At 62.4% G+C, this 56,033-nt stretch carries 58 protein-coding genes (2 of these 58 running past the window's edge); 33 read left to right on the forward strand and 25 right to left on the reverse strand.

Going from position 1 to position 56,033, the window contains the following annotated elements:
- The 3 genes in view from FHU29_RS02255 to FHU29_RS02265 are tightly spaced (at most 57 nt apart) and all read right to left on the reverse strand, a layout consistent with a single transcriptional unit that may run on beyond the window.
- Positions 1–1,045, reverse strand: the 5' portion of a protein-coding gene (locus FHU29_RS02255; protein WP_064439686.1) for an acyl-CoA dehydrogenase family protein. 578 nt of this gene lie to the left of the window's left edge; 1,045 of the gene's 1,623 nt are visible here — the first part of the coding sequence; its start codon is at positions 1,043–1,045; its stop codon lies beyond the left edge, outside the window.
- A gap of 27 nt (positions 1,046–1,072) precedes the next feature.
- Positions 1,073–1,684 carry a TetR/AcrR family transcriptional regulator gene (locus FHU29_RS02260; protein WP_064439687.1) on the reverse strand — a complete coding sequence of 204 codons (612 nt, stop codon included), beginning with the start codon at positions 1,682–1,684 and terminating at the stop codon, positions 1,073–1,075.
- Positions 1,685–1,741: 57 nt separating this feature from the next.
- A complete protein-coding gene (locus FHU29_RS02265) occupies positions 1,742–2,068 on the reverse strand; it encodes a hypothetical protein (RefSeq protein WP_064439688.1) in 327 nt (108 codons plus the stop codon).
- A 57-nt stretch (positions 2,069–2,125) separates the two neighbouring features.
- Here FHU29_RS02265 and FHU29_RS02270 point away from each other — a divergent pair, with 57 nt between their 5' ends.
- Positions 2,126–3,298 (forward strand): cystathionine gamma-synthase, encoded by a 1,173-nt coding sequence (locus tag FHU29_RS02270; protein WP_064439689.1) that lies wholly within the window; start codon positions 2,126–2,128, stop codon positions 3,296–3,298.
- A 47-nt stretch (positions 3,299–3,345) separates the two neighbouring features.
- Complete coding sequence (locus FHU29_RS02275; protein WP_064439690.1) at positions 3,346–3,912, forward strand: NADPH-dependent FMN reductase; 567 nt, start codon at positions 3,346–3,348, stop codon at positions 3,910–3,912.
- Positions 3,913–3,968: 56 nt separating this feature from the next.
- Here the strand turns inward: FHU29_RS02275 and greA are convergent, their stop codons facing one another.
- On the reverse strand, positions 3,969–4,463 hold the full coding sequence (gene greA / locus FHU29_RS02280) for a transcription elongation factor GreA (RefSeq protein ID WP_013808212.1): 495 nt from the start codon (positions 4,461–4,463) through the stop codon (positions 3,969–3,971).
- Positions 4,464–4,692: 229 nt separating this feature from the next.
- Positions 4,693–5,121, reverse strand: a complete 429-nt coding sequence (locus FHU29_RS02285) for a DUF4307 domain-containing protein (protein ID WP_064439691.1) — start codon at positions 5,119–5,121, stop codon at positions 4,693–4,695.
- Between the two features lie 266 nt (positions 5,122–5,387).
- On the opposite strand from FHU29_RS02285, the gene mca reads away from it, so the two are divergent.
- The 3 genes from mca to FHU29_RS02300 are packed head-to-tail and all read left to right on the forward strand — an operon-like array spanning position 5,388 to position 8,628.
- Entirely contained in the window at positions 5,388–6,290 is a 903-nt protein-coding gene (gene mca / locus FHU29_RS02290) for a mycothiol conjugate amidase Mca (RefSeq protein WP_232322919.1), read from the forward strand.
- 35 nt (positions 6,291–6,325) lie between these two features.
- On the forward strand, positions 6,326–6,568 hold the full coding sequence (locus FHU29_RS02295; protein WP_064439830.1) for a hypothetical protein: 243 nt from the start codon (positions 6,326–6,328) through the stop codon (positions 6,566–6,568).
- Positions 6,565–8,628, forward strand: a complete 2,064-nt coding sequence (locus FHU29_RS02300; protein ID WP_064439692.1) for a thioredoxin domain-containing protein — start codon at positions 6,565–6,567, stop codon at positions 8,626–8,628. The genes FHU29_RS02295 and FHU29_RS02300 overlap by 4 nt, the downstream gene beginning before the upstream one ends.
- On the opposite strand, the gene FHU29_RS02305 is transcribed toward FHU29_RS02300, so the two are convergent.
- The 3 genes from FHU29_RS02305 to FHU29_RS02315 all read right to left on the reverse strand — a co-directional run bounded on the left by FHU29_RS02305 (position 8,597) and on the right by FHU29_RS02315 (position 12,487).
- The gene (locus tag FHU29_RS02305) at positions 8,597–9,709 is read right to left on the reverse strand and encodes a 3-deoxy-7-phosphoheptulonate synthase (protein ID WP_083962225.1); all 1,113 of its coding nucleotides are present in this window, start codon (positions 9,707–9,709) and stop codon (positions 8,597–8,599) included. The genes FHU29_RS02300 and FHU29_RS02305 overlap by 32 nt on opposite strands.
- A gap of 277 nt (positions 9,710–9,986) precedes the next feature.
- The gene (locus FHU29_RS02310; protein WP_064439693.1) at positions 9,987–11,552 is read right to left on the reverse strand and encodes an ABC transporter permease; all 1,566 of its coding nucleotides are present in this window, start codon (positions 11,550–11,552) and stop codon (positions 9,987–9,989) included.
- Positions 11,549–12,487, reverse strand: coding sequence for an ABC transporter ATP-binding protein (locus FHU29_RS02315; RefSeq protein WP_083962226.1), 939 nt, complete (start codon positions 12,485–12,487; stop codon positions 11,549–11,551). The genes FHU29_RS02310 and FHU29_RS02315 overlap by 4 nt, the downstream gene beginning before the upstream one ends.
- A 104-nt stretch (positions 12,488–12,591) precedes the next feature.
- Between FHU29_RS02315 and FHU29_RS02320 the strand changes: the two genes are divergently transcribed.
- Entirely contained in the window at positions 12,592–13,206 is a 615-nt protein-coding gene (locus tag FHU29_RS02320) for a TetR/AcrR family transcriptional regulator (RefSeq protein WP_064439694.1), read from the forward strand.
- Here FHU29_RS02320 and trhA read toward each other — a convergent pair.
- Entirely contained in the window at positions 13,199–13,867 is a 669-nt protein-coding gene (trhA, locus tag FHU29_RS02325; RefSeq protein WP_423785858.1) for a PAQR family membrane homeostasis protein TrhA, read from the reverse strand. The two genes, FHU29_RS02320 and trhA, sit on opposite strands and share 8 nt — an antisense overlap.
- A gap of 191 nt (positions 13,868–14,058) precedes the next feature.
- Here trhA and FHU29_RS02330 point away from each other — a divergent pair, with 191 nt between their 5' ends.
- A complete protein-coding gene (locus FHU29_RS02330) occupies positions 14,059–14,829 on the forward strand; it encodes an isoprenyl transferase (RefSeq protein ID WP_064439695.1) in 771 nt (256 codons plus the stop codon).
- A gap of 4 nt (positions 14,830–14,833) precedes the next feature.
- Here FHU29_RS02330 and coaA read toward each other — a convergent pair whose 3' ends face one another.
- Positions 14,834–15,757: a type I pantothenate kinase gene (coaA, locus tag FHU29_RS02335; protein WP_064439696.1), complete on the reverse strand. Its 924-nt coding sequence runs from the start codon at positions 15,755–15,757 to the stop codon at positions 14,834–14,836.
- Positions 15,758–15,906: 149 nt separating this feature from the next.
- Between coaA and FHU29_RS02340 the strand changes: the two genes are divergently transcribed.
- From FHU29_RS02340 to FHU29_RS02350, 3 genes are all read left to right on the forward strand, one after another.
- Entirely contained in the window at positions 15,907–17,112 is a 1,206-nt protein-coding gene (locus FHU29_RS02340) for a DUF885 domain-containing protein (RefSeq protein WP_423785859.1), read from the forward strand.
- A gap of 140 nt (positions 17,113–17,252) precedes the next feature.
- Positions 17,253–18,554 (forward strand): serine hydroxymethyltransferase, encoded by a 1,302-nt coding sequence (gene glyA, locus FHU29_RS02345; RefSeq protein WP_064439698.1) that lies wholly within the window; start codon positions 17,253–17,255, stop codon positions 18,552–18,554.
- A 272-nt stretch (positions 18,555–18,826) separates the two neighbouring features.
- A complete protein-coding gene (locus tag FHU29_RS02350; RefSeq protein WP_183377450.1) occupies positions 18,827–20,131 on the forward strand; it encodes an RNA 5'-3' helicase PhoH2 in 1,305 nt (434 codons plus the stop codon).
- 56 nt (positions 20,132–20,187) lie between these two features.
- Here the strand turns inward: FHU29_RS02350 and FHU29_RS02355 are convergent, their stop codons facing one another.
- The 3 genes from FHU29_RS02355 to glpX form a co-directional block, all read right to left on the reverse strand.
- Complete coding sequence (locus FHU29_RS02355; RefSeq protein WP_064439699.1) at positions 20,188–20,439, reverse strand: hypothetical protein; 252 nt, start codon at positions 20,437–20,439, stop codon at positions 20,188–20,190.
- 154 nt (positions 20,440–20,593) lie between these two features.
- Complete coding sequence (locus FHU29_RS02360) at positions 20,594–21,985, reverse strand: class II fumarate hydratase (protein WP_074390803.1); 1,392 nt, start codon at positions 21,983–21,985, stop codon at positions 20,594–20,596.
- 121 nt (positions 21,986–22,106) lie between these two features.
- On the reverse strand, positions 22,107–23,165 hold the full coding sequence (gene glpX / locus FHU29_RS02365) for a class II fructose-bisphosphatase (RefSeq protein WP_064439700.1): 1,059 nt from the start codon (positions 23,163–23,165) through the stop codon (positions 22,107–22,109).
- A 188-nt stretch (positions 23,166–23,353) separates the two neighbouring features.
- On the opposite strand from glpX, the gene FHU29_RS02370 reads away from it, so the two are divergent.
- On the forward strand, positions 23,354–23,920 hold the full coding sequence (locus tag FHU29_RS02370; protein ID WP_183377451.1) for a DUF4245 domain-containing protein: 567 nt from the start codon (positions 23,354–23,356) through the stop codon (positions 23,918–23,920).
- Here FHU29_RS02370 and FHU29_RS02375 read toward each other — a convergent pair.
- From FHU29_RS02375 to FHU29_RS02385, 3 genes are read right to left on the reverse strand one after another with little or no spacing between them, the layout of a single operon-like run.
- Positions 23,917–24,195, reverse strand: coding sequence for an exodeoxyribonuclease VII small subunit (locus tag FHU29_RS02375; protein WP_064439701.1), 279 nt, complete (start codon positions 24,193–24,195; stop codon positions 23,917–23,919). The genes FHU29_RS02370 and FHU29_RS02375 overlap by 4 nt on opposite strands.
- A complete protein-coding gene (gene xseA / locus FHU29_RS02380; RefSeq protein WP_064439702.1) occupies positions 24,192–25,496 on the reverse strand; it encodes an exodeoxyribonuclease VII large subunit in 1,305 nt (434 codons plus the stop codon). Before xseA ends, FHU29_RS02375 begins: the two co-directional genes overlap by 4 nt.
- A gap of 3 nt (positions 25,497–25,499) precedes the next feature.
- A complete protein-coding gene (locus FHU29_RS02385; RefSeq protein ID WP_064439837.1) occupies positions 25,500–26,108 on the reverse strand; it encodes a lipid droplet-associated protein in 609 nt (202 codons plus the stop codon).
- 90 nt (positions 26,109–26,198) lie between these two features.
- On the opposite strand from FHU29_RS02385, the gene FHU29_RS02390 reads away from it, so the two are divergent.
- Positions 26,199–27,203 carry a 4-hydroxy-3-methylbut-2-enyl diphosphate reductase gene (locus tag FHU29_RS02390; protein WP_064439703.1) on the forward strand — a complete coding sequence of 335 codons (1,005 nt, stop codon included), beginning with the start codon at positions 26,199–26,201 and terminating at the stop codon, positions 27,201–27,203.
- Positions 27,204–27,231: 28 nt separating this feature from the next.
- On the opposite strand, the gene FHU29_RS02395 is transcribed toward FHU29_RS02390, so the two are convergent.
- On the reverse strand, positions 27,232–27,822 hold the full coding sequence (locus tag FHU29_RS02395) for a DUF6542 domain-containing protein (RefSeq protein ID WP_157094999.1): 591 nt from the start codon (positions 27,820–27,822) through the stop codon (positions 27,232–27,234).
- A gap of 23 nt (positions 27,823–27,845) precedes the next feature.
- Positions 27,846–29,033, reverse strand: coding sequence for a DNA recombination protein RmuC (locus tag FHU29_RS02400; protein ID WP_064439705.1), 1,188 nt, complete (start codon positions 29,031–29,033; stop codon positions 27,846–27,848).
- 152 nt (positions 29,034–29,185) lie between these two features.
- Here FHU29_RS02400 and FHU29_RS02405 point away from each other — a divergent pair, with 152 nt between their 5' ends.
- Positions 29,186–30,337, forward strand: a complete 1,152-nt coding sequence (locus FHU29_RS02405) for an exonuclease SbcCD subunit D (RefSeq protein WP_064439706.1) — start codon at positions 29,186–29,188, stop codon at positions 30,335–30,337.
- A gap of 39 nt (positions 30,338–30,376) precedes the next feature.
- Entirely contained in the window at positions 30,377–33,397 is a 3,021-nt protein-coding gene (locus FHU29_RS02410) for an AAA family ATPase (RefSeq protein WP_064439707.1), read from the forward strand.
- Here FHU29_RS02410 and FHU29_RS02415 read toward each other — a convergent pair.
- Positions 33,394–34,629, reverse strand: coding sequence for an AI-2E family transporter (locus tag FHU29_RS02415; RefSeq protein ID WP_064439838.1), 1,236 nt, complete (start codon positions 34,627–34,629; stop codon positions 33,394–33,396). The two genes, FHU29_RS02410 and FHU29_RS02415, sit on opposite strands and share 4 nt — an antisense overlap.
- Positions 34,630–34,889: 260 nt before the next feature.
- On the opposite strand from FHU29_RS02415, the gene FHU29_RS02420 reads away from it, so the two are divergent.
- From FHU29_RS02420 to FHU29_RS02460, 9 genes are all read left to right on the forward strand, one after another.
- Positions 34,890–35,333 carry a cupredoxin domain-containing protein gene (locus FHU29_RS02420; RefSeq protein ID WP_183377453.1) on the forward strand — a complete coding sequence of 148 codons (444 nt, stop codon included), beginning with the start codon at positions 34,890–34,892 and terminating at the stop codon, positions 35,331–35,333.
- Between the two features lie 90 nt (positions 35,334–35,423).
- The gene (ychF, locus tag FHU29_RS02425) at positions 35,424–36,503 is read left to right on the forward strand and encodes a redox-regulated ATPase YchF (protein ID WP_064439709.1); all 1,080 of its coding nucleotides are present in this window, start codon (positions 35,424–35,426) and stop codon (positions 36,501–36,503) included.
- A gap of 33 nt (positions 36,504–36,536) precedes the next feature.
- Positions 36,537–36,818, forward strand: a complete 282-nt coding sequence (locus tag FHU29_RS02430) for a type II toxin-antitoxin system RelE/ParE family toxin (protein WP_064439710.1) — start codon at positions 36,537–36,539, stop codon at positions 36,816–36,818.
- Positions 36,793–37,113, forward strand: a complete 321-nt coding sequence (locus tag FHU29_RS02435) for a HigA family addiction module antitoxin (protein WP_064439711.1) — start codon at positions 36,793–36,795, stop codon at positions 37,111–37,113. Before FHU29_RS02430 ends, FHU29_RS02435 begins: the two co-directional genes overlap by 26 nt.
- The gene (locus tag FHU29_RS02440; RefSeq protein WP_064439712.1) at positions 37,110–37,403 is read left to right on the forward strand and encodes a putative quinol monooxygenase; all 294 of its coding nucleotides are present in this window, start codon (positions 37,110–37,112) and stop codon (positions 37,401–37,403) included. The genes FHU29_RS02435 and FHU29_RS02440 overlap by 4 nt, the downstream gene beginning before the upstream one ends.
- Positions 37,404–37,606: 203 nt before the next feature.
- Positions 37,607–38,509 (forward strand): dihydrodipicolinate synthase family protein, encoded by a 903-nt coding sequence (locus FHU29_RS02445; RefSeq protein ID WP_064439713.1) that lies wholly within the window; start codon positions 37,607–37,609, stop codon positions 38,507–38,509.
- A 275-nt stretch (positions 38,510–38,784) separates the two neighbouring features.
- Positions 38,785–39,213, forward strand: coding sequence for a pyridoxamine 5'-phosphate oxidase family protein (locus FHU29_RS02450; RefSeq protein ID WP_064439714.1), 429 nt, complete (start codon positions 38,785–38,787; stop codon positions 39,211–39,213).
- Positions 39,214–39,232: 19 nt separating this feature from the next.
- A complete protein-coding gene (locus FHU29_RS02455; protein ID WP_064439715.1) occupies positions 39,233–40,255 on the forward strand; it encodes a DNA polymerase IV in 1,023 nt (340 codons plus the stop codon).
- Positions 40,256–40,373: 118 nt separating this feature from the next.
- Entirely contained in the window at positions 40,374–40,583 is a 210-nt protein-coding gene (locus FHU29_RS02460; RefSeq protein WP_064439716.1) for a PspC domain-containing protein, read from the forward strand.
- Positions 40,584–40,734: 151 nt separating this feature from the next.
- Here the strand turns inward: FHU29_RS02460 and FHU29_RS02465 are convergent, their stop codons facing one another.
- Positions 40,735–41,490, reverse strand: a complete 756-nt coding sequence (locus FHU29_RS02465; RefSeq protein WP_064439717.1) for an SIR2 family NAD-dependent protein deacylase — start codon at positions 41,488–41,490, stop codon at positions 40,735–40,737.
- A gap of 166 nt (positions 41,491–41,656) precedes the next feature.
- Between FHU29_RS02465 and FHU29_RS02470 the strand changes: the two genes are divergently transcribed.
- Both FHU29_RS02470 and FHU29_RS02475 read left to right on the forward strand, forming a co-directional pair.
- A complete protein-coding gene (locus FHU29_RS02470) occupies positions 41,657–42,943 on the forward strand; it encodes a mannosyltransferase (RefSeq protein ID WP_221194667.1) in 1,287 nt (428 codons plus the stop codon).
- The gene (locus FHU29_RS02475) at positions 42,940–44,058 is read left to right on the forward strand and encodes an aminotransferase class V-fold PLP-dependent enzyme (protein ID WP_083962229.1); all 1,119 of its coding nucleotides are present in this window, start codon (positions 42,940–42,942) and stop codon (positions 44,056–44,058) included. Before FHU29_RS02470 ends, FHU29_RS02475 begins: the two co-directional genes overlap by 4 nt.
- A gap of 38 nt (positions 44,059–44,096) precedes the next feature.
- Here FHU29_RS02475 and FHU29_RS02480 read toward each other — a convergent pair whose 3' ends face one another.
- Both FHU29_RS02480 and FHU29_RS02485 read right to left on the reverse strand, forming a co-directional pair.
- Positions 44,097–44,204 carry a methionine/alanine import family NSS transporter small subunit gene (locus tag FHU29_RS02480; protein WP_074390805.1) on the reverse strand — a complete coding sequence of 36 codons (108 nt, stop codon included), beginning with the start codon at positions 44,202–44,204 and terminating at the stop codon, positions 44,097–44,099.
- The gene (locus FHU29_RS02485; RefSeq protein ID WP_064439718.1) at positions 44,201–45,733 is read right to left on the reverse strand and encodes a sodium-dependent transporter; all 1,533 of its coding nucleotides are present in this window, start codon (positions 45,731–45,733) and stop codon (positions 44,201–44,203) included. Before FHU29_RS02485 ends, FHU29_RS02480 begins: the two co-directional genes overlap by 4 nt.
- A gap of 202 nt (positions 45,734–45,935) precedes the next feature.
- Here FHU29_RS02485 and FHU29_RS02490 point away from each other — a divergent pair, with 202 nt between their 5' ends.
- On the forward strand, positions 45,936–46,091 hold the full coding sequence (locus FHU29_RS02490; protein WP_183377454.1) for a hypothetical protein: 156 nt from the start codon (positions 45,936–45,938) through the stop codon (positions 46,089–46,091).
- A gap of 134 nt (positions 46,092–46,225) precedes the next feature.
- On the opposite strand, the gene FHU29_RS02495 is transcribed toward FHU29_RS02490, so the two are convergent.
- Together FHU29_RS02495 and FHU29_RS02500 are read right to left on the reverse strand one after the other, a co-directional pair.
- Positions 46,226–46,981 (reverse strand): Rv1157c family protein, encoded by a 756-nt coding sequence (locus tag FHU29_RS02495; protein WP_064439719.1) that lies wholly within the window; start codon positions 46,979–46,981, stop codon positions 46,226–46,228.
- A 227-nt stretch (positions 46,982–47,208) separates the two neighbouring features.
- Positions 47,209–47,502 carry a 4a-hydroxytetrahydrobiopterin dehydratase gene (locus FHU29_RS02500; protein WP_064439720.1) on the reverse strand — a complete coding sequence of 98 codons (294 nt, stop codon included), beginning with the start codon at positions 47,500–47,502 and terminating at the stop codon, positions 47,209–47,211.
- 166 nt (positions 47,503–47,668) lie between these two features.
- On the opposite strand from FHU29_RS02500, the gene FHU29_RS02505 reads away from it, so the two are divergent.
- From FHU29_RS02505 to FHU29_RS02530, 6 genes are all read left to right on the forward strand, one after another.
- On the forward strand, positions 47,669–48,256 hold the full coding sequence (locus tag FHU29_RS02505) for an IS607 family transposase (protein ID WP_064439721.1): 588 nt from the start codon (positions 47,669–47,671) through the stop codon (positions 48,254–48,256).
- Complete coding sequence (tnpB, locus tag FHU29_RS02510) at positions 48,256–49,692, forward strand: IS607 family element RNA-guided endonuclease TnpB (protein ID WP_064439722.1); 1,437 nt, start codon at positions 48,256–48,258, stop codon at positions 49,690–49,692. The genes FHU29_RS02505 and tnpB overlap by 1 nt, the downstream gene beginning before the upstream one ends.
- A gap of 62 nt (positions 49,693–49,754) precedes the next feature.
- Positions 49,755–50,822: a thiamine ABC transporter substrate-binding protein gene (locus FHU29_RS02515; RefSeq protein ID WP_064439723.1), complete on the forward strand. Its 1,068-nt coding sequence runs from the start codon at positions 49,755–49,757 to the stop codon at positions 50,820–50,822.
- On the forward strand, positions 50,819–52,468 hold the full coding sequence (locus FHU29_RS02520; RefSeq protein ID WP_083962231.1) for an ABC transporter permease: 1,650 nt from the start codon (positions 50,819–50,821) through the stop codon (positions 52,466–52,468). The genes FHU29_RS02515 and FHU29_RS02520 overlap by 4 nt, the downstream gene beginning before the upstream one ends.
- Positions 52,469–53,431, forward strand: coding sequence for an ABC transporter ATP-binding protein (locus FHU29_RS02525; RefSeq protein ID WP_064439724.1), 963 nt, complete (start codon positions 52,469–52,471; stop codon positions 53,429–53,431).
- Between the two features lie 83 nt (positions 53,432–53,514).
- A complete protein-coding gene (locus FHU29_RS02530; RefSeq protein WP_064439842.1) occupies positions 53,515–53,964 on the forward strand; it encodes an NUDIX domain-containing protein in 450 nt (149 codons plus the stop codon).
- 10 nt (positions 53,965–53,974) lie between these two features.
- On the opposite strand, the gene FHU29_RS02535 is transcribed toward FHU29_RS02530, so the two are convergent.
- Positions 53,975–54,151, reverse strand: coding sequence for a hypothetical protein (locus FHU29_RS02535; protein WP_013808165.1), 177 nt, complete (start codon positions 54,149–54,151; stop codon positions 53,975–53,977).
- Positions 54,152–54,318: 167 nt separating this feature from the next.
- Between FHU29_RS02535 and typA the strand changes: the two genes are divergently transcribed.
- Positions 54,319–56,033 carry the 5' portion of a translational GTPase TypA gene (gene typA, locus FHU29_RS02540; protein WP_232322921.1) on the forward strand. It continues 295 nt past the right edge of the window, so only the first 1,715 of its 2,010 coding nucleotides appear in the window; it begins with the start codon at positions 54,319–54,321; the stop codon falls past the right edge of the window.

A 56,033-nucleotide genomic window follows, 5' to 3' on the forward strand; every position in this document is an offset into this window, starting at 1 on the left:
CGAGCGTTGCACCTTCCGCTTCGACCGCAAGGTCAGCCAGTACGTTCTGCATCAACGGTTGATCGGCGAGGTAATTGCCGAAAGCTTTGCGGTGCGCCGCATGGTGGACGGCCTGTTGCACGCCCACTCTCATCAGGGTGCCGGTCGCCAGGGTGCAGTCCAGCCTGGTCATGTTGACCATTTCGATGATGGTGGGGACGCCGCGGCCTTCCTCGCCGACGAGGAACCCGACAGTGTTGTCGTATTCGACTTCACTGGACGCGTTTGACCGATTGCCCAGCTTGTCCTTGAGACGCTGGAGGGAGAAGGCGTTACGGGTGCCGTCCGGCAGGACACGCGGCACGAGAAAACATGTGACTCCGGCGTCCGTTTGTGCGAGCGTCAGGAACAGGTCAGACATCGGGGCTGAAGTAAACCATTTATGCCCGGTGATCCGGTATGTGCCGTCGGATTGCCGAACCGCGCTCGTCGTATTGGCGCGCACATCGGATCCGCCCTGTTTCTCCGTCATCGACATGCCGGCGATCAGTGCGCGTTTGGACAGCGGTGCACGCAGGCCGGGGTCGTATTCCTTCGCTGTCAGTCCTGGCTCGTATTGCCTGGCGAGATCTGGGGTGGTGCGCAGCGCGGGGATCACCGCGTACGTCATGGAAATAGGGCAGAGGTGACCGGGATCGGCCTGCCCCCAGATGGACATTTTCGCTGCGCGGATGAGGTGGGCGTTCGGCCGGTCCTCGGACCATGGTGAGCCGTGGAGGCCGAAGCCCGTCGCGTACCGCATGAGCTGGTGATAGCTAGGGTCGTAGACGACTTCGTCGATACGGTTGCCGTAGCGATCGTGAGTTTTTAGAACGGGGTGGTGGGCTTCAGCGAGGTCACCGAGTTCGATCGCCGCGTCACTGCCTGCGAGTGCGCCGACTTCCTGCAGTTCCGCGAGGGCACCTCGTGCACCTGCCTGCGCGAGCACATCTGTGATGACGGGATAGTCGGCGGGGTTGTAACCGGTGAGCGGCGGAACCTGGTTGAAGACTGAGTGTGTGGACATGGCAGCGCCTTTGCTGAGGAGTGAGTCTTAGGGGTGTGGCGCGCCGAGCGCGCGGCGGACGAAGGCGAGCACGTCGGGAATCACTTCGGGCGCAGGCGAGCTGTGTCCGAGGGGATAAACAAGTGCTTCGCCGATGGCACCGACGATGGCAGCGCCGGTGAGATGGGGGTTCTGCGGGGGGAGCTGGCCGACGGCGATGCCTGCACGCACAACTGTCGCGAACAAGTCGGTATAGGAGGAGCGGAAGCTGAGGCGTTCGGCTTCGACGAGGGGATCCACTGGCTCTGCCAGCAGCGCATAGGCCATGCGCGGTGCGCGCAGTGCCCGGGTGCAGAATGTTTCCGCAGCCGCAAGGAGCGCGGCCTCGAAATCGCGGGACGCGGTATGTTGTGCAGCTCCCCGGGAAGCCGCTGCGACTTCCTTCGCGCACGTCATCCGGAAGACCTCGGCGAAGAGTTCGCCTTTGCTGGGGAAGAAACGGTAGAGCGTCCCGGTCGCCACGCCGGCTCGTTCCGCGACCGCTGTCATAGTGCACCCGGCGTACCCGGCGTCGTGAATCAAACTTGTTGCAGCCGCGATGATGTCCTGCCGGGTCTGGGCCTGGCGCGCCTTCACTGCATCTGTTTGCCGATATGCCATAACAAGGAGTGAACCTCAGTTCACACCTTGCGTCAAGGGGTGAACTTGAATTCATTACTACCGCGCGAGCGTCCCCGCCATCGCCACGAAAACAAGCATGAGGACCAGGCAGAACCAGAACGCCCCGAACCAGCGGCGCCAGTCGGCTCCTGCCGACCACGTCCGCAACGTGCCAATGACGGCGCCGAACGCGCCCAGAAGCATGATGGCAGGTGGTCCGATCGACACGATGCGGCGTGACGTGTCGCCGCACGGATCGGCGATATCGCACCCGTCGGGGACCGTCGTCGCGCCGTAGATGAGCACACCTAGCGCGGCGGCGACCACAAGGCCGACATATACGGCGATTCTGCGGAACTGCACTGCTGCCCCAACCGTTGACATGTGACCTTCCCCTGTGACCTTAACGCCGTGAAGAGAAAGCGCATTACGCTGTAGAACATGACTGTGCAGCGAGGCGGCGCCGAACAGGGGCAAAAAGCAGGTTTCTCCACCACTGCGATCCATGCGGGATTCGACCCGGACCCGCAGACCGGCGTGGTGAACGTGCCGATCTACGCGAGTTCCACCTTCGCGCAGGACGGCGTTGGCGGAATGCGCGGCGGGTACGAGTACGCGCGGACCGGAAACCCCACACGGAAGGCGCTGGAAGACAACCTCGCCGCGATCGAGGCGGGAACCTTCGGCCGGGCCTTCTCGTCAGGAATGGCGGCGACAGACGCGCTGCTGCGCGCGACGCTGCGTCCAGGCGACCACCTCGTCATCCCGAACGATGCGTACGGGGGCACGTTCCGCCTGATCGACAAGGTCTTCACGTTGTGGGGCATCAGCTACACGCCAGCGCCGATTACTGACCTTGATGCGATCCGCACAGCAATCCGCCCGGAAACGAAGCTTGTGTGGATCGAGACGCCCACCAACCCGCTGCTGAACGTCGGCGATATCGCCGCGATCGCGGAAATCGCACACGAAGCAAATGCGAAATTCGTCGTGGACAACACGTTCGCCTCGCCGTATCTTCAGCAGCCGCTGCCTCTCGGCGCAGACGTTGTGCTCCACTCGACAACGAAGTACCTCGGCGGACATTCCGATGTGGTGGGCGGCGCACTGGTTACCGATGACGAGGAACTCGACGCTGCGGTGGCTTTCCTGCAGAACGGAGCGGGCGGCGTTCCCGGGCCATTCGATGTCTTCCTGACGATGCGCGGTATAAAGACGCTGGCTGTGAGGATGGACCGGCACAGCGACAATGCGGAGAAGGTCGTGGATTACCTCTCCGGGCACGCCGCTATCGCAAGCACCCTCTATCCGGGCCTGCCGGAGCATCCCGGTCACGATGTCGCTGCGAAGCAGATGCGCAGGTACGGCGGGATGGTCTCGATCAGACTCAAGGGCGGGCGCGCCGCTGCGCTCGACATGTGCGCGCGAACCAAAGTCTTCACGCTCGCTGAATCACTCGGTGGCGTCGAATCGCTCATTGAGCACCCTGGGGCCATGACACACGCATCAACCGCCGGTTCGCTCCTTGAGGTTCCCGACGACCTGGTGCGGTTGTCCGTGGGGATCGAAGACGCAGAAGACTTGATCGCCGACCTGGAACAGGCCCTGGGCTAGCGAAGACTTAGTGAATTGGACGGTCCTGTCGGCTAGGGTCGCGGAGTATGAGTGGCGACGTTCTCTTCATAGTTGGCAGTGTCCGGCCGGTTCGAGTTGGTGATCAGCTTGGTGAACACATCGTCAAGCTGTTCGAGGACGCGGGTGATGCGCGGATCACCATGGTCGATCTGCGCGAACTCGCGCTCCCGTTCCTTGATGAGCCCAAGATGCCGGCGCTTGGCAAATACGAGCATGAGCACACCAAACGATGGTCCGACCAGGTTGCCGGTTCGTCGGCAGTGGTGATCCTGACACCCGAATACAACTGGGGTTACCCGGCCTCGGTGAAGAACGCGGTCGACTATCTGTACAAGGAGTGGAAGGACAAGCCCGCGCTGCTCATCAGCTATGGCGGCGGGGGAGGGAAACGCTGCTACGAGCAGTTGCTCCAGGTGCTCGGCCGGGTGGGGATGCAGCTTGCGGAAACCCGCGTCAACATCGTGTTGCGTGACGCGTATGGCGACGATGACCGGCTCAAGGACGCGGCGGCGATCGTCGATCGGGAGTCAGATGTGCTTATCAAAGCGTGGCAAGAATTGCAGGCGCTCATCGCCAACAAGGATGAGCTGTGAAATGCGGGCAGCCCCGGCGTTTGGTGCCGGGGCTGCCCGATTAACAATCTCGGCTGTCAGCCTTGGTAAGGCTCCGCGCTGAGCAACGTGACGGTCATAGTGCCGCCGTTGGGAAGCTTGTACTCGCGGGTGTCACCCACCTTCGCGTCGAGCAGTGCTGAGCCGAGCGGCGAACTCGGAGAGTATGTTTCGAGCTGCTCACTCGATGTGCTTTCCTCGCGTGTCGCGAGAAGGAACGTCTCGGTATCCGATTCGTCACCGTCGTAGTAGACCTTGACGACGGAACCCGGAAGTGCGACGCCTGACTCCTTCGGCGCCTCGCCGACCTTCGCGTTGTTCAGAAGCTCCTGCAGTTGGCGGATGCGCGCCTCCTGTTGTCCCTGCTCTTCACGAGCGGCGTGATAGCCGCCGTTCTCTCGCAGGTCTCCTTCTTCGCGGCGCGCGTTGATCTCCGCGGCGATCTTAGGTCGATTGGCGATGAGCGTCTGGAGTTCGCGATCGAGCCTGTCGTATGACTCCTGGGTCAGCCAGGTCACCTTAGTGTCGGTCATGGTCGGTCACTCCTTTATACTGCGGCTGGCGCTTCGAGCGCACAGCCTAAGCCGGGCGGGTCAGCCATCTGCTGCCCGCCATGCCTGGTGGGCGTTTTCGCCCACATATGCGCATACACGGCCCCATGTGGAGCCGTGTATGAGCCAGGATACACGTCGTCGCGGTAGCGAGCGCGGTAATACGAAGCGAACTGCGCGTTAACGAAGGCTCGCGAATCTCATCGCTGCTCTAACGCGTCAGATAGGCGGGAACGTCCGCGCTGCATCCATAGACGTCGCCCATCCCAGGCGGCTGGGAGGTGACGATATGAGTGGTTACTTCCACAGCATCGCTGTCAGACGGAGGGACGTATATTTCCCGGCGGCCGGTTTCCGAACCGTCTCGTGAACGAGCCCTCACTACACACACGACCTCTTGCCCTGGCTCGTCACGGGTCACCTTGAAACGAATCTTCAGAGTCGACTCGTCGAGGATCTCGTAGCCGAGACGCTCGGCCGTGATCGGCGCGCTGACGAGTGGCCGATAGCCCAGGTAGACGACGACGCCGAGGACGGTGGCGAAAACGGTGGCGAGTGCGACTACTGCCCAGCGGGGCATGCGGCGCCCGGACCGGGCGGACGGGTAGCGGCCAAGGGGCGCTGGTCGCGAAGTACTCATGACATCCGTTCAGGGAGGTGTCGACGGCCACGGCGTGACGCTCCCGCGGCCGCCGCTTACTCTGTTAGTCACGATAGCTGCGTCGTGCCGACTGAGACGAAACGGCCACTGCCTGTGAGCCAGAAGAGTGAGGATCACCGCACTCTGGCCTAGGGACGGGTTTAGCGTTGTCGTTCCGCTGCCGTAACGTGGTAGAACGGCAGGGCGAGTTTGTACCAGAATGGTGCGTGCCCGAGTGGTGCAACGGGGAGAGTTAAGGAGAGAACGTGGGCGGACTTCGGCTCATGGCGGTTCATGCTCACCCCGACGACGAATCGAGCAAGGGCGCAGCCACGATGGCGCGTTACGCCAAAGAGGGCCACGATGTGATGGTCGTCAGCCTTACGGGTGGCGAGCGGGGCGACATCCTCAATCCAGCCATGGACACCCCCGGCGTACATCAGCGCATCTCGGAAGTCCGCAAGGAAGAAATGGCCCGCGCCGCCGAGATTCTCGGTGTGCAGCACAGGTGGCTCGGATTCGTGGACTCCGGTCTGCCGGAGGGTGATCCGCTTCCTCCGCTCCCGGAAGGCTGTTTCGCGCTCGTTCCCGTCGACGTCGCGAGCGAAGCCCTAGTCAAGGTGATTCGTGAGTTCCGGCCGCACGTCATGATCACGTATGACGAGAACGGTGGCTACCCGCATCCCGACCACATCATGTGCCACAAGGTGTCGATGGCTGCGTTCGAGGCTGCGGGCGATCCGGAGCAGTTCCCCGACGCAGGTGAGCCCTGGGAACCACTCAAGATCTATTACGTCCACGGTTTCCTCCGTGATCGCATTCAGATTTTTCAGGATGATTTCGAATCGCGCGGCGAACCCAGCCCGTTCCGTGAGTGGCTAAAGAGCTGGAAGCCACGGCAGGGTGACATTATGGGCCGCGTGACGACGCAAATCACATGCGGAGAGTACTTTCCAGTCCGTGATGAGGCGCTGCGCGCGCATGCTACCCAGGTCGATCCGAATGGGCCCTTCTTCCTGGTGCCATTGGAGATGCAACAGCGCCTCTGGCCGACAGAAGAGTTTGAACTAGCGGCGACGCGGGTAAAAACAGCAATTCCGGAAACTGATCTGTTTACCGGTATTTCATCCGGCGATGAGACGACCTCTAAGGAGAACGAGCGATCGTGACCACGCAGTTTTCCGGTCTCCTCACTCTGAGCGCGATGCCAGCACTGGTCATCGCGCAGGATGCGGTTGTGCCGACTGGTCCGGAGTTCGGGAAAGCGTCACCGATCGGGCTTGTAGTTATTCTCGTGCTGATGGCATCGATGGTGTTTCTGCTGCGGTCCATGAACAAACATCTTCGAAGGCTCCCAGAAACCTTCGAGCCGGAACATCCTGAGCCCGATCAGGAAGCCGATGAGGGCACCGACCGTGGCGGAATTCAGTCCGGGCAGGGTTCGTGACGGCGCCCCGGCGCGACGATTCCGAACTCCACCAGAACAGGCTGGGGCAGTCAGCTAGCCCCTACCTGCGGCAGCACGCGGACAACCCGGTTCATTGGCAAGAATGGGGCGAAGAAGCGCTCAATTGGGCGCGCGAACGAGACGTCCCGATCCTGCTTTCCATCGGTTACGCCGCATGCCACTGGTGCCACGTCATGGCTCACGAGTCATTCGAGGACGAAGCGACAGCACAGGTCATGAACCGCGAGTTCGTGTGCATCAAAGTTGATCGTGAAGAGCGGCCTGACCTGGACTCGGTGTACATGAACGCAACAATGGCGATGACGGGGCACGGCGGCTGGCCGATGACGTGTTTCCTTACCCCCGACGGCCGGCCTTTCTATTGCGGCACGTACTACCCGCGGCAGCCCCGCGGCGGGATGCCTTCCTTCACCCAGGTGCTGCACGCGATCGCGGAGACGTGGCACACGAGACGCGCCGAGGTGGATCAGGCTGCCGGTTCGGTGCAGGATGCATTGCAACGGAATTCCGATGCATTCCCGGTGGCGGATGTCGAAATCACCGCGGGCATTCTGGACAAAGTTGCCGATGCCATCGTCAGCGATGAAGACACCGAGCACGGGGGTTTCGGCGGCGCTCCCAAGTTTCCGCCGTCGGCGACACTCGAGGGGCTCTTGCGTCACTACGAGCGAACGGGACGTCACCTTCCGACGATTGAGCGCGCCGCGGAGGCGATGGCGCGCGGAGGTATCTACGACCAGCTCGCAGGCGGTTTCGCCCGCTACTCCGTCGACGCCGGGTGGGTTGTGCCGCACTTCGAGAAGATGCTTTACGACAACGCGCTGCTGTTGCGGTTCTACTCGCATTATGCGCGGCGAACGGGGTCGGAACTCGCCAAGCGTGTTGCGACGGAAACTGCGGCGTTCCTTCTGCGGGATCTACGGACAGCGGAAGGCGGGTTCGCGTCAGCCTTCGACGCGGACACCGACGGCGTTGAAGGTCTCACGTATGTGTGGACTTCGCAGGAATTGATGGATGCGCTCGGGCTCGAAGACGGTTTGTGGGCTGCAGGGGTGTTCGGGGTGGGCACCACTGGAACGTTCGAGGGGTCGCAGTCTGTGCTCCAACTGCTGCAGGATCCTGACGACATGGCGCGCTTTGACCGCGTCAGGGCTGCGCTACTCGAAGCGCGACGGACGCGTTCCCAGCCTGATCGTGACGACAAAGTCGTGACGGCATGGAACGGTTTCGCGATCACCGCGCTGGCGGAGGGCGGTGCGGCACTCGGTTTCCCCGAGTGGATCATCGCCGCGAAGCGGGCGGCTGAGCTTCTGCTCGACCTGCACGTCGTTGATGGGCGGCTCCGCAGGGCGTCTCTGGGCGGTGCAGTTGGTCAAGCGGTGGGTGCGCTCGATGACTATGCGGGTCTCGCGGCAGGTTTGCTTGCACTCTTTCAGGCGACGGGCGAGGAACGCTGGCTGCAGGCCGCGACCGGGCTGGTCGACACCGCTGTTACGCACTTCGCCGATCCGCAGGCGCCCGGGAGCTGGTTCGACACCGCGGATGATGCCGAAGTGCTGATTGCGCGGCCACGTGATCCCCTTGACGGCGCCACCCCGTCAGGCGCATCGCTTCTAGCTGACGCGCTGGTGACGCTGGCAGCTCTCAGTGAGCCGGATCGGGCGGCCGCGTACGCGGAACTTTCCGCCTCGTCGCTGCAGCGCGCTGCGATCGCACTGGCCCGTGCACCGCGCTCGGCGGGGAACTGGTTTGCTCTCGCCGAGGCCTCTCGGCACGGCCCCATCCAGGTTGCTATCTCACTGCCTTCGGGTTCCGGCAGCGACCTGCTTGACGCGGCACGCCACCATGCGCCCGGCGGTGCGGTAATCGTCGCGGGGGAGGCGGACTCATCGCCGCTGCTCGCCGACCGGACCCCAGTCGACAACAAACCCGCGGCGTACGTGTGCCGCGGGTTCGTGTGCGACCGGCCAGTCGTTGACGTTTCGGCGCTGGTTGCAGCGCTTTCGACTACTGCTGACGGCGCTTCTGGACAGCGTTAGCGAGTCGCTCGAGCACGCCTTCTGTCGTCCCGAAGTCCATGCATGCATCGGTGACGGACTGGCCGTAGACCAGCGGTCCCGGACCCGGCTCCTGGCGGCCGCCGACGATGAAGCTTTCCAGCATGACGCCGGAGATTTCATCCGCGCCCCCCGCGATCATGTCAGCGATTTCCCCGGCAACGCCGGCCTGCCGGACATGATCTTTACCTGAGTTCGCGTGGCTGGCGTCCACCATCAAACGTGTCGGCAATTGTGCCTTGCCGAGCAGCTTCGTCGCCGTTTCCAGGTTTGTCGCCTCGTAGTTGGGGCCGCCCCTGCCACCACGGAGAATGATGTGCGTGTCAGGATTACCTGTCGTCGAGACGAGAGCTGCCCGCCCATCGAAATCCGATCCGAAGAAAACCTGCGCTGCGTTGGCCGCGCGGCAGCCGTCGATGGCCACCTGGATGTCACCGTCGGTCGCGTTCTTGAAGCCAATCGGCATGGACAGCCCTGAGGCGAGCTGCCGGTGAACCTGGCTTTCGGTGGTCCGGGCTCCGATCGCACCCCAGCTCACGGCGTCGGCGATGAACTGCGGGCTCGTCGGTTCCAGGAACTCGCAACCAACTGGAAGGCCCGCGTCGAGAACGCCTAGCAGCACCTCACGGGCAAGGCGCAGGCCGCGCGGCACGTCATACGTTTCATCCATGTCGGGGTCGTTGATGAGACCCTTCCAGCCAACCGTGGTGCGCGGCTTCTCAAAGTACACCCGCATCACGACGCACAGTTCTTGCTCGAACTGTGCAGCGAGAGGCGCGAGCTTTGACGCATAGTCCAGCGCTGCGGCGGGGTCGTGCACCGAGCAGGGGCCTGTGACGACGAGCAGGCGATCGTCAGCGCCGGAAACGATGGCACGGATGTCCATTCGGCTGCTCTCGACGAGTTCCGCGCGAGTGTCACCAAGTGGAAGTTCATCTAGGAGCTGGCGCGGCGACGGAAGCGCTGCCATGGAGCGGACGTGCAGATTGCTCGTCGGATGCAGAGTGGGCGTGGCGGATGATGAGGCATGCTTGCTTGCGTGCTCATCGATATGGATTGTCACGAGTGGCCTTTCTGGTGATCACGGCGGCCACGCGTGGAAGTTCATCCCGGTGCCCGCCGACTAGCGGACTTGAGCGAGCGGTTCTTGACCGCTTGCTTCTGGGCCCCGGATTGATTGGTGATGGTCAGCGCAGACGACCACCAGCTCCACCCGGAGCCGGTGTAAAGCGCCAATACCATCTGGTTGAACTCACGCTAGTGAGGATAACGCAGGGTTTCGTATTCGTCACGCGGGAACTGTTCTCTCCCGGTATTGCGGTCCTCACACGGACTGGCCGTCACGTGCGCAGATCACGGCGCTCGAACACACCCAGTGCGACGGCGGCAAGGAGGCATCCCAGCCCGCCGATAGTGATGGGCCACGCGAGGGAAGGGTATTCAGGCACGTGCTCGAACACGGAAAGATTCGCCACCCACCCGGGAAGGGAGAAGGCAGGCCCGAGCAACGCGATGGTTGCGGTCGCCGCGTACACCGCCCACGCAACTGATGCGCTGTCAGGCCTGACCGCGGCCAGTGCCAACGCTGCGGCGGCGAGGGCGACGATAGCGGGGAAGTGAGCGAGTGCGCTTCCCACCACTCCGCCGACAATCGTCCAGTCGCCTGTTCCCACCGCGTAACCGACGCCAAGCATCAGCGCACCGAATGCCAGCAACAGCAGCGCCGCGCTGAGCGCGCTGAATAAGTAGCCTGCGAAAATAGTGGTTCGCCGCACGGGCGCAGTGGCGAGCACAGCGATGCGTCCGGAGTCTTCGTCGGCGCGCACGCGCATCGTCAGCGATACTGCACACCCCCCGCTCAGAATCGCGAGCACGAGGATCGAGAACACAAGGAACGCATCGGTCAGGGAGGTCCCGCCGAAAGCCGCGATCACTTCAGCTGTCCCGTCCGAGCTTGCAGCGAAATCCTCGGCGGTTGTCGCCATCGAACCGAATGCGACCATCATGATCGCGATGCCCGCGAACCAAGCGAGAATTGTTGCCCGCGCCAGCCGCAACTGCAGACCCAAAGGCGAGGAAGCCAAGGCGGAGGCTGTTACCCGTCCGGGCCTTGGGGCGATCACGCCGGCACCAAGATCGCGCCGCTGGTTGAGCATCCACGCGCCACCCGCTATCCCGATCGCTGCTGCGAGAAGGAGTAACAGGGGCCAAAGGTTGTTCGCGCCGAACGGTTCTGAGGCCTGCGCCCACCCCAGCGGCGAGAGCCACGAAAGCGCGTTACCTCCTGCGTCTCCGGCGGCCCGGAACGCGAACGAGGTGCCCAGCACCGCGAACGCCAAGCCGTAAGCAGCACGGCTTTGCGAGGTGATTTGCGCGGCGCTGACGGCGACGGCGCCGAAGAACACCCCCACGCAGAAGAGGGCAGCACCATAAACCAGGGCGCCCATGATAGCCGTACCGGTAGCGATGAGAGCCGCGCCAGAGGCGATCGCGATGACCGCCAGGAGTGAACCGAGCACGAGCGCGGCAGCGAGCAGAGTGGCACCGCTTGATACACGGCCCGAGCGGAGCAACTCCAGCGTTCCGGTTTCTTCCTGGCCGCGAGTAATGCGGACACCGATGAGAATGCTGCATACGGCGACCGCAAGCGTCAGGAGCCATCCGGCTTCGAATACGACGATGCCTCCGAGCGTCGTGAGGGCCGCTGGCGGTCCGTTGAACGCAATCTGGGCTGTCACGAGTTCCGCCATCGCCGCGTACGACTCGCGATCGGCAAGTGTTGGATAGAGCGCTTTGACCGATAGTGCCCCGAAGGCAAGGAGCGCAGGAATAGCGACTGTCCACACCGCCAGCCGGAGGCGGTTGGTGCGGATCAGGAGCGAGGTGACTGAACCCGTACCGGTCATCGCAGCGAGCCTTCAGGGTCGGCGACAGCGTCGCTGGAGTAGTAGGCAAGGAACAGGTCTTCAAGCGTGGGCGGTGCGCACGTCAGCTCGCGCACGTCTGCCGCGCCAAGTTCGGCGATCACGGAGGAAAGTGCCGCGGGTTCCGCGTCGCACTGAACGATGAAGCCGGCGCCGTCCCGGTCTACGCGCAGCCCCGTGACTCCGCTGAATCTGTCGAGCGCACCGGGGTGCCGCACCGTGTGCGCCGAGATGTGTGTGCGTGTGAGATGCCGCAGTTCGCGCAGCGAACCTGTCTGGACGGTGCGGCCGTCGCGAATGATGGTCGTCGCGTCACAGAGCTGCTCGACCTCACTCAGGATATGGCTGGACAGCAGCACCGTCGCCCCATGACGCGCTGCCTCACGCACGCAGTCCGCGAATACCGCGTACATCAGCGGGTCGAGGCCGGTGGTCGGTTCGTCGAGAATGAGCAGGTCGGCGGCGGCGGCAAACGCACCGATCAACGCGACTTTCTGGCGGTTTCCTTTGGAATAGCTCGACACTTTCTTCGTCGGGTCGAGGGCGAAGCGTTCGATGAGATCGGCGCGCAGCTGGGCGTCGAAGCCGCCACGGATGCGGGCGATGATGTCGAGCGTCTCCCCGCCGGTCAGGCCGGGCCACAGTGCGACGTCGCCGGGGACGTAGGCGGTGCGGCGGTGGATCTCCATCGCGTCCTTGACAGGGTCACCGCCAAGTACGGTGACCTCGCCGCTGTCACGCCGTATGAGGCCGAGGAGCACGCGGATCGTGGTGGATTTTCCGGCCCCGTTGGGACCGAGGAACCCGTGCACCGTTCCGGCTGGCACATCGAGGTCGAGCCCGCGCAGCGCGTGCGCGTGGCCGAAAGATTTGTGGAGCGCGCTCACACTCAGTGCGCTGGGAGATAAGCCGTTCATAGCACTCCTGATAGTAGCTGCCAAATGACAGTAACTGTCTAAATCAACGTACGGCACGTAGCCAGAAACTGCAAGTGACTGTCAGAATTCGCTAGTATGGCGTCATGTCGCAGGCAGATGGTCGCGGAGTGGGGCTCAGAGAGCGCAAGAAGCTCGCGGCGATGCACACGATTCAGCAGGTGGCGCTGGACCTCTTTGATCGTGACGGCTACGGCAACGTCACCGTTGAGCGGATCGCCGACGAAGCTGGCGTGTCGCCAAGCTCTGTCTACCGTTATTTCGGCACGAAGGAACGGCTCGTCCTGTGGGATGAGTACGATCCGCAGCTTTTCGGTCTGATGACCGAAGGTGGCGGCGGAATTGGTGCCGTTCTCGCGCGGCTGCGGGAGGGCATCAGCGCAATCATGCGGGCATGGCCCGACGACGAGTCCGACAACGTCGCCCGGCGTATGCGGTACATCCTGGGAGAGGCAGATATTCACGCAGTGATGCTGCGCGAGCAGCACCAATTCGAGGTGGCGCTGCGCCAGCTCATCGCCCCGCACCTTGATGAAGATCCGGGCTCGCTCCATGTCCGGGTGGCTGCGGCGACTCTGCTGTCGTGCCTCACTGCGGCGCTCTATCACTGGGCTGAGTCCGGATACAGCGATCGCCTCGCCGATGTGCTCGACGAGGCGATGGAACTTGCTAACCGCGCAATCGTGGCGCAGGTCAGCTGAAAGCGACCAGCCAGACCGCGATGTAGTGGCAGATGGCTGCGATGACGGTTGCGGCATGGAAGAACTCGTGGTGCCCAAAAGTGGTGGGCCACGGGTTCGGCCATTTCGTGGCGTAAAGGATAGCTCCGGCACTGTAGAGCACGCCGCCCACGGCGAGCAGGATCAGCGGCGCCATTCCAGCGTTCGCCACAAGATCTGGAATGACGAACGCGACGACCCAGCCGAGAAGAATGTAGAGGGGTACGCCGAGCCAGGATGGGGAAGTGGGCCACAGCATTTTCAGTGCCACACCCGCGAAAGCGCCCGCCCATACGATAGCGAGCACGGTCCTGCCCGTTTCAGGGCTGAGTGCGAGCATGCCGAACGGTGTATAGCTACCGGCAATGAAGAGGAAGATCATCGAATGGTCGGCCCGCTTCATCCACATGCGCGCGCGAGCAGACTTCCAGTGGACCCGATGGTAGAGGGCGCTTACGCCAAATACCCCGCACACGGTGGCGCTGTAGATCGCGGTGGCGACTAGTGCCCGCGGTGTGGTGAGCGCGCCGACCACGGCGACCAGGGTAGTGCCCGTGACGACGGAGATGGCAAATGCGTAAAGGTGAATCCAGCCGCGCATCCGGGGTTTGACCGGAAACAGTGCCTCTGTGATCGCGGTCAAGGGTCACCTCTCTTTCTCTCCTGCGGCGGTCGCCGACTGCTACCTACGGTAGCGTAGGTTACGTGCCAGTAACCTGCAATGTGGTCCGGTACACATTGTGCTCTTCTGCTTGCCTTCGTGTGACTCGCAGCCAGGAGGTGCTAGTTAAGCGTAGGCTCCCATGGCGTGGAGATGGTGATGGTGATGGCTCGGTGAAAATCCCGCCCAACCCTGTGTACCGGCTGTACGAGCAACGGCTGCTGCACCGGCTCGAGGGCATGCAGCGCCCCAAACACATCGCAGTGCTGTGCGATGGAAACCGGCGCTGGGCCCGCGCTGCTGGCTTTACCGACGTCAGCCACGGGTACCGCATGGGGGCGCGCAAGATCGCCGAGATGCTTCAGTGGTGCGATGAGGCGGGTGTGGAGCACGCAACGATCTACCTGCTCTCGACTGAGAACCTCGGCCGAGACCCAGACGAACTAGCCGCCCTGCTCGAGATAATCACTGACGTAGTGGAGGAAATCTCCGGTCCCGACAAAAACTGGAGCGTCCAGATAGTTGGCGCAATGGAGCTTCTCCCGGAAGCCGCGGCGACACGGCTCACCGAGGCCGCTGAACGCACTCAGGGGAGGTCCGGCACCCACGTGAACGTCGCGGTCGGCTATGGGGGCCGCCAGGAAATCTCCGACGCCGTGCGTGCGCTGATACGGCGTCGACTTGCCGAGGGCCGCACCGGCGACGAACTCATCGAATCGATCAGCGTCGAAGGTATCGCTGAGCACCTCTACACATCCGGGCAACCAGATCCCGACCTCGTCATACGAACATCAGGGGAGCAGCGCCTTTCCGGCTTCCTGCTCTGGCAGAGTGCCTATTCGGAAATCTGGTTCACCGAGGCGTACTGGCCCGAGTTTCGCCGCGTCGACTTCCTCCGGGCGCTGCGCGACTACGGCGCTCGCCACCGACGTTTCGGCGTGTAACTGGTTAGAGCTTCCGCAACCGGATCCGGTTGACGCGGTGGCTGCTGTCCTTGCGCAGCACCAGCGTCGCGCGCGGACGGGTCGGAAGGATGTTCTCTACCAGGTTGGGCCTGTTGATCGTGTCCCAGATTTCTTTCGCCTGCGTTCGAGCCTGGTCATCGTTGAGGCTCGCGTAGTGGTGGAAGTGTGACCGCGGATCAGCGAACGCGGTCTTACGAAGCGTCAAGAACCGCTGGACGTACCAGTGTTCGATGTCCTCGATCCGAGCGTCCACGTAGACTGAGAAGTCGAAAAGGTCCGACACCATCAACGTCGGTCCCGTCTGTAACACGTTGAGACCCTCGATGATCAGAATGTCAGGCTGACGCACCACATGCCGCGCGCCCGCGACGATGTCATACAAGTGGTGGGAATACACCGGTGCGGATACCTCTGGATTTCCCGACTTCACCTCTGTAACGAAGCGCAAGAGCGCACGCCGGTCATAGCTTTCGGGAAATCCCTTGCGGTGCATGATGCCAAGCCGGTTGAGTTCGCGGGACGGGTACAGAAATCCGTCCGTGGTGACGAGATCCACCCGCGGATGGCGTTCCCACCGTGCGAGCAGCGCCTGCAGCACACGAGCGGTGGTTGACTTGCCTACCGCCACGCTCCCCGCGACACCGATGACGAACGGGACCTGCTGATCGGGGTGTGCCTCGCCGAGAAATGTCGCGGTCGCGGCGAATAGTCGCTGCCGGGCAGCCACCTGAAGGTGAATGAGCCGCGAAAGCGGCAGGTACACCTCCTCGACTTCGGCAAGGTCGATTTGCTCGCCGAGGCCGCGCAGGCCACGCAGTTCATTCTCCGTCAGCACCATAGGCTGCGACTTACGCAGCGCGCGCCACTGATCGCGCTCAAGCGCGACATACGGACTGGGCTCGCTCATCGCGCCGCAGAAGAAGCGGAGGCCACGCAACCGTCGAAGCCGGAACCACTGATCGGACTTATGATCAAACCCCCTGTGCCGCTGAAGAACGTTCCGCAAAGGATCCTAACCTCAGGGCACTAGTCCTGTTGCGACTAAGGTCGGTTGGCATGGATTCTCCTACACCAGCCATGCTTCCGGTGGTGCGTGACTATCTGCTGCTGGGTTTGAGATTCGATCGCCTCGAAGAGGGGTTCGTTGACGCCTACACTGGCGACCCAGAGTTGCGCCGTGTCGTCGCGAGCGAACCGCCGCCGCAACCGGCCGAGCTCGCAGCCCAGGCACGTCGGCTGCGTGGCGAACTCGAAGGGAGCGGCCTGTGCCCCGAGCGAACCGCCTTCCTGGATGTGCACTTGCGAGCGCTGGAATGCTCGGCACGCAAATTCGCGGGTGACGACGTCGGCTTTCTCGACGAGGTCGCGGACTACTTTGACGTCCGCATCGGGCTCGGAGATGAGGACACCTATCGTGCGGCACACCGCGCTCTCCACGAGGTGCTTCCGGGATCTGGAGATCTGGCCGAGCGTATGCGAGCGCACCGCGCAACAGAAGAGATCCCGCCTGAGCGGCTCAATGAGTGCGTCGATGCGTTCTCTAGTGCGCTGCGCGACCGTGTCCGTACTCGGTTCGGCCTGCCCGCAATGGAACAGATCGACTTCGAGATCGTGACCGACAAGCCGTGGTCCGGGTTCAATTACTACCTCGGTGACTTCAGGTCGCGCGTAGCGATCAACGCTGACCTCAAGCAGCACATGTCGGGGCTGCCGCACCTGATCGCGCACGAAGCGTACCCAGGCCACCACACAGAGCACTGTCACAAGGAAACCGGCATCGTTGCTGAGGGCGAGCACGAGCAGACGATCTTCCTGGTGAACACGCCACAGTGCCTCATGGCGGAGGGGCTCGCCGATCTCGCACTGAAGGCCGCAGTCGGCCCCGGCTGGGGACTGTGGGCCCAGGAGATTTTCGCGGACCTCGGGCTTCGATTCGACGGTGAACTCGCCGAACGCATTTCGGCTGCAGCGGCGGGCCTGCTGGGAGTTCGTCAGGATGCCGCAATCATGTTGCACGACCAGCACCGCAGCCACGACGACGTCGCGCGCTTCCTGCAGCGATGGTCGCTCATCACGCCACAGCGAGCACGACAGACGCTGCGCTTTCTGACGTCTCCACTTTGGCGGGCATACATCAGCACTTACGTCGAGGGGTACCGGTTGCTCAGCACGTGGCTCGATCAGGGTCCGGACGGCGTGACGCAGGAGCAACGATTCCGTCGCCTGCTCGATGAACCCCTTATTCCCTCCCAGCTACGCTGATGACCCCTGGTGAGAGGTGCCGTTAGCGCAGCGGCTCCGGCCATTTCCACCTGCAGGTTTCACCCAAGTACACTGGTGCAGTCTTTCAGGGCCTGACGGGGTGAGGGACAGACTAAAACCGACTATCGGGAGATTGGCTGATGACTGCTGCATCCGTTGCCGCTTCGAGTTTCACCGCACCGCTCGCGGAGCTCGACCCTGATGTTGCGGCGGCCATGGCAGGAGAGCTTGCCCGGCAGCGCGAAACTCTCGAGATGATCGCGTCTGAGAACTTCGTGCCTCGCGCTGTTCTGCAAGCTCAGGGATCAGTACTGACCAATAAGTACGCCGAGGGTTACCCGGGCCGCCGCTATTACGGCGGATGCGAGCATGTCGACGTCGTTGAGAATCTGGCCCGGGACCGCGCCAAGTCGCTGTTCGGTGCGGACTTCGCGAATGTGCAGCCACACGCAGGTGCGCAGGCCAACGCGGCAGTGCTGCACGCGATGATGAAGCCTGAAGAGCGTCTGCTCGGACTCGACCTCGCACACGGTGGCCACTTGACCCACGGTATGCGGCTGAATTTCTCCGGGAAGCTCTACGAAGTCGGCTTCTACGGTGTTGACCCGCAGACCTTCCGCATCGACATGGATGCTGTGCGCGCTAAGGCACTCGAGTTTCGCCCGAAGGTCATCGTCGCGGGCTGGTCGGCATACCCCCGTCAGCAGGACTTCGCGGCGTTCCGCGCCATTGCGGACGAAGTGGGTGCCCATCTCTGGGTGGATATGGCGCATTTCGCTGGTCTAGTCGCGGCGGGACTGCACCCCTCACCCGTGCCGCACGCAGATGTTGTCTCAACGACAGTGCACAAAACGCTCGGCGGTCCTCGCTCCGGCCTGATCATCGGCAAGCAGGAATGGGCAAAGCCGATCAACTCTGCCGTCTTCCCCGGCCAGCAGGGTGGCCCGCTCATGCACGCCATCGCGGCCAAGGCCGTTGCTCTCAAGATTGCCGGGACTGATGAGTTCCGCGAGCGCCAGCAGCGCACGCTGTCCGGCGCGAAGATCATCGCTGACCGGCTTACCAGCACCGATGTCGCGGACAAGGGCGTCACGGTCCTCACCGGCGGTACCGACGTGCACCTGGTGCTCGTCGATCTGCGTAACTCCGAACTTGATGGCAAGCAGGCTGAAGACTTGCTCCATGAGGCTGGCATCACCGTCAACCGCAATGCTGTGCCGTTCGACCCGCGTCCGCCGATGGTCACATCCGGGCTGCGCATCGGCACCGCCGCTCTCGCGACGCGCGGATTCGGTGACAGCGAGTTCGAGAAGGTCGCCGACATCATCGCCGCCGCGCTCACCGGTGCGCGCGAGATCTCCACGTTGCGGGACGAAGTCTCGGCGCTCGCACGCGACTTCCCGCTGTACGAGGGGCTTGAGGATTGGCGGTTGCTGGGCTGAGCCGCTCGTCCTGGGCCAATCTGGTCTCCACCCACACGGCAGCAACGGTTCACGCGAAGTTCACACGCGCCTACCGCAACATGCACAATGTGGCCTGTAGCGTCGCAAATGCAGGCAGGTTCCTTGCTTGCCCGGGAGGTTCTATCGTGACTGTGGTTTTCAGCGCGAGAGGGCCGGCACCCGGCCCTCGCGGGATGTAACAACACCCGCGAAGGACGGACCGGCCGCTCGAGAGACGCTCGCTGGGGTGCCTGGTGGGCCGAGGAGCACACGTGACCGTGAGCGATTCCGCGCGTTCTGCCCGCACATATGTCCTGGACACATCAGTCCTGCTGTCCGATCCTCGCGCGCTCCTTCGTTTCGATGAGCACAAGGTGGTACTGCCCCTCGTGGTCATCGGCGAACTCGAAGCGAAACGCCACCACCCCGAACTGGGATGGTTCGCGCGCGAGTCCCTCCGCTTCCTGGAGGATTTGCGAACCCAGTACGGGCGCCTCGACAGCCCGGTGCCCGTCGGCGACAGCGGCGGCACCCTCAGAGTGGAACTCAACCACACTGATCCGGCTGTTCTTCCCGCAGGTTTCCGGACAGACTCGAACGACTCGCGAATCCTCGCGTGCGCGCTCAATCTGGCTGCAGAGGGCGAGGACGTGGTCCTCGTCAGCAAAGACATTCCGCTGCGGGTGAAAGCCGGGGCGGTCGGGCTGAGTGCCGACGAGTACCACGCGCACGATGTCGTGATTTCCGGCTGGACCGGCATGACAGAGTTCGACGTCGAGCGCAGCCTTATCGACGACCTCTTTACCGACGGGGTGGCCGATGTCGAAGCGGCACGCGAACTGCCCTGCCACACGGGTGTCCGGTTGCTCTCGCCCACGTCGAGTGCCCTCGGTCGCGTCACCGCCGATAAGCAAGTGCAACTTGTTCGCGGTGACCGGGAGGCGTTCGGGCTGCACGGGCGTTCCGCGGAGCAGCGCGTCGCACTTGACCTGCTGCTCGACGAAACCATCGGAATCGTATCGCTCGGTGGCCGCGCGGGCACCGGCAAGTCGGCTCTCGCATTGTGTGCCGGACTCGAGTCGGTACTTGAACGCGGCAACCACCGCAAAGTGGTCGTTTTCAGGCCGCTGTACGCGGTGGGCGGGCAGGAACTCGGCTACCTGCCAGGGTCTGAAAACGAGAAAATGGGCCCATGGGCGCAGGCTGTGTTCGACACGCTTGAGGGCCTCGCAAGCCAGAACGTCATTGACGAAGTCCTGTCACGCGGCATGCTCGAGGTGCTTCCTCTCACTCACATCCGCGGTCGGAGCTTCCACGACTCCTTCGTGATCGTCGACGAGGCACAGTCACTGGAACGGAACGTGCTGCTGACTGTGCTTTCCCGCCTCGGTACGGGTTCACGCGTTGTTCTCACCCATGACGTCGCGCAGCGCGACAACCTGCGTGTAGGCCGCTTCGACGGCGTCGCTGCGGTCATCGAGAAGCTCAAAGGCCACCCACTTTTCGCTCACATCACGCTGACACGCAGTGAAAGATCACCGGTTGCCGCGCTGGTAACTGAGATGCTGGAGCAGTAGGGGGTTAAGCGGCCGTGCCCCAGGATGGCTAACTCTCCTGGGGCACGGCTCTCACGTCACTCGTCGTCGATGGTTTCGTCAACATCCGGGACGTCTGCTTCAGGCAGGTCTTCCGGAGGCTCGCCGAACGACAATGTGTCGAGCTGATCAAGGCTTCCCGATTCCGAGAACGTCGTGAGCAGCGAATCAAGCAGGCTGGTCGAAAGCTCACCGAAGATCTGGCCGAAGAGTTCGCTTCCTCCGGGGATCATTTCGAGCAGATCACCTCCGCCGCCGATAGCACCAAGTAGGTCGTCGAGAAAGTTCACCCGTTACTCCGTTCCGTAGTCACGTGTGCTGCAGTCCTGGGTTCTGCAAGCCTAGCCATTCGTAACACGAAGCAGGGAGTGAGTTCCCTTTCTCAACCAAGCTGCAACGGAGGTGATATCTTCTTCTGCCCCAAGAAGGTTGGAGGGCTACTGGCTACTTCACTTTCGCCATCGCGAGCACATCGAGGCGCTTGTCGAGTTCTTCCTCGGAAAGCTTCTCTGGAACATAGCCGCGATCAAGCACGGTCTGGCGGATCGTCTTCTTCTCCTTGAGCGCTTCTTTCGCCACGGCCGCAGCCTCTTCATAGCCGATCGCGCTGTTGAGCGGCGTCACGATCGATGGTGACGATTCCGCGAGTTCCCGCAGACGGTCGGCGTTCGCGACAAGACCGATGATGCACTTGTCTGCGAACAAGCGGGAAACGTTGGCAAGCAACGTGAACGATTCGAGGACGTTGCGCGCCATCATTGGAATGTAGACGTTGAGTTCGAATGCGCCGTTGCCGCCACCCCAGGTGACTGCGGCATCGTTGCCGATAACCTGCGCAGCGACCTGCGTGACAGCCTCTGGCAGAACAGGATTCACCTTGCCGGGCATAATGGATGAGCCAGGCTGAAGGTCTGGCAGCTGGAGTTCACCGAGACCCGTGAGTGGTCCCGAGCCCATCCACCGAATGTCGTTGGCAATCTTGGTCAGTGAGACCGCGATCGTCTTCAAAGCGCCGGACGCTTCGACGAGACCGTCGCGCGCCGCCTGAGCCTCGAAGTGGTCGAGTGACTCTCGAAGGTCCTCGAGTCCCGTAGTCTTTTTGAGCTCCTCGACTACCTTGCCGCCGAACCCTTCTGGCGCGTTCAGGCCGCTGCCCACCGCGGTTCCACCAATGGGGAGTTCGCCGAGACGAGGCAGCGTTGCCTTGACCCGCTCGATGCCTGCCTCGATCTGACGCGCGTATCCGCCAAATTCCTGTCCGAGAGTCACGGGCACGGCATCCATCAAATGGGTGCGGCCCGATTTGACGACGTTCTTCCACTCCGCAGCCCTGTCGGCGAGTGCCGTGTGCAGGTATTCGAGTGCCGGGATCAACGCGGTGACCGCCGACTCTGTGGCCGCGAGATGCGTCGCGGTGGGGAACGTGTCATTCGACGACTGCGACATGTTGACGTGGTCATTCGGGTGGACAGTCACGCCGTTCTTCGCGGCAATGGACGCGATGACCTCGTTGCTGTTCATGTTCGAACTCGTCCCGGAGCCTGTCTGGAAGACATCGATCGGGAACTGGTCGTCATGCTTGCCCTCGGCGATCTCATGAGCCGCCGCAACGATGGCATCCGCCTGCGCGGCGGGGAGCAGACCAAGGTCCTTGTTGACCTGGGCGCACGCCGCTTTCAGCAGGCCCATCGCGCGGATCTGCGTCCGCTCGAGTGGACGCCCGCTGATCGGAAAGTTCTCGACGGCGCGCTGCGTTTGCGCGCGCCAGAGAGCATCGACGGGTACCCGCACTTCACCCATGGTGTCGTGTTCGATGCGGTACTGCTGTTCAGCCACGGTTCCTCCGAGAGTTCTTGTCGCTCGTCTCAATGTGCTTCCGCCGAAACCCTAATAGCTTGCACGAGCGCGAAGGTGCGCGACCGAATGCCAGCAACTGCGACAGCGGAATTTAGGTTGGTCAGGGAAGCGGCGGGAACGCTGTTCCGTCGCCCTGAAAATCGATGCTCGAGAACTCACGCAGCTTTGTGAGCCGGTGATACGCCTCGATCATGCGGACAGTTCCGGACTTTGACCGCATGACGATCGACTGTGTCGTCGCACCGCCAGCACGGAAACGGACACCGCGGAGCAAGTCTCCGTCAGTGATACCCGTCGCGACGAAGAACACGTTGTCGCCTGCGACCAACTCGTCAGTGGTGAGGATGCGATCGAGGTCATAGCCGCGATCGATCGCCCCTTGCCGTTCTGCATCATCCTTCGGTGCGAGTTGCCCCTGGAGGACGCCACCCATGCACCGCATGGCAGCTGCGGCGATGATCCCCTCGGGCGTGCCACCGATACCCATCAGCAGGTCGGTGCCGGAATCGGGGCGGGCGGTCGCGATGGCGCCCGCCACGTCGCCGTCGGAGATCAGCCGGCACCGCGCGCCCGCATCGCGGATTTCCTGGATGAGCTGAGTGTGGCGCGGGCGGTCGAGCACACACACAACGACATCGCCGACACTCGACTTATGCGCTTTGGCGACACGCTGAATGTTCGCCTTAACGGGTGCCGTGATGTCAACAGCATCGGCGGCGTCGGGGCCTGCGGCGATCTTGTTCATATAGAAAACGGCCGAGGGGTCGAACATCGAGCCCCGCTCCGAGACCGCGAGGACAGAAATCGCATTCGGCAGGCCTTTGGCCATCAGAGTTGTTCCGTCAATGGGGTCCACGGCGACGTCCGCCTCCGGCCCTTGACCGTTGCCGACGACCTCGCCGTTGTACAGCATCGGCGCTTCGTCCTTTTCGCCTTCGCCAATCACGACGGTGCCGCGCATCGACACGGTGCTGACAAGCTGACGCATCGCATCAACTGCGGCGCCGTCACCATCTTCCTTGGCACCGCGACCGACCCAGCGGCCGGCCGCCATCGCTCCAGCTTCGGTGACGCGCACTAGTTCGAGTGCCAGGTTCCGGTCCGGCTTGTCTCGCGTGGAATCTGCCTGGGTCCCGGGATCGCCGGAAATCGTCGTCATGGACGAGATGCCTCCTCGTGGTGTGGTGCCGATTGATGTGAACGGCTCCGATGGCGTCACGAACTGCTCAGGTAATTGTGGCAGAGAGCGGGCCAGAGATGTCGACCCGGTCACTCGAATTTCATTTAACGGTGGTCGCGATAGACGGCAGATCGGGCGTACGCCAATTTTTTGTCATACTGGTGCGCGTGCCAGCCGACAAACCCAGGATCCTCCAAGACAACCGGGACATGCTCTTCACGATGCTCCCGCTGGTCGTGATCATCCTGCTCCTTGCCGCGTTAGCCGGTCAGTGCTCGTTCAACCCGGGCGGCCCTGAACCTGGCCCGCCACCACAGTTCAACGCCGAACTCGCACTCGAATACGACGCCACGGTCGTCGACTTCCCGATCCGTGTGCCGGACGTGAGCGACGAGTGGACGGCGAACTCCGGGATGCGCGGCGAGTCAGAGGACGGCGGACCGGGAATTGTCACGTGGGTTGGGTACGTAACGGACGACAGCCTGTATCTCCGTTACAGCCAGGCCGATATGAGCGAGGAGGAGCTCGTCGGCTATCACACCGGCGACCCGGCCGCGCCCGAGGACTCAGACACTGCTGGCGGGACTGACTGGCGGATTTACCGTGCTGCGAATGGTGAACCAATTTGGGTGACTGATCTCGGCGATGTGCGCATCGGTATGACAGGCAGCGCCACACGCGCACAATTCACTGACATGGCCAGCAAGATCATGGAAGCCGAGCCCCTCAGCTAGTCTGCGGAATCGTTCGAGTCACTGTTCTCGTCGCGGCCGTGCCGGGCGATCGCTGTCTCGATGCGCTGCCGTGCGCCCGCGAGGTGCTGTTCACAACGGTCGGCGAGAGCTTCGCCGCGCTCCCACAACGCGATCGATGTGTCGAGGTCGAGCCCGCCTCGTTCGAGGTTGCGAACCACCTCTACGAGTTCATCGCGCGCCTGCTCATAACCCAGAGCAGATACGTCAGCGCGGCCGTCAACTCCAGCAGGGCCCGCGCTCTCCGTCTCAGTCATTCGTCGTCCCTTTCGCTCGGCTGCTCACGTTCGCCCGCGGTGGCCCGGAAAACACCGTCGTTCACGCGGACGCGCAGTTCCGTCCCAGGAGGTGCGTTGTCCACCGTCGACAGGACGTGGAACTCGCCGTCGCGGCTGATCGACTGTACAACCGCGTAGCCGCGTGCCAGGGTCGCGGCCGGCCCCAGCGCAGATAAACGCGCCCGCACATGCGACACCTCGGACTGGGCCGCGACAAGCAGTCGGTCGACGTCGCGCCGCGCGATCGACCGCAGCCGTTCGACCTCTGCCGCGCGGTCTGTGATCGCCCGGCCAGGGTCCGCAAGCACCGGGCGTGTTCGAAGCTGACCCAGCAGACGCTCTTCCCGAGTAACCCAAGTCCTCAGTGCCGTGATCGAGCGGCCGCGAAGCTCACGAAGAAGCGCCAGTTCAGCAACTACATCGGGGACCACCCGCTTGGCGGCATCAGTTGGTGTCGCGGCCCGAATATCAGCGACGTAGTCGCACAATGGGTTGTCGGGTTCATGACCGATTGCGCTCACAATTGGCGTGGCCGCAGCAACGATTTCGCGGCACAGCGCCTCGTCGGAAAACGGCAGAAGATCTTCCACACTGCCACCGCCGCGGGCGATGATAATGACATCGACCTCGGGGTCTGCGTCGAGTGCACGCAAAGCCATAATCACCTGCGCTGCAGCACCCGGTCCCTGAACGGCGGTGTTGCGCACTTTGAATTGGACGTCCGGCCAGCGGCGCTGGGTGACAGACATGACATCGCGCTCCGCGGCGCTCGCGCGACCGGTGATGAGGCCGATACACCGTGGCAAATAGGGCAGCGTGCGCTTGAGACGGTCATCGAACAGACCTTCGGCCCGCAAGAGCGCCTTCAAACGTTCGATCCGGGCGAGCAATTCCCCCAAACCAACCGGACGGATTTCCGTCACTCGCAGAGAGAACGATCCGCGGCCGGGAAAAAAGGTGGGCTTTCCCAGGACGACCACCCGTGTCCCCTCGGTGAGTTCCACCGGGGAATCCGTCAGCAGATTCGGCGAACACGTCACGGGCAATGAAATGTCCGCCGAGGGATCGCGAAGGACGAGGAACGCGGTTCTCGTCCCGGCACGGCGTGAGATTTGTGTGATCTGCCCCTCTACCCACACTGCTCCGAGCCGGTCGATCCATTGGGTGATCTTGGACGAGACGACACGAACCGGCCACGGACTCTCCGGAGAGCTGCCGCCGCCAGGTTTCGGCCCCGCAGGCCTCTGTGAAGACCCTCTCGTGACCTCAGCAGAGCCCACGGGTCACTTCGACACCGTCGTGATCCGGTTGCTGAGCATCGTCTGGAAAGGGGCACGGCCGAACTGTCTTTCTTCGTAGCGCAGCAGCGCAGTCAGATCATCGATCGACAGTTGCCGTAAGCGCGCACGAAGCTGAGCAAGGGTGAGTGTTCCGTAGTCGATGCGTTCCGCTACCGCCGGGACACCGGAGGCCTCGTCGTCAGCGGTGCTTTGGGCTGATTCGGCTTCGGCGACGGATTCAGTCTGAACATCGGAACCATTTGACGCTGTGACCGGCGCCGAATACAGAGCGAAGCGTCCCTGCACGGCTGAACGGCTGTTCCCAGCAGCTACTGCCTTGCGCTCGTCGGAGCGCTCGGTTGTCGCGACAGGTTCCTCGTCGTATACGACCCACTCAGGCTGGTCTTCCGGCGGGTAGAGCCATGCCAGCGCCTCATCCCCCTTGATGGCGAGTTCGGTCATCCTCTGCTGGACCCGCATAGAGGTCTGCAGTACCTGACTTACCGCCGTCATCGGCAGTGTCGCGGCAGTGGTAGGGAGGCGGCGTGTTTCCTCGACAAGCGTGACGGCGAGGCCGGCCATCACCCGTGCGGCGAAAGGTGGGCGAAACATGTCTCCAGCCTGCCCTAATTTGACGTACATCTCTAGCAGATCCTTCCCGTCGTGTCGCGTTTGGGTTGGGGCGACCCGTACTCTGGAGGCATGTCTTCGGCTGTAAACATGGGAATTCCGGGTGCGGTGAACTCAGCGGTATCCAAACCGCAGGGCAAGCGGGTGCTGCTCGCAGAGCCTCGCGGCTACTGCGCAGGAGTTGATCGGGCCGTCGAAACCGTCGAGCGTGCGCTCGAAAAGCACGGGGCTCCTGTTTACGTCCGCAAGGAGATCGTGCACAACCGGCATGTGGTGGAAACCCTCTCTGAGCGGGGAGCGGTGTTCGTGGAGGAAGTGGATGAGGTGCCCGAAGGCGCCCTCGTCGTATTCTCCGCCCATGGTGTCTCGCCCGCCGTGCACGAGGCGGCGGGTACACGCGAACTGCGCACCATCGATGCCACCTGTCCACTCGTGACCAAGGTGCATCAGGAAGCAAAGCGCTTCGCGCGTGACGATTTCGACATCCTCCTCATCGGTCATGAGGGTCACGAAGAGGTGGAAGGCACCGCAGGGGAAGCCCCCTTACATGTTCAGCTTGTTGACGGTCCCGATTCGGTCGACAAGGTTAAGGTTCGCGATGAATCTCGTGTCGTCTGGCTTTCGCAGACGACGCTGAGCGTGGACGAGACCATGGAAACCGTCGAGCGTTTACGCAAGCGTTTCCCGGGGCTCCAGGACCCGCCCAGCGACGACATCTGTTATGCCACGCAGAACCGCCAGGTTGCCGTCAAAGCGATGGCACCCGAATGCGATCTCGTGATCGTGGTCGGGTCCCGGAACTCCTCCAACTCCCTGCGTCTGGTCGAGGTTGCCCTCGATGCAGGTGCGCGCACGAGCTACTTGGTGGATTACGCGAAGGAGATCGATCCAGCGTGGCTTGAGGGTGTGGAGACTGTCGGCGTCACTTCCGGTGCATCGGTCCCTGAGATTCTGGTGGACGGAGTGCTCCAGTTCCTCTCGGGGGAGGGCTTCGGCACTGTGCAGACCGTGACCACCGCGAATGAGACTCTTGTCTTCGCGTTGCCGCGCGAATTGCGCCCAAGTCGGCGCCCCTAGCCAGCGGTGTGAGCTGACGGCGTGGGCGTCAGCCCGTAGGGCCAGAGTCTTGCGGGCTGGTTCGAGGCGCGCGCATCTCAGTTGAACTGACCGGCTGACGCCCGCGTGCCGTCGCGGCCGTGCCATCCGGGCGGCGAGGAGTGGGGGCTGCTCGCCGCGGACGCTGCGAACGGGCTGGCGCGGACCGCTTGTTGCTGAGGAACAGCCGGACACCCCCGATGACGATGACAACGGCGGCGGTGAGAAGCATGAGCGGAAAACGTGTGACCAGAGGCAGGACGAGATCAATAATCCGTGTCCGCAAGCCTCCAGGACTTTCGGGCACCAGCAGCTGGTAGGCGAGGGGCACACCGACGAAGAGTATGAGCGGCGGCTGCACGATCGCTGTGAACAGAGCTCGTTGCTGAACCGCCAGCACGGCCGCGACGCATCCCGCGAAATAGAAGACGCTGAATACCAGCGTCAACTCGTCTCCACGCATTGCATCAATCGCGAAGCCGACGGCGGAAACGCCCAGAGCGATCACGATCGCCATCCACCAAGCCACGCCTACGCGGCTGGCCGACGCCGAACGCAGCTCTGTCGGGACTCCCAGGGAAGTGGATCGTCGATCAGGCACAACCGCACCATACCGGCATATCGTTAGCTGGCCTCACTCTCACGGCTTCGAGTCGCGTAAATCTCAGTGTGTGCAATACCTCGGGGCCAGAGATCGACCGTGTCTACGGTCGGGGGCTCGGTGTCAAATGCCGGAAGCTCGTGCAGCTTGCGTGCCGTAACCAGAACGCGGGACTCCATAGAGGCCACTGTCGAATTGAATGACTCGACACTCTTGCCCAGTTGCCCACCAAGGCGGTCCATGTGATTCGCGAGCACACCTAGCCGGTTGTACAGCTCGGAACCGAGCGTGTGGATTTTCGCGGCGTCCCGGGACAGAGCTTCCTGCCGCCACGTGTGGGCGACTGTTCGCAGCAATGCGATCAGACTCGTCGGGGTGGCGAGCACGACATTGCGGGAGAATGCGTACTCGAGCAGTTCTGAGTCAGCGCCCAGCGCAGCGTCGAGGAAAGGATCTCCTGGAACGAAGAGTACGACAAACTCGGGTGACGGCGAAAAAGCTGTCCAATACGCTTTTGCCGACAGCTGATCGACATGTGCGCGGAGTTGACTAGCGTGACGCTTCAGGTGGCCCGCACGGGCTTCATCGGACTGCGCCTCGGTTGCGTCGAGGAAGGCAGCGAACGGAACCTTGGCGTCAACCACGATGTTCTTGCCGCCCGCCAAATGGACGAGAAGGTCGGGGCGTACGGCCCTCACTCCGTCATTGCCGTCGTGCGTAGTGTGCGCCTGTGTCGTGAAGTCACAATGCTCGCGCATGCCAGCGAGCTCAACGACGCGCTCGAGCTGGAGTTCGCCCCACCGCCCGCGCACTTGCGGCGCCCGCAGGGCCTGGACGAGCTGCCCCGTCTGCGCCGAAAGTGCTTGCGACGTCCTGCTCATGCCCGCCACCTGCTCCATGAGCCCCGAGTACGCACTGATCCGGCTGCGTTCAACCTGCCGCACCTGCTCTGCCAGCGTGCCTACTGCTTCGCGCAATGGGGTCACGACGTTGGAGACTTGTTCATTGAGGGCGCCGGAGTGCCGACGCGCCGAGTCCTCGTTCGCGGCTGTGAGTGCTTCTCGAAGCAGCCGCTCTGAATCGTGCATCGCCCGCAGCTGTGCTTCCGCCGACGCTGCGCGCGCACCATTTCGCACGGCATGCAACAGCCAGCCCAGGAGACAACCGAGGCATAGAGCAGTTAGCACGGCAACGAAGCTGAGGAAGTTCATGGGCGTGATAGTGCACGAAAGCTCTGACATTTTTTGCAGGGCGCGCGGATACGGGGGCCTGCGCGCGAGATAACTGGGACGTTGCGGCCGCGTTCGCGTGTCTGAACAGCAGATACCAGAAACTGTCAGTGGGATGATCTACGGTTCGCGGCATGAAGATCTTGCACACGTCGGACTGGCACATCGGCCGGACATTCCATGGCGTTGACCTGCTCGAGGACCAGCGCGCTGTCCTAGATGCAATGGCGAAGATCACCGCTGACCGTGAAATCGACGTCGTGCTCATCTCGGGCGATGTCTACGATCGCGCGGTCCCTAGCGCTGATGCGGTCAGGTTGTGCAACGACGCGTTTGAGAAGCTTCACGCTGCTGGTGCGACGATCATCGCTACACCGGGCAATCACGATTCCGCACCGCGGCTGGGCGCCGGTGCTGCATTTTCGGGTGCGGGTGGTCTGTACCTCAAAACGACGGTGGCCGGGGTGGATGCGCCAGTTGTTTTGGCGGATGCGCATGGCGACGTGGCTTTCTACGGGCTTCCCTACTTGGAGCCGGAAGCAGTGAAGGCTGAGTTGGGTGTCTTCGAGGCGCGCTCGCACCAGGATGTCTTGTCGGCGGCGATGTATCGTGTGCGTGCCGACGTAGAGAGACGGCAACCCGGTTTGCGTAGCGTGGTTCTTGCTCATGCGTTTGTTGTGGGCGCGGTCGCGTCAGAGTCTGAGCGCCCAATCACGGTCGGTGGTGTGGAAACTGTTCCCGCTTCAATTTTTGGCGGCGTTGACTATGTGGCGCTCGGGCACCTGCACACCCCGCAGGTCGTGAACGAAACGATTCGGTATTCGGGCAGCCCGCTCCCGTATTCATTTGGTGAACGTGACCACCGTAAGTCGGTGTGGCTTATCGAGCTCAACGATGCTGGTGTGGAGTCGATCGAAAAGATTGACTTGCCCGTGGTGAGGGGGCTGAGCGAGATTACTGGGCCGCTGGACGAACTGCTCGGCAGCGAGGTGTACGCCAATTGTCTGGATGACTACGTTTCGGCGATCCTCACAGACCCAGTCCGTCCCGTGGATGCGATGCGCAAGCTCCAGGAACGCTTTCCGCACGCTGTCCACCTCAGGTGGGAGCGACCCACAGAGCGGGTCGCGCTGCGGTATGCGGAGCGTCTGCGCGGTCAAAGTGACCTTGATATTGCCCGAAGGTTCTTCGAAGACGCGTGGACCGACCCCGATGAGGAACACCTTCGACTGGTTGAACAAGCGTTGGCAGCAGGGGACTCGCGCGAGCGGCGCGCCAGTGCGTGACGGGGCGGTGGTGACACATCTAAGGAGGTTGGGGGACAAGTGAGGCTGCATACGCTGCGCATCGAGGCTTTTGGGCCATTTGCCGATGTCGAGACCATTGACTTCGATTCGGTGGGGGCCGACGGCTTGTTCCTGCTACACGGCCAGACCGGGGCCGGCAAGACGACAATCCTCGACGCGATAGCTTTCGCCCTCTACGGGGCTGTACCGGGGGCACGCACTGAAAGTAAGCGGTTTCTCTCAGATCACGCACGCGAAGGCGCGATACCGAGGGTCACCCTTGAAGCTAGCGTCAAAGGCCGACGGTTCCGCATTATCAGAAGCCCCGAGTATGACCGTCCCAAGAAACGGGGCGATGGGTCCGTAAAGGAGAAGGCAAAGGCGGTACTCACCTGGCTGGAACCGGACGGGACCCCGGGGCGCGGTGAGAATCTGACGCGAATCGAAGAGATCGCGGATACAGTTCGTGACCTCCTTGGAATGTCCAAGGATCAGTTCTTCCAAGTTGTTCTCCTACCCCAGGGTGAGTTCGCCAAGTTCCTCCGGGCGTCGAATGAAGAGCGGGAGAAGCTACTTGAAAGCCTCTTCGAAACGAAACGTTTTGGCTCCGTGGAGGCTTGGTTCGCCGATCGCCGGAAAGAAGCTGAGGCGCGTCTCGACCTTGCACGTCAGCGTGTGGACGTCGTTCTGGGAAAAATCACTCATGCCGCTGGCATTGACGACGGGCCGGATGGAAATCCGCGCGAGTGGATCGAACAGTTGAGGGATTTTCTCCGCCAGCGTGTCACGACGGCTGCAGCCAGGCTCGATCAGACCGCAACCGCTTTTGACCAGGCGCAGCATCGACTCGATGGTGTTCGCGTCCAAGCGGAACGTCAACTGAGATTCCGCGACGCCGAATCCGCACTTAGCAAGCTCACCGCGGGGGAGACCCTTCGTCGTGATCTCGCGACCGAACTAGATCGCGCGCGGCGTGCTAAACCCTTCGAGACAGCAGACAGGGATCTGGTGCGGTTCCAGCAGGCTGCCGATGATGCTGTGCTCGAAATGAAACTTGCCGTAGACGAACTCACAGTACTGAACGGTGGCGCCGCCGTCGCTGAAGCACTCTCATGGCCAGCGAAAGCGCACGACGATACGAACCTTCAGAAGGCAATAACTTCCTGGACCGAGGAAAGCGGTGGGCTGACGAGGCTCTGCGAGCGCGCTGACGAGGCGGACCGCCTCGAGAGAGACATCTCTCGTATCGACGACGAGGTGGCTGCAATAGACGATGAGCGCACTCGGCTAGTGACTGAACTCGACCGGATACCAGCCAAAAAAGGTCAGCTCGACCAGGACATCGACGAAGCTGTTGCCGCCGAGGCGCGGATTGAAGGTCTCCGTACGGGCATTCGTCAACTGAAGAAGGTTCGTTCGGCGGCTCATGAACTCCCGAGTGTGCGCGAAGCGCTCATCGATGCGCAGGACGCGCTCATCCGCGCTAGATCGAACCACCTCGAGAGCCGGGAGCGTCTCGTTGCGCTTCGCGAGCTCAGAATTGCCGGGATGGCAGGGGAACTTGCGAATCGCCTGGAAGCTGGGGAACCGTGCGCGGTGTGCGGGTCGGAGACCCATCCAAAGCCCGCTCCGTTCTCGCCCACAGCCGTCACGCCAGAAGACGAGCAGAGCGCAGTCGATTCCGAGCAACTCGCTGCAGACGCTTTCGAGGCCGCGAGAGTAGCAGTCGCTGAACTTGAGAAACGCGCAGAATTGCTCGGCGGCGAATCCGGCGGACGCTCCTTGCGGGACATCGACGCAGAGTTGACTGAGGCCACGGCTTCGCTGGCCGAAGCTGAGCGATGCGGCGGTCAGCTCGGCGGGCTCCGATCTGCACGTGAGAAACTGCTCGGCCGTGCGCGTGCACTTGAAGAACGAATCTCCGAACTGTCGTCGAAGCGGGCTGGACTCGAGGAGCGTTTCGACGGGCTTACCGCCCAGCTTGCTGAGTTGCGGGCGACCCTCGACGCCGCACGCGGGGAAGACACCGATGTCGTTGCGAGGAAGGCACGGCTCGATGCTCTTGCGCGAGCGGCCTCGCATCTACATGGGACACGGGGTAAGGCAGAAGCCGCGGTGCTCCGCACTGAGGAACACCATGCTTATTTGCAGAGCCTAGCGAGGGAGGCGGGCTTTCAATCGCTCACAGACGCGCGGAACGGCGTGCGCACGGTGCGTTGGATAGCTGACACGGAAGCTGCCCTCGAGGACGCCCGGGATCGCAAAGTGCGCGCCCAAGCGGTCCTGGACGACCCACTAGTCAGTGACGCTGCCGAGCAGCCGACCGCAAACGTCGAGGCTGCAGAGAGCGCTGTCACCGAAGCGCGCGCTGCGCTCGAGGCGGCAGTCCGGGAACACGCGCAAGCTCAGCGGGCCAATGATGGAGTTATTTCGCTCGCAGGCGATTTCGAGTCTGCTCTCGAGGACCTAGGCCCAGCGGAGGAACGGTACGCGCAACTATCGCTGTTGTCTGAGGTCATTGCAGGCCGAGGCCAGAACACGCGCCGAATGTCGCTGCGGTCCTACGTATTGGCGGCTCGCCTTGAGGAAGTTGCGGTAGCAGCATCGGCGCGGCTTCGCATCATGTCAGGCGGCAGGTACGAATTCATTCATTCAGACGCAGCAGGTCCGCGAGGCCTCAGGGGCGGACTCGGTCTCGACATCCGAGACGACTACACCGGGGTTGTTCGGTCAGCGAAGACACTGTCCGGCGGCGAAACCTTCATGGCGTCATTGTCGCTGGCACTGGGACTGGCCGATGTGGTGACTTCCGAAGCGGGCGGAATCATGCTCGACACCCTCTTCATCGACGAAGGCTTCGGCACCCTCGACAGCGACACACTTGACGCGGTGATGGGCGTTCTCGACGAACTCCGCGCAGGCGGACGAGTCGTCGGCATCGTCAGCCATGTCGATGAGATGCGCCAGCGCATCCCCTGCCGCCTCCATGTCGTGAAGACTCGAACTGGTTCTCACGTGCGCTCGTCCGTCACCGCGCTCTCCGAAGCACCAGTTGGTTAGAGCTTTGGTGCTGCCACCGTACTCGGAACGCCGTCAGGCAGGCCCCCTTCAGTCTCAGCATCCGGCTCCTGTTGGTCCCCGACGGAGGCGTCCCCGTCGCCCGTCTCGTCAATAGCCACTGACCCTGGGGCCTCACCGCAACGCTCGCTGATGACTTCATCGATATAGCGCACCGCAACTGCGACCACAGCGGCCACTGGCACCGCCAGGAACGCGCCGATCACACCGAACAACGTGCCGCCGGCTGTCACCGACAGCAGCACCACGACAGGGTGCAGATTCATACTCTTGCTTTGGAGCACCGGTTGTAGCACGTTGCTCTCGAGTTGCTGCACCAGAATGATGATTCCGAGCAGGACGAGGGCAGTGGTAGGACCGTTCGCTACCAAGGCGACCAGAACTGCCAGCGCACCCGCGACAAACGCACCGACAATGGGCACGAATCCCGCGATGAACGTGATCACCGCTAGCGCTCCCGCCAGGGGGACACCCAGCACAACGAGCCCAATTCCGATGAACAGCGCGTCCACAAAGCTGACTATCGCCTGCGTGCGGATGAACCCGCTGAGAGTCCGCCACTGACGGTGCAGAACCTCCTCAAGATGGCGTGCACCGGGAGAGCCGGTCGACCGATTCAGCCATGGCAAGAAGCGGGGGCCGTCCTTGATGAAGAAGAACGTCAAAACAGCCGTCAGCGCCAGTGTGATGATCACGGACGTTGCCGCACTGACACCAGTGAACACCCCGGAAGCGATGGCCGACGAACTTTCCTGAATACGCGTGACAATCGCGTTGGTGAATTCCGGGAACTGTTCCTCGCGAATGTTGAGGGGAGGCCCCTGCAGCCAGTCCTGGACCGTCCGGATGCCTTGCGTAGCCTGATTTGCCAGTTCAGGCACTTGTGCAACCACCGACGGCACGATGAGTGCGATGACGCCACCGAACCCCCCGAGCGCCACCACGATCGTGACCAAAGCAGCAAGCGAAGCGGGCACTCGCCAATCACGCAGTTGACGGGTAATGGGCCACAGAACCGTCGAAACAATGATCGCCAGGGAAACCGGGAGGATAATCACCCAGAACTCGCCGACGACCCAGCCGAGTATCCACACAGCCGCGGCGATCAGAATCAGGCGGAGGCTCCATGTGGCAAGCCAGGCGCCGCCACGCCCGATCAGAGTTCCGCGATCCACGGCGGTTTTCGCGGTGGGCTGCCCGACTCGACTGTCAATGGTGCCGCGATTGTCGTCCGGCTTGATTTGTTCGGTCACAGTGCCGCTCCGTCGATAGGTGTGAAGACCACAAGAGATAGTCGCATTCGAGTCCGGTGGGTGCATGGAAATGTGATCTATGTGGCACTCCCGTATTGCCCCGAATTTGAACACCGTCTCTGGCCTGCTGTTTCGCAAACTGCCACGTCGTGACACCCAGGTGACTACCCTCGATCTTGGGCAGGCAGTGAAGTGGTGAAGCACAAAGGAGAGTGATGGATATGCGACGTTTAGCCGGATTCAGCGCGATAGTCCTCGCAGGTGCCCTGGTTGTGGGCTGTGGAAACGACACAGATGAGGACACCGCCGAGGACACGACCACTGTCCTCGATGTTCCAGGCGCGATGCCCGACGATCCACAGATGACAGAAACTCAGGACCCTGACGCGGACGAGGCCGAAGAAGTCGCTGCGACGGTACGCGTCGAGAACTTCGCGTTCGATCCACCGAACATCACAGTGAGCGTCGGCGACACGGTGGAATGGGTTTTCGCTGACGGGCCCGTAGACCACGACGTCACAGGTGGTGAAGGCACACCGGAAGATTTCGTGAGTCCGACGCTGTCAGAAGACACCTGGACCTACACATTCACTGAAGCAGGTGAATACGACTACATTTGCTCCATCCATCCCAACATGACCGGGTCGGTCGTCGTCGAAGAATAATCCGAAAGACGAGAGCCACCCCGGTTAGCGACCCGCGTGGGAGCACCGGGGTGGTAACCCGCGCCCGTTAGTCCGTAGACTTAGGAACCCGTGAGCCTAACCCTCGGAATTGTCGGCCTGCCCAACGTAGGTAAGTCCACCTTGTTCAACGCGCTGACGAAGAACGACGTGGTCGCCGCGAACTACCCGTTCGCCACGATTGAACCCAACGTGGGTGTTGTGGAATTGCCTGACCCCCGACTGGACAAGCTCGCTGAAATATTCGGGTCGCAGCGCATTCTCCCCGCGACAGTGTCGTTCGTCGACATCGCAGGCATTGTGAAAGGCGCGAGCGAGGGAGCAGGTCTCGGCAACAAGTTTCTCGCTAACATTCGTGAAGCCCACGCCATCTGCCAGGTAGTGCGAGTGTTCACTGACGGTGATGTCGTCCATGTGGACGGCCGGGTCGATCCGCTTTCCGACATCGAGGTCATCGAAACCGAACTAATCCTCGCTGACCTGCAGACTCTGGAAAAAGCTGTCCCGAGACTCGAGAAAGAGTCGAAGAACAACAAGGACAAGCGTCCACTAGCGGAGGCCGCGAAGGAAGCGCAGCAAGTCCTCGATGGTGGCAAGACGCTCTTCTCGCAAAAAGACAGCATGGACCTGGGCATGCTTAAAGAACTTCACCTCCTGACGACCAAGCCGTTCCTGTACGTCTTCAACGCGGATGAGGGAGTGCTCACCGACGAGGAGCGCAAGAACGAGTTACGCGCGGCGGTGGCGCCTGCGGACGCGGTCTTCCTCGACGCGAAGGTCGAATCGGATTTGCAGGAACTGGACGAGGAATCGGCACTGGAGCTGCTTGAGACGATTGGGCAGACAGAGCCTGGCCTGTACTCACTGGCCCGCGCTGGATTCCACACACTTGGGTTGCAGACGTACCTCACGGCCGGCCCCAAAGAAGCCCGTGCATGGACAATCCATAAAGGCGACACGGCACCGAAGGCTGCCGGTGTCATCCACACTGACTTCGAGCGGGGTTTCATTAAAGCTGAGGTCGTGTCCTACGAGGATCTCGTCGCCGCCGGTTCCATGGCCGCGGCGAAAGCCGCAGGCAAAGTCCGCATGGAGGGCAAGGATTACATCATGACCGACGGCGATGTCGTGGAGTTCCGGTTTAACGTATAGCGTTAATGATGGTTTGCGTTATATTCTGGCCTCGTGATCAGATCGTTCGGCAGCAAGGACACCGAGCGCATCTGGCATGAGCAGTACGTCAAGCGAGTCGACCGAACGGTGCAGCGGGCGACCTTGCAGAAGCTCGAGCTGATCCATGCGGCGAAGGATGTCGAGGACCTCCGGGTCCCGCCGGGCAACCGTCTGGAGCGTCTGGTGGGCGACCGGAGCGGGCAGCACAGTATCCGAGTCCACGCGCAATGGCGTCTCTGCTTCGTCTGGAAAGAAGGAGGTGCGGACAATGTCGAACTCGTCGACTACCACTGAGGCCGACCTGATTGAGCCGATCCATCCGGGAGAGATTTTGATGGAGGACTTCATCAAGGGCTTCGGGATCACGCAGAACAAGCTTGCTGTGTCGATCGGCGTGCCACCCCGACGGATCAACGAGATCGTGCACGGCAAGCGGGGCATCACCGCCGACACGGCGATCCGTCTGGCGCGGTACTTCGGCACGTCGGAGGAGTTCTGGATGAACCTGCAGTCGAACTACGAGCTGCGGCTCGAACGCCGGGCGCTTCGCGAGGTTCTCGAGGCGATCACTCCGCTGTCGGTCGCATGAGCGCTGTCAAGCTCACGGGTCGACTCGTCTGTGTAGACGACGCCGAGGCAGAGACCGTGCTCCGCCACCTGCCTCGGCATATGGAACTCACCCGTGCCGAGGCAGGATGTCTTCACTTCGACGTCGAGCCGACGGGTGACCCGCGTGTGTGGAGTGTTTCTGAGCGGTTCGTGGATCAGGCGGCGTTTGACGCGCATCAAGCACGCGTTCGGACGAGTGAGTGGGGTCAAGCCACTTCAGGGATCGCGCGGGAGTACGTCATCGAGACGCATCGAGACGGTGGCCAATGAGTCGGGATGGTGATGCTGAGGGGGTCGAGCGCAAGAAGTTCCTCGTGGGCGCGTAGCGGATCGACGTAGACACCTACGGGAGGCCAGCAGGTTCTGGGCTGGCTGCGTGAGCACCCCTGAGTGCCGACTTCACTGCAGCGTTCAGTTCGTTCGGCGGCCAGATCGCCCACGCTCTGCAACAGAGAAACCGAACAGGAGCAGGATTGAACGAGTTCACCGGCCTCAGCGCCTTTCCTCTCACCCCGTTTAAGGATGACGCCGTCGACGAGCGCGCGTTCGTCGGCTTGGTCGAACGGCTCGCCGAAGCGGGCGTGGACTCGATCACCGCGCTCGGCTCGACCGGGTCATACGCCTACCTCGCTCCCGATGAGCGCGCTCGCGTCGCCCGCCTCGCAGTCGAGCATGCGGGCACGACGCCGGTGTTCGTCGGGGTCGGGGCGCTGCGTACCTCCCAGGTGCTGGCCAACGTCGCCAGCGCCGAGGAGGCCGGAGCCCGCGGGCTGCTGCTCGCGCCGATGACCTATCAGCCGCTCACCGAGGACGACGTGTTCGAGTTGTTTCACGCCGTCGCGGAACGCACCGAGCTGCCGGTCATCGTCTACGACAATCCCGGGACCACGCACTTCACGTTCACCACCGACCTCTACGCGCGCATCGCGCAGCTGCCCGGCATCGCGTCGATCAAGATCCCCGGGGTGCCCGCCGATCCGACGAAGGCTCGCGAGCACGTCGCTACGATCCGCGCGGCCGTGCCGGAGCACGTCACCATCGGCGTCTCCGGTGACGCGTCCGCTGCGACCGGTCTGAACGCGGGGTGCGATGTCTGGTACTCGGTCATCGGCGGCACTCTGCCGGGTCCCGCACTGGCGATCATCCGCGCCGCGCAGCAGAGTCGGGCCGAGGACGCGGTCACGGAGTCGGAGCGGCTTGCGCCCCTGTGGTCGCTGTTCGCCGAGTTCGGCGGGAGCCTGCGCGTGGTCGCGGCTATCGCCGAGCAGTTGGGCCTCGCCCCGCGCCGGTGCCTGCCGCTGCCAATCCAGGGGCTAAGCGACGCGGAGTGGACGCGCGCCGCCGAGGTCGTCGCTGAGCTCGGCCTTGGCCAGTAGTTCTTTGCTGCGACCCTCGCGGCGCGCAGTGAGTACGCACGCGTCGAGTCGCGGGGGCAGGTGTTCATCTGGGTCGGGGCACCGAAGATCGCCGCAGGTTCTGCCGGAACGGTGACGGCCGGGGCCAAGTCCACGCGTAGTAGACGATTCCTGCTAACCATCGGGGAAGACCCTGACGATTTAGTGTGATTTGACGCGGTATCCGCGTCAAATCACACCAAATCGCACACCAGCACCACAACAGCACTCCCGAACCCGGCGCTACGCTGGTTCGCATGGCGCTATCCGAAGAGGAACGCGAGCGTTTTCTCGCTGAACCGCATGTCGCAGCAGTCGCAGTCGCACGTGGAGATGGGCAAGGGCCAATGGTCGTGCCCATCTGGTATGGGTACGAGATCGGTGGTGAGGCCTGGATTGATACGGAAGCCGAGTCCCTGAAGGCCAGGAAGATCAAAGCCGCGGGGCGTTTCTCGCTCATGGTTGACCGTGTGGAGCCGACGCCGAAATATGTTTCGGTGGAAGGGCCGGTCACTGGAGTGTCGCCAGTCAGTAGCGCGGAGCACAAGGAGATGGCTGCGCGGTACCTTTCGGGTGCTGCCCTCGAGGAGTATGTGCAGTGGTTCGAGGGTGCCCTGGGCTCGATGGTCCGGATCCGGATGCGGCCAGAGCGGTGGCTTTCCGCTGATTTGGGCGTGCCTGCATAGTCCACATTGAGTGGCCTTGATGAACTACTGGATCATGCACGTCGATCTCGACCAGTTCCTCGCTGCTGTCGAGAAGCGCAGGGACCCTCTGCTCAGAGATGTCCCGGTCATTGTCGGCGGTGAGGGAGATCCTGAGCGTCCCCGCCAAGTCGTAGCGTGCGCATCGTATGAGGCGCGGGGGTATGGCGTGCGTGCGGGGATGCCGTTGCGCACTGCGGCTAAGAAATGCCCTGACGCGGTTTTTCTCCCATCCGATACTGGGACGTACGAGGATGCGTCAGTCGAGGTGATGGGCACGATGCGTGACATGGGTTTGCCGGTGGAGGTGCTCGGCTGGGATGAGGCATTCGTCGGAGCTGAGTCTGACGATCCGCTTGCTCTGGCGCAGCAGATCCGTCAGACGATCGCGGAGCGCACCCAGCTGTCTTCGTCGATTGGCGTGGGCGACAACAAGCTTCGAGCCAAGGTGGCTACCGGTTTCGCTAAGCCTGCCGGGGTTTACCAGTTGACCGTCGACAACTGGATGGCGGTCATGGGGAACAGGTCAACGGAGTCGCTGTGGGGGATAGGGCGAAAAACGTCGCAGAAGCTTGCTGAGGCCGGCTTGGTGACGGTCGCTGAACTCGCTGCCGCCGATCGGTTCGAACTCGCGAGTCGTTTCGGTCCGACGACGGGTCCGTGGCTCGTGGCTCTGGGGCGCGGGCTCGGTGGCAGGGAGATCGTGACTCAGCCAGCACCTGCACGTTCCCATAGTCACTCGCGGACATTCCCGCAGGATCTGACTGACCGCGCGGATATCGCGGTGCGAACGGCTGAGCTTGCGCGCAGTGCGGGCGAGGCAGCGCTCGCGGAGGATCGGCGAATCATTCGTGTAGGGGTGACCGTCCGCACGTCGACGTTCTACACGAGGACCCATGCCCGTAAGCTGCCGCAGCCGACACGTGACTTGGGGGAGGTCGAGAAGGCTGCCCTAGCCGTACTCGACCTGTTTCCGCTTGACCGCCCGGTCCGGCTCCTTGGTGTGCGCGCAGAAATGGAATGAGAAAATCTCGGGGTGCGGTTCGGGGTCTTTCCTGATGCGCTCGGGTGTCCTGGATGAGTACCTTCGAAGTAGAGATTAGGGCTACAGGTTCCTGAGGCCCCGGAAGAGGGAGAAATTCATGGCACAGCTGACTCGTGCACGTGACGGCCGTTGGATTGGTGGTGTGTGCGCTGGGATTGCTCGGCACTACGGTTGGGACCCGAACATCGTGAGGCTGGTGTTCGTGCTTTCGATCTTGCTTCCAGGTCCGCAATTCATCATCTACCTCGTGTTGTGGCTCTTCATCCCATCAGAGCCGAAAGGCTTCGACCAGGGCTGGGCGGCCTAGTTCACGCTTCAACTGTGAAGTCTCTGAGAATTGCCACCTAACCCGCGATTGCCTGCACAGAGGTGCGTAACGTTGTCCGTGCGCCCCCGTGCAGGCTTTTTTCACTCCTTGGTTTATGCGACACGGGGGCGTCCAAAATCTTCTGAATCCGTTAACGCGACCGGGCCAAAATTGGCAGCGCTGTTGCGGCGCTCATCCGAAGTGAAACGGTGCATTCCCGGCTTAGCGGCGTTTCATCTGGGTTGATTTCGATCGTAGGTATGCCCTTTTCGTGCGCGATTTGTGGGAGTCCAGCCGCCGGGTACACGAGGCCGGATGTTCCGACGACGAGCAGCACGTCGCACGAGTCAACGGCCTGTACACCGGCCTCCCACGGCTTGCTTGGAAGCATCTCACCGAACCACACCACGTCGGGCCGGATCTGGCCGCCGCATCGCTGGCATCGTGGTGGGGGACGCGGAGATTCATGTGGTTCGGAGTCATCGACCTCGTCTGAATAAGCGAATGAGCACTGCGCACAGCGAAAATGGAACAAGCTGCCGTGGAGGTGGTGTACGTGAGAACTGCCAGCCCGTTCGTGAAGGTCATCAACGTTCTGGGTGACGATCGTGACGTCCGCGCTGTGCTCCCACTGCGCCAGTGCGAGGTGGCCGGCGTGCGGGGCGGTTGCCCGGACGAGATGATGCCTCCACATGTACCACGACCAGACGAAATCAGGATCGCGGTTCCACGCCTCGGGCGTTGCGAGAGCAGCGGCATCGAAACGCTCCCAAAGGCCTGTTTGAGCGTCACGGAAAGTAGGCACACCGCTTTCCGCGGACATTCCAGCGCCGCTTAGGACGGTGATGCTGTCAGCCTTTTTCACCACCTCTAGCGCGAAGTCAGGAATCGATGAGGAGGCTGCCACCGCATGTTCCTTTCATGGACGGTATTGCTGTCGCCCGTTTCGTTGCATACGTCGGAAATCGTCTTCGGTCACCGTGATCTCGCCAACTGCATACCCCAGATGACGGGCTGTCTCCGTTACCGTGGCAAGGACAGTACGACAAGTTTATGCAGCGAGTACAGCAGAAATGGAGCCGCACGGAGCATCGTGCGGCCGAGCGCGGGGGTATGGGGTGACGAGTGCTGAGGTGCCGCGCCGGTCACTCCTCGCCCGTGCGCTCCGCTGGGCACCTTTGATTCTGGTTATCGCTGTCGCGGCGCGCCTAGCCTGGACGCTGCTTGTACCCAACGCGACCAACTTCCTCGATCTTCATGTGTACGTCGACGGGGCAAGTCAGCTGCTGACTGGTGACCTCTACTCGTTCAGGTACTCGGACAACACACCTGAGTTTCCGTTGCCGTTTACGTACCCGCCCTTCGCAGCGATCGTTTTCTTCCCGTTGAGCCTGGTGCCTTTCAGTGCCCTGGCGGTCGTGTGGCAGCTCGGAATCGCTGCCGCGCTGTACGCGATCGTGCGGCTTTCACAGCGAATGCTGCTCGGCGCCGGCCCTGCCGCTGACTCCGCGCGGGTGCGCGAAGCGATGCTGTGGACGGCGGTGGGTCTATGGACGGAACCTGTACGGACCACGCTCGACTACGGTCAGATCAATGTTTACCTCGTGCTCCTGATCATGCTGGCTGCGGCGAGCCATCGCTGGTGGGTGAGCGGCGCACTCGTCGGAATCGCAGCAGGCATCAAACTCACACCTGCGATCGCTGGTTTGTATTTTCTCGCTAGGCGGCGTTACGGTGCCGCGGCGTTTTCCGGCGTGGTGTTTTTCGGCACGGTTGGCCTGAGCTGGCTGCTTATCCCCGATGAGACCAGACAGTACTTCACGTCCTATTTCGGTGATGCGGACCGGATTGGACCAGTGGCGTCAGTATGGAACCAATCGTTGTTTGGAGCCGTGCACCGTTTCGGCGTGCCCGACGAGTGGGCGCGGGTGATCTGGGCGGTGCTCGTCGTTGCCTGCTTTGTCCTTGCGTTCATGGCGTGGCGTCAGCTGACCAAGGGCGACAGGCTCGGTACGTTGCTCATCGTTCAGATACTGGGGTTGCTCCTGTCTCCAGTTTCGTGGTCGCACCATTGGGTGTGGGTTATCCCGTTGGTGATGTGGCTGGTGTATGGCCCGCTCCGGGACCTCCGCCTCGCGCGGTTGCTGGCAGTGTTCTGGACAGGTGTGACGCTGATTGGTGTGCCCTGGGTGCTGAGCTTCGCGCAACCCACGATCTGGTCGACGGTCGAGCCTTATGCGCTGGTGTGGGTCGCTCTCGTCTACGTTGTTGGAGCGCTCGCGGTTTTCGCGACGGTGCTTTTCGCGGCGCGGCGCGCTCCGAAGCCACAGCACTCCGATCGGGATAGCCTTCCGGTGTGACGCTTGTGCTTCCGTATCCCGAGCTTGGTGACGCTTTCGCCGCTGACCGCATGCCACCAGACGTTATTCATCTGGACGCGGCTGCTGCTGGCAGGGCGAGTCGTTCCGTGCTCCGGGCGATGTCTGACCACCTCGATTCTGAAGCTCGCCTCGGCGGATACATCGCTCAGGCTGAGGCGGCGGACCTTATTGAGCAGGGACGGTCAGCGGCAGCTGAGTTGCTGGGGTTCCCGCCCACCGACATACAGTTCACGGAAAGCGCGACGGGCGCGCTCGCTGGACTGCTCACACGAATGCATGTGCCCAGGGGCTCCACTGTCCTTGTCGCCCCAGGTGAGTACGGCCCGAATCTCGGCCTTTTCCGCATGTTCGGTCTGGTCGTCGACCAGTTGCCCGTCGCGGACGAGGCGGGTCATCTGGACGTTTCGGCGGTGGCCACTCTCATCGAAACGACACGCCCCGCGATGGTGCATTTGTGTTTGCACCCGTCACATCGCGGTGTCGTGCTAGACGTGGCTCCGATCGCCTCGATCTGCCGCGCGTTCGGTGTACCTCTTGTGGTTGACGCGGCGCAGGGCATTGCTCACCTGCCGACCAATTTCGATGCGGATGCGGTCTATGCGACGAGCCGCAAGTGGCTGTGTGGCCCGCGCGGTGTCGGACTCATCGCGGTACGTCAAGGCTTGCTTCCTGATGGTATGCCAGCGCTGGAGTCGCACGAGGCAAACATAGCTGGCCGCGTTGGACTCGCAGTCGCGCTTTCCGAACACCTCAGTTTGGGTCCTGAGAAAGTTCGCGAAAGGCTCGGTGCGATCGGGAAACTCACACGTCACCGCCTCGACGGCATCAGCGGATGGTCGGTGATTGAGCAGACCAATGAGCCTTCCGCGGTAACGACGCTCCAACCGCCTGCCGGATGGTCCGATAGCGACCTGTTCGGTTTTCGGGAGTCCCTCGCCGCGGGAAGTGCGGCAGAGCGCCGTATCGTCACCACCTACGCAGGGGCTGAGCGTGCCCCGCTTCAAGCCAAAAGCGCTGTTTTGCGCATCAGTCCTCATCTCGATGTGCGCGCATCCGACCTTGACTGCCTGGCTGAGGCCCTGAGGCAGACGTAAAAGGGCGGCGCAATGGCGCCGCCCTTTCAGGTTGTGCTTCACTCACCCTCGTCAGGATGAGTGAACAGGTGGAAGAGGCTGGCGGCAAGCCCGCCCCAGACGATTACGAGCGTGACGATCATCATGATGATGGCGGACGCGTTCATCGGGAACCTCCCTGTTTGATGAACTTAGTGGCGTCGGGCGCAGCAAGATCGGTTCCTTGCCGCCACGGTGTCAGCGAAAGCACAATCGCGACGACGATCAGGAGGCCTTGAACAGCCCAGCCGAGTCCGAGGACGAAGCTTGCCGGGTAGCCTTCGTAACCATCTTGCACCAGCGTGATCATCTCGCTGACCAGCATGTATGCGAGTACTACCGGTGTCGCGACGCCGATGCAGATGCGCCAGACGATTCCTAGGCGGAACGAAGATACCGCGTTGAGGTGTTCAACGAATGCCGGTCCCTGCCGCAGGAACCAGATCACACTGACGATCGCTACGAGTGCCACGCCGACAATGCCGAGATTGTTGACGAACTTATCGACTACGTCCAGCACACCGACGCCCGTGGTGGTGGGGAACAGTGCCATCGAGATGACGGTCATCGAACCTCCGACGATCGCGACAGCGGCAAGCCGGCTCATGCCGAGTTTGTCTTCCACAGCGGCAATCACAACCTGGACGATCGAGATCAACGACGTGAAGCCTGCGAATACAAGACACGTGAAGAACACGGCACCGAAAATCGAGCCTCCGGGCATCGCGGAGATGATCTGGGGGAATGCGATGAACGCGAGGCCTATACCCCCTCCGACCACCTCGTCGATTGGAACGGCGGCAGCAGCGGCCATGTAGCCGAGAGCGGCGAAGACGCCGATACCAGCCAGGATTTCGAAGCTGCTGTTGGAGAAGGCGACGACCAGACCCGAACTGGTCATGTTGGTCTTCAGTCTCAGGTAGGACGCGTAGGTGATCATGATGCCGAACGCGATCGACAGTGAGAAGAAAATCTGACCGTATGCCGCGATCCACACGGTCGGATTCGTCAGGATGGACCAATCCGGCTGGAAGAACGCGTTGAGTCCCTCAACAGCGCCATCAAGGAAGAGGGCGCGGACGACGAGGGCGAGGAACAGGACAACCAGCAACGGAACGAAGATCCGTGCTGACGATCCGATGCCACGCTGTACACCGAATGCAAGAACTACCAGCGTCGCGATCCAAATGAGCAGCAGAGTGATTGCGACTCCGGGCACGAGGTCGAATCCGACTCGTGCGCTGTCTTCCTGTTGCAGGAAGGTGCCGAACAAGAAGCCTTCAGGGTCATCACCCCAGGCTTCGCCGATCGAGAAGATTGCATACCGGGCGGCCCACGCAATGATCACGGCGTAGTAGACCGCGATGACAAAGCAGATCCCGACTTGCCACCAGCCAAGTCCCTCGGCCCACCGGCTGATCCGGCGGAAGGCAAGTGGCGGTGAGGCCCGGAATTTGTGGCCGATCGCGTAGTCGAAGAACAGCAAGGGAATGCCAGCTGTCAGCAGTGCGACCAGGTAAGGAATGATAAATGCGCCACCACCATTGGTGTAGGCGACGTAGGGAAAACGCCAGATGTTTCCGAGTCCTACCGCTGAACCGATTGCGGCGAGGATGAAGACAGACCGTGCGCTCCACACTTCACGCTGTGCGTCCATGTCGGCTCTTTCCGTACTGCCCGTTAAGTGGACAATGTCATATCAATTACCGTAATGGACGGACGCTTCGAGCTATACCCGAAAGCAGCGAATTGTTAGCTGCTAGTAGCAATCTCCTGGTGGACCGAGTTCGAACGGCACTGAACCGATCTTGCTGCCGCATGGTGTGGAATTGCGGCCGGAGAACGGGCATGATTGTGGTATGGATCACGTGACGAGCACCAACGATATCCTCAAGGCCATCCGGGAGTTGCACGTCCGCGAGACTGAGGCCCGGAAAGAAGGCCGCGAGGCCGAAGCTGACGAGATCGCGGGCCGCATCCGCGACTATCAGCAGGAACTCGCTGACCGCCCATAGCGCGGATCGGGAGGAAGCCGCCGGCCAAACCGGTGGCTAGTCCGCTGTGGCAAATGTGAGGTCCCTGTGAGGCGCTTGGCGCACCCACAGGGACCATCAGGGCAGCGGTTGTTCCGCGAGTTTATTGGGTTGCGCTACTCAACTGTCAGCAAGCCGACTGTTGGGGCAAATCCGCACGTCGTGTGCCCGTTGGGCCCGGCGTGGGTCATGCTCCCATGGACCGTCGCGATGACGCGCCCGCTACCGGTGCGCTCGATCGCGGTGAGAGTCGCCGGCCCGTCTGGGTTAATTCCGGCCGAGCGGTCGAGTTGGGCGGACCCTGCCCGGTTGGTGTCGAGGTTGAGCCACGAAACTGTCAGCGGGTCATGCGGCTTGTGGTCGGTGGCCCCACCGGTGCCCAGCGCCGTGAAGACGAAGGCTGCCTCCCGGCGCTTCGGGCCGGGGAGCGGTAGCGCTTGGGGGCCGGATACTGCGAGCGCCGTCGCGATCGAATGCTGGCCAGCGCCAAGGCAGTCAAATCCCATAGTGGGGTAAAGGAACTGGGAAATAGGAGGCCCGTCCGTTGGGATTGCGGGGCCTCCTGGTGAGCCGGGTTCAGGTGCGCTGATGAACGACACAATCCGCTCTGCGCCTAGGGCCATTTCTTTCGGTACGCCAGGCTGAGAGAGAAGACCGCCGAGAGTGTCGAGGAGTTCGTCGCGAGCTTCCACTCCAGATTTGGGGCCTTGTACAGCCGACCCGATGATGGCGGGCAGAATCTCTAGAAAATTGAGATCAGGCGGAACGGGCGGCGGATTCTGTGCCGTAACCGATCCCGGCATAGCCAGAACTGCGGCAACGGAGATGGTCAGCGCCGCCACTGCATTACGCACTTTGCGGGTTCGAAGCACTGTGGTTCCGTCCTCCAAGTCGGGATCGTCCCGCTGAATCTCCGTGATTGATCTAATTACCCACGGATTTGGGTCCAGCGGTCCATTTCGTGCTTCATGTTCACAGCTGTTGTGCGCTAGAGGAGTGGGGTTATCCGGAGCGTTATTAAGTCTTGGCTGTAGGGGTGCCGAATCATTTCTGATTCGCAACCTCAGCAGCCACATATGTGACTTGCAGCACTTCTGTATCAGCCGTGCTTGGCTGCGAGATCGTTGATGGCGCGCGCCAAATTGAGATCGAGTTGGGTAATCCCGCCTTCGGAGTGCGTGCTGCACATGAAAGTGACTTTGCGCCATCTGATGTCAATGTCTGGATGATGATTTCTTTCCTCCGCCACTTCCGCAACCGCGCTGACCAACGCGATGGCGCCGGGAAAGGTAGGAAGGGCAATGGTCCTGCTGATAGCTGTGCCGGAGCGACTCCACCCGTCCAGAGATTCCAGGGCAGTGTCAACGTCCTTGTCTTCGAGTACTTGTGCCATGGTGTGACATTCTCTCAGCCAACTGGGGGTGCGTGTTGGTGATGGACAATATCCGGCCGATCCATTCCTGCAGGGTTGCTAACTGTTGCGGGTCGAGTGGTCGTTAGTGGTCTTTAACGCGCTTGAGCGATCAAACTTGTCAGTGGTGTGCGGTACAACCGGACACATGAACTTAGCGTCGTGGGCACAGCGCAACGGGGTTGCGCGTGTGACCGCGTATCGCTGGTTTCGCTCTGGCTCGCTCCCGGTCCCGGCCCGCGGGGTCGGCGGCCTGATCCTGGTCGGCGATCCCACCACCAACACGCAATCGCATGGCCGGACAGCGGTGTATGCGGGGGTGTCGTCAGCGGATCAGAAGGCCGGCCTCGATATTCAGGTCGCACGAGTGACAGCGTGGGCCGCGAGTGAGCGGATCGGCGTCGGCAAGGTCGTCACTGAGGTCGGATCAGCGCTGAACGGGCACCGTCGAAAGTTCCTCGCCTTGCTGCGAGACCCGATTGTCACACGGATCGTGGTCGAACACGGTGACCGGTTCTGCCGGTTCGGATCGGAGTACGTCCAGGCCGCGCTCGCAGCGAACGGCCGCGCGCTGGTCGTGGTCGATTCGTGCGAGGTGGACGACGACCGTGTGCGGGATATGACCGAAATTCTGGCGTCGATGTGTGCGCGGTTGTATGGCACACGCGCTGCCGCTCACCGCGCCAAGCGAGCGGTAGCGGCGACTGCTGACGACATTTCCCGCCGGGTGGCGTGATGGCGGAGAAGTTCGAGGTTCCTGGCGGGTGGGTGTTGCAGGCGTACCAGTACGCGCTCGACCCGACCGATGCGCAGGCCGTTGCGTTGGAGTCGCACGCGGGTGGGGCCAGGTTTGCGTGGAACACGATGCTGCGAGCAGTGAAAGCGAACCTGTCCCAGCGCGAGGCGGAGAAGTCGTACGGGATCACCGACGCTGATCTGACCCCGAGCATGGTCTGGTCGTTCCAATCGCTGCGCAACGACTTCAACAAACGCAAACACCAGGTAGCGGTCCGCGAGGACGGCACACCGTGGTGGGCAGAGAACTCGAAAGAGGCGTACGCCAACGCATGCAAGAACCTCGCGGAGGCGTTGAAGAACTGGAGCGACTCACGCAAAGGCACCCGTAAAGGCCCGAGAGCTGGGTTCCCGTCCTTCAAGTCGAAGCGTTCGGCCAGGGCTTTCGCGTTCACCACCGGCACGATCCGGGTCGAACCGGACCGGCATCACGTAACACTGCCGAGGCTCGGCACGCTGCGGGTGCACGAGTCGGCCCGTAAACTCGCCCGCCGCCTCGAACACCGCACAGCCCGGATCTTGAAAGCGACGGTTCGGTTCGAACGTGGCAGGTGGCTGGTGAGTTTCACCTGTGTGGTTGAGCGTGCCGCCAGCCGTCCGGAGCACGTCAAACGCCTGGCACCGGTGGTCGGGGTCGATGTTGGTGTGAAAGACCTGATCGTCGCGGCCACCCCCGACGGGCGGGAGGTTCTACGTGTGCAGGCTCCGAAAGAGTTCACACACGCGTCCCGGAAACTGCGGGCGCTGCAACGTAAAGCAGCGCGCCAGCAAGGCCCGTGGGACGCGGTAACCGAAACCAGGCGGGAGCCGTCGAACGCCTGGCAACGCACACAGCAGGCGATCGCGGACCAGCATGTGCGGGTGGCGAACCTGCGCCGGGACCGCCTCCACAAACTGACCACGCTGCTGGCGCAGTCGTTCGACGTGATCGGCACCGAGACGCTCGCGGTGAAGAACATGATGGCCGCCGGTGGTGCCCGCAAGAAAGGCTTGAATCGTTCGATCGCTGACGCGGGTCTGGGTGAGTTCTCCCGCCAGCTCGACTACAAAACCACCTGGTACAGCTCGGCACTAGTCAAGGCGGACCGGTGGTATCCCAGCTCGAAGACGTGTTCTGGTTGCGGTTCAGTGAAAGCCAAACTGAGCTTGTCAGACCGCTTGCACGTCTGCGACAACGAAGACTGCGGGTTGAACATCACCGGTATCGACCGGGACCTCAACGCCGCTATCAACCTCGCGCGCTATGCGCGGGCGGAGCAGAGTGCCTGCTTCGATAATGGTGGAGCCGACCGTAAGACGACCGCTCCGGCGGCGCTGGTGGCTATGAAACCTGAATCCAGCGATGGAAGCGCCTCACCCAAAACTGAGGCTGCATAGCGATGATCACCAAAGATCACTCAAATGCAACGGAAGCTAGAGTCCGAGCTATGGAGAAAGCAATGACATCGTCTCGGTGCATCCGGGCGAGACGCAGATCGAACATCCTGGCACTGTTTGTGCTGGTGCCTGCGCTCTCTGGGTGTACGGTCCTCGGCGGCGGCGAGGATGAGCAAGGGGCCGACACCGTCGTCCTGCTCACTCACGACTCCTTTTCCCTCCCTGCTGAGTTGCTCGAGCAGTTCCGGGAGGACTCGGGTATCCGGATTGATCACCGCGCGCAAGGGGACGCCGGTGAACTTGTGACGAGTCTGGTGCTGACCCAGGACAATCCACTTGGGGACGTCGTGTTTGGCGTCGACAACACCTTCGCCTCACGGGCTGTGGACGCCGGTGTTTTCGCCGACTACGAACCGTCGATCAGCGTGCCCGACGACCTGCGCTACCCCAATTCTCGCGCACTCACGCCAATCGATTATGGCGACGTCTGCCTGAACATCGACACTCGCTACTTCGCTGAACGGGGTATCGCAGAGCCCAAGACCCTTGATGACCTGCTGTCTGCTGAATACGAGAATATGACTGTCGTGCAAAATCCCGCGACATCCTCGCCGGGACTTGCTTTCCTTCTCGCGACCATCGAGGAGTACGGCGAGGATGGGTGGCAGGATTACTGGACCAGCCTGCGCGACAACGGCGTCAGTGTCGCGGACGGCTGGACGCAGGCTTACTACGTGGACTTCTCTGGCTCCGAAGGGGCAGGTCCCCGGCCGATTGTCGTTTCCTATGCCTCATCTCCGCCCGCAGAAGCCGGACCAGATGGGGCCGCACCAACGACCAGTGCACTGGCAGAAACGTGCTTCCGGCAGGTCGAATATGCGGGGGTGCTTGAGGGCGCGAGCAACCCGGACGGTGCAGAACAAGTGATCGAGTTCCTGCTTAGCGCTGACGTGCAGAGCGCGTTTCCAGAGAACATGTACGTCTTTCCGGCGGTGGAGGGCACCCCGTTGCCGGAAGCGTTCGACCTATACGCGCCGAAACCCGATGCGCCCATAACGATGGACCCAGCAAAGATCGGAGCCAACCGGGACGCATGGATCACGCAGTGGCGTGACATTGTGCTGGGATGACTGCAAGCACGAAGGAGCAGCGACGGCGCCGTGCCGTGCCGCCGGCGCTGCTCATCGGTGCGGGGCCGGTCATATTTCTTACCGTCTTCTTCGCCTGGCCGGTTTCTGCGATCGTGTACCGCGGTCTCGTCGACGAAAGCGGGCAATTTGACCCGTTCGGTACGGCGCGACTGCTGGGCCGCGCGACGGTCTGGGATATCGCCGCATTCACCATCGGTCAGGCTGCCGCGTCGACGGTGCTGACGCTCGCTGCTGGTCTGCCAGTCGCCTGGCTGCTCGCCCGGGTAGCCATCCCAGGGCGCACGCTCCTGCGTGTGGTGGTGACGGTGCCTTTCGTTTTGCCTACGGTCGTGGTTGGTATCGCGTTCCGGGCACTTTTCTCTGACGGCGGCCTCCTCGGTTTCACTGGTCTGGATGGCACGGTGTGGGCGATCTTGCTTGCCCATGCGTTCTTCAACGTTGCAGTCGTCGCCCGCACTGTTGGTTCGGTGTGGGCTCATCTGGATCCCCGTACAGAGCAGGCAGCACGCAGTCTCGGGGCATCGCCCGCTCGCGCGTTCTGCACGGTCACCGTCCCCGCCCTTGCCCCAGCGATAGTGTCTGCGGCTGCGGTTGTGTTCCTCTTCTGCGCCACCAGTTTCGGTGTCGTTCTTGTGCTCGGAGGAACGCGGTACCGCACGTTGGAGACAGAAATCTACTTGCAAACGGTTCAAGTATTTGACTTACGCATGGCGGCGGTGCTCTCACTGCTGCAGATGCTGGCGATTGCGGGTGCGATCGCGGTCGCGACGCTCGCGCGGCGCGGCCGGGAGCGCGCGCTGTCGCTGCGCCCAATGGATTCGACGGCGCGCGCACCTCGAGGGCGTCAGTGGATCGGCGTGGGTGCGGTCCTCGCTCTGGTCGCGGGTCTCCTCATTGTTCCCCCCTGTGCGCTGCTCGTGCGGTCACTGCGCCCGCGCGGAGAATGGAGCCTCGAGGGCTACCGGTTGCTTGCCCAGACCAGAGGCGGCGTGAGTGGCGTGGATGCAACACTGCTGTCGCTGCGCACGGCGACGGACGCGGCGATTCTCTCCCTCGTCGTGGGAGTGCTGGCTGCGATTGCGATCGCGCAAGCACGCGGACGTTTCGCGTGGATTGCGGATGGCGCAATCCTCATTCCCCTCGGCATCAGCGCTGTCACAGTGGGGTTTGGTTTCCTGATCACACTGGGGCAACTCCCCGGGGACCTGCGAAGCTCGGCCATCCTCATTCCGATCGCACAGGCTCTCGTGGCGATTCCCCTGGTAGTGCGTATTGTGCTGCCCGCAATGCGGGCGGTGAACGTCCGCCTGAGGGAGGGTGCGGCGGTGCTAGGCGCATCCCCGGTACGAGTGTGGTTCACCATCGATCTTCCTCTCGTCGCGCGCTCCATCGCGGCAGCGGCCGGTTTCGCGTTTGTTGTCACTGTCGGGGAATTCGGGGCAACATCGTTCTTAGCGCGCGCTGGTGATCCCACGCTCCCGGTTCTCATTGGGCGGCTGATTGCCCGCCCCGGAGCCGAGAACGCGTCGGTCGCACTAGCAGGCGCAGTGTTGTTGGTGGCCGTGACGGCCACCGTCGTCACGATCATCGAGATCGTCCGGATTCGCGATGTGGGGGAGTTTTAGATGCTGGTTCTTGACTCAGTGACGGTTCGCTACGGCGACGTCGCCGCTGTCGAGGACGTGAGCCTGACGTTCCCGGCGCAGCCATCGATCATGGCGCTGCTCGGTCCCTCAGGGTCGGGAAAGTCGACGATTCTGCGCGCCATCGCAGGGCTCGAGCCGCTGGCAAATGGACGAATTGAATTCGATGGCGCCGATCTCTCAGGACTGCCAGTCCACCGCCGGAATATCGGCCTGGTGTTCCAGGACGGGCAACTGTTCCCGCACCGCACCGTCGCGGGCAATATCGAATACGGTCTGGCGATCCGCCGCCCCGGACAGAACGCGGCGATGCCGCGAGATGCTCGGCGGCGGAGGGTGCACGAGCTGCTGGAAATGGTGGGTCTTGAAGGCTACGGGGGGAGAAGAGTCGATCAGCTCTCCGGCGGTGAAGCGCAGCGTGTCGCGCTGGCTCGCGCGCTTGCTCCGAGGCCGCGGCTTCTGCTCCTCGATGAGCCGTTGTCAGCGCTCGACAAGGGCCTGCGAGACCGTCTCGCCGCAGATATCCGGCGCGTGGTTGCGGAATCGTCGACTCCCGCTCTGGTGGTGACTCACGATCAAGCGGAAGCCGCTTTCCTCGCCGACCAGATTGCGGTGATCATCGGTGGAAACATCCGGCAGATCGCGCAGCCGCGTTCACTGTGGAGCGCTCCAGCGGACCGCGATGTAGCGGCTTTCCTCGGATACACGAGCCTCATTCCAGCGGATGTGGAGCATGGCGTCGCACGCTGTGCGCTTGGTGCGGTCGGTGTCGACGCCGCGGATGGGCCTGCGCAGCTTGCGCTCGGGAGCGATTTCGCTCGTCCTCGCCCGGCACGGCCCGATCAGCGCCACGGTGAGTTCCGTGGTTGTCCTTCCCGATGGGCTGCGACTGCGTGTCGTGATCGAGGGGCAGGGCGAGTTCTCTGCGAAGGGGACGTTGCATGATTCCGTTACGGCCGGAGAGTCGGTCAGGCTCGGTCTGGATGGCCGTCGTGCCGGTGTCATATCCGACGTCCGTGCAGGCAGCCATGTCTGATGAACGGTTCGCCGGACACGAAGGTGAGGATCACGCCCAGGAGGTCGCGGCGGCGGCCATCATCTCGGCGGGATCAATCCTGCTGGCACAACGTACCTACCCGGAGGAACTCGCCGGTCTGTGGGAGCTTCCCGGAGGCAAAGTCCATGATGGGGAGCTGCCAGCTGAAGCGCTGAGACGGGAACTGGAGGAGGAACTTGGAGTAACCACCGCGATCGGCCCGCGCATCGGTGTGGACGTCGACCTCGCGGGAGCGGGCTCAGACAGCGAAAGGTACGTGTTGCGCGCATACCTGGTTCAGCTGATCGCGGGTGAGCCGCAACCTCTAGAGCATGCCGAGATCCGGTGGTTCACCGTAGCGGAACTGCGTGACGCTGATCTCGTGCCGAACGATCGGGTCTGGGTCGATGATCTGGTCAGATCGATGAGGGAGCATGTGTGAGCCCGGAATCTCAGGCAGCGCGAGCCTTCTTCAGGCACTTCTTCAGTTCGCCGCCTGAGACACCGGCGGCTTCGTATTTCTTCATCTTCGCGACGACATAAGGGCAGCGCAGGCAGCGTGTTTTGCTGCGGCAGCACTTTTTCTTAGGTTTGAGGCTGCTCACCTTCGAGGCCTTCACCTTGCCCATACGCAAACTCTCCAGGGGGTTGACTGCGTCGCAACGTCGTAGTGAGGTCAGGGTAACCCAATTAGCGAAGGATCACCTAACTAGATCAACTCTATCAGGACCAACGAGGTACGCCGATTCCGCGGAATCGCCGAAGTCCGGCTATCCTTGCTGGGTTCGCTTGGTTTATGACTCTCGCGTCGTTCCGGGACGTGTCGGTGGTCCCGACGCTCGTACTGCCGGGACAGGCCAGCCCACCACGTACAGGAGCTTTTGTGTCGTCGTCTAGTGCGGATTTCCGCAACGCCGCCTTCCGGAACATCGCTATCGTCGCCCACGTCGACCATGGCAAGACGACACTCGTCGACGCGATGCTGCGCCAGTCCGGCGCTTTCGCCGAACGTGCCGAACTCGTGGAACGGGTCATGGACTCGGGCGATCTGGAGCGCGAGAAGGGCATCACCATTCTCGCGAAGAACACTGCGGTGCGACGGACAAACCCCGATGGCTCTGAGGTCATCATCAACGTCATCGACACCCCAGGCCACGCGGATTTCGGCGGCGAGGTCGAGCGTGGGCTCTCGATGGTGGACGCGGTCGTGCTGCTCGTCGATGCGAGTGAAGGCCCCCTGCCCCAGACTCGATTCGTTTTGCGGAAGGCCCTCGAAGCGGCACTTCCAGTCATCCTCGTGGTGAACAAGACTGACCGTCCTGACGCGCGCATCGCTGAGGTTGTGGACGAGGTCCACGACCTGCTGCTCGATCTCGCCAGCGATCTTGAGAACGAGCAAGCTGCGGCTGCGGCGGAGCACGCGCTTGAGCTTCCCGTTGTGTACGCGTGCGCACGCAGTGGCAAGGCAAGCATGACTGCTCCCGCGGACGGTGAAGAACCGGATTCCCCGGATATTCAGCCGCTGTTCGACCTCCTCCTTAACTACGTTCCGGCGCCACAGGCGGATCCTGAGGCACCGCTGCAGGCACACGTCACCAACCTCGATGCGTCCTCATTCCTGGGCCGCATCGCGCTCGTCCGTATCCACAACGGCCGCATGCGCAAGGGGCAGACTGTCGCTTGGCTGCGCGGTAACGGTGACGTCAAACAGGTGCGGCTGACGGAACTGCTGCGCACCGAAGGCGTGACACGCGTGTCCGCCGAGGTTGCTGAGGCGGGTGACATCGTCGCCGTTGCCGGCATCGAAGACATCATGATCGGCGACACGCTCGCTGCACCTGACAACCCGGTGGCGCTACCGCGCATCACGGTCGACGAACCGGCGATCTCGGTGACAATGGGCACCAATACCTCACCGCTATCGGGCCGCAATGGCGGCACCAAGCTGACTGCCCGGATGCTGAAGGCACGCCTCGACCAGGAGCTCATCGGTAACGTCTCGCTCCGTGTTCTGCCGACTGAGCGGCCCGACACGTGGGAGGTGCAGGGGCGGGGAGAACTCGCTCTCGCCATCCTCGTCGAACAAATGCGCCGCGAAGGTTACGAGATGACGGTCGGCAAGCCGCAGGTCGTCACGCGCGTTGTCGACGGTAAGCTGCACGAGCCGTATGAGGCGCTCACTACTGACGCGCCCGAAGAGTATCTCGGTGCTATCACCCAGTTGATGGCCGCGCGCAAGGGCCGCATGGAGCACATGACCAACCATGGCCAGGGCTGGGTGCGGATGGAATTCATCGTGCCAGCACGTGGCCTTATCGGATTCCGTACCGCGTTCCTCACCGAAACACGGGGTACAGGAATAGCGAACAGCCATTCATCTGGGTACGCGCCGTGGGCGGGCGAAATCCGCAGCCGCCACACTGGTTCGCTCGTCTCGGATCGTGCGGGCGCCGTGACGTCCTACGCGCTGCTTCAGTTGCAGGACCGCGGCACCTTCTTCGTCGAACCTGG

It is taken from the genome of Hoyosella altamirensis (genome assembly GCF_014191505.1).
GTDB classification, from domain to species: domain Bacteria; phylum Actinomycetota; class Actinomycetes; order Mycobacteriales; family Mycobacteriaceae; genus Hoyosella; species Hoyosella altamirensis.

Bases quoted from the DNA above. Each gene is read 5' to 3' on its own strand.
- FHU29_RS02315 (WP_083962226.1), bottom strand. From the start codon at position 12,487: ATGAACGGCTTATCTCCCAGCGCACTGAGTGTGAGCGCGCTCCACAAA.
- FHU29_RS02515 (WP_064439723.1), top strand. From the start codon at position 49,755: ATGACATCGTCTCGGTGCATCCGGGCGAGACGCAGATCGAACATCCTG.
- glyA (WP_064439698.1), top strand. From the start codon at position 17,253: ATGACTGCTGCATCCGTTGCCGCTTCGAGTTTCACCGCACCGCTCGCG.
- FHU29_RS02295 (WP_064439830.1), top strand. From the start codon at position 6,326: ATGCCAGCACTGGTCATCGCGCAGGATGCGGTTGTGCCGACTGGTCCG.
- FHU29_RS02490 (WP_183377454.1), top strand. From the start codon at position 45,936: ATGGATCACGTGACGAGCACCAACGATATCCTCAAGGCCATCCGGGAG.
- FHU29_RS02525 (WP_064439724.1), top strand. From the start codon at position 52,469: ATGCTGGTTCTTGACTCAGTGACGGTTCGCTACGGCGACGTCGCCGCT.
- FHU29_RS02275 (WP_064439690.1), top strand. From the start codon at position 3,346: ATGAGTGGCGACGTTCTCTTCATAGTTGGCAGTGTCCGGCCGGTTCGA.
- FHU29_RS02535 (WP_013808165.1), bottom strand. From the start codon at position 54,151: ATGGGCAAGGTGAAGGCCTCGAAGGTGAGCAGCCTCAAACCTAAGAAA.
- FHU29_RS02435 (WP_064439711.1), top strand. From the start codon at position 36,793: ATGTCGAACTCGTCGACTACCACTGAGGCCGACCTGATTGAGCCGATC.
- FHU29_RS02260 (WP_064439687.1), bottom strand. From the start codon at position 1,684: ATGGCATATCGGCAAACAGATGCAGTGAAGGCGCGCCAGGCCCAGACC.
- FHU29_RS02310 (WP_064439693.1), bottom strand. From the start codon at position 11,552: ATGACCGGTACGGGTTCAGTCACCTCGCTCCTGATCCGCACCAACCGC.
- FHU29_RS02505 (WP_064439721.1), top strand. From the start codon at position 47,669: ATGAACTTAGCGTCGTGGGCACAGCGCAACGGGGTTGCGCGTGTGACC.
- FHU29_RS02450 (WP_064439714.1), top strand. From the start codon at position 38,785: ATGGCGCTATCCGAAGAGGAACGCGAGCGTTTTCTCGCTGAACCGCAT.
- FHU29_RS02420 (WP_183377453.1), top strand. From the start codon at position 34,890: ATGCGACGTTTAGCCGGATTCAGCGCGATAGTCCTCGCAGGTGCCCTG.
- FHU29_RS02530 (WP_064439842.1), top strand. From the start codon at position 53,515: ATGTCTGATGAACGGTTCGCCGGACACGAAGGTGAGGATCACGCCCAG.
- FHU29_RS02285 (WP_064439691.1), bottom strand. From the start codon at position 5,121: ATGAGTACTTCGCGACCAGCGCCCCTTGGCCGCTACCCGTCCGCCCGG.
- FHU29_RS02400 (WP_064439705.1), bottom strand. From the start codon at position 29,033: ATGAACTTCCTCAGCTTCGTTGCCGTGCTAACTGCTCTATGCCTCGGT.
- FHU29_RS02385 (WP_064439837.1), bottom strand. From the start codon at position 26,108: ATGTTTCGCCCACCTTTCGCCGCACGGGTGATGGCCGGCCTCGCCGTC.
- FHU29_RS02265 (WP_064439688.1), bottom strand. From the start codon at position 2,068: ATGTCAACGGTTGGGGCAGCAGTGCAGTTCCGCAGAATCGCCGTATAT.
- FHU29_RS02340 (WP_423785859.1), top strand. From the start codon at position 15,907: ATGGATTCTCCTACACCAGCCATGCTTCCGGTGGTGCGTGACTATCTG.
- FHU29_RS02455 (WP_064439715.1), top strand. From the start codon at position 39,233: ATGAACTACTGGATCATGCACGTCGATCTCGACCAGTTCCTCGCTGCT.
- FHU29_RS02320 (WP_064439694.1), top strand. From the start codon at position 12,592: ATGTCGCAGGCAGATGGTCGCGGAGTGGGGCTCAGAGAGCGCAAGAAG.
- FHU29_RS02470 (WP_221194667.1), top strand. From the start codon at position 41,657: ATGGAGCCGCACGGAGCATCGTGCGGCCGAGCGCGGGGGTATGGGGTG.
- FHU29_RS02270 (WP_064439689.1), top strand. From the start codon at position 2,126: ATGACTGTGCAGCGAGGCGGCGCCGAACAGGGGCAAAAAGCAGGTTTC.
- FHU29_RS02405 (WP_064439706.1), top strand. From the start codon at position 29,186: ATGAAGATCTTGCACACGTCGGACTGGCACATCGGCCGGACATTCCAT.
- FHU29_RS02480 (WP_074390805.1), bottom strand. From the start codon at position 44,204: ATGAACGCGTCCGCCATCATCATGATGATCGTCACGCTCGTAATCGTC.
- glpX (WP_064439700.1), bottom strand. From the start codon at position 23,165: ATGACGACGATTTCCGGCGATCCCGGGACCCAGGCAGATTCCACGCGA.
- FHU29_RS02485 (WP_064439718.1), bottom strand. From the start codon at position 45,733: ATGGACGCACAGCGTGAAGTGTGGAGCGCACGGTCTGTCTTCATCCTC.
- tnpB (WP_064439722.1), top strand. From the start codon at position 48,256: ATGGCGGAGAAGTTCGAGGTTCCTGGCGGGTGGGTGTTGCAGGCGTAC.
- FHU29_RS02460 (WP_064439716.1), top strand. From the start codon at position 40,374: ATGGCACAGCTGACTCGTGCACGTGACGGCCGTTGGATTGGTGGTGTG.
- FHU29_RS02375 (WP_064439701.1), bottom strand. From the start codon at position 24,195: ATGACTGAGACGGAGAGCGCGGGCCCTGCTGGAGTTGACGGCCGCGCT.
- FHU29_RS02500 (WP_064439720.1), bottom strand. From the start codon at position 47,502: ATGGCACAAGTACTCGAAGACAAGGACGTTGACACTGCCCTGGAATCT.
- FHU29_RS02520 (WP_083962231.1), top strand. From the start codon at position 50,819: ATGACTGCAAGCACGAAGGAGCAGCGACGGCGCCGTGCCGTGCCGCCG.
- greA (WP_013808212.1), bottom strand. From the start codon at position 4,463: ATGACCGACACTAAGGTGACCTGGCTGACCCAGGAGTCATACGACAGG.
- coaA (WP_064439696.1), bottom strand. From the start codon at position 15,757: ATGAGCGAGCCCAGTCCGTATGTCGCGCTTGAGCGCGATCAGTGGCGC.
- FHU29_RS02440 (WP_064439712.1), top strand. From the start codon at position 37,110: ATGAGCGCTGTCAAGCTCACGGGTCGACTCGTCTGTGTAGACGACGCC.
- FHU29_RS02390 (WP_064439703.1), top strand. From the start codon at position 26,199: ATGTCTTCGGCTGTAAACATGGGAATTCCGGGTGCGGTGAACTCAGCG.